Raw genomic sequence first — 57,671 nt, forward strand, 5'->3', positions numbered from 1 at the left:
CGAAAATTGATCGCCCTAATTATTCGCGTAAACCATTGTAATTATTGGCGCACCCGACAGGATTCGAACCTGTGACCTCTGCCTTCGGAGGGCAGCGCTCTATCCAGCTGAGCTACGGGTGCGTTATGCGGTTCATAGGCAATTCAGCGCGGCCCTGCAATCGGAAATTGCGCATTGGCTGCGATGGTGCGTCGGGTTTAGCCAAAGCGCTCGTTACGCGAAAAGTTCGTGGCAGAGTTCCAAAGCATCGACCAACGTGTCGACCTCGTCTCGGGTGTTATAAAGCCCGAAACTCGCCCGTGCGGTTGCTGTTACGCCCAGATGCGCCATCAATGGTTGGGCGCAGTGGTGTCCGGCGCGCACGGCAACGCCCTTTTTGTCGAGCACTGTAGAGACATCATGCGCATGAGCTCCGCCGCTCAAGGTGAGCGAAAAAATCGCGCCTTTTGTTGCGGAATTCCCTTGTATATTCAGCCAGTTGAGCCCCGAAAACCGCTCGTTCGCATAGTCTCGTAGACCCGCCTCATGGGCGGCGATCTTGTCCATTCCGAGGTCCATCAGATATTCAAGCGCAGCACCGAAACCCGTTGTCGGGACAATCGCTGGCGTACCTGCTTCAAACTTCATTGGTGGGTCGTTGTATGTCACGACGTCGCGCGAAACTTCGCGGATCATGTCTCCACCCCCAAGGAACGGGCGCATCTCGGCCATACGCTCCGGCCGGATATAGATCGCACCAGAACCGCTCGGACCATATAGCTTGTGGCCAGTGATCGCATAGAAATCGCAGCCGATATCCTGCACATCCACTGGCGCATGCACACAGCCCTGTGATCCATCAACCAAAACAGGAACACCCTTTTTGTGAGCGCCCTTGGTGATGGCTTTCACATCAACCAATGTCCCGAGCACGTTCGACATTTGTGTCACTGCAATCAGTTTGGTGCGGGGTGTGATGGCATCCAGAACCGCTTGGGGATCAAGGTCTCCTTTGTCGTCGACATCGACCCAAACCAGCTTCACACCCAAACGCTCGCGCAAGAAATGCCACGGCACGATATTGGCATGGTGCTCCATGATCGAGAGGATGATCTCGTCACCTGCTTCCATTCGCGGCATCGCCCAACTGTAAGCAACCATATTGATACCCTCGGTGGTACCAGAATTCATCACGATATGATCTTCGGAGGCGGCATTCAGGAACCGCGCAATCGTGCCGCGCACGGCCTCATATTTCTCTGTCGCGAGGTTAGAAAGATAATGTAAACCTCTGTGAACGTTGGAATATTCCATTGAATAGGCTTGGGTAATCGTATCGATCACAACCTGCGGCTTTTGCGCGGAGGCGCCGTTATCTAAATAGACCAACGGCTTGCCGTTCACTTCCCGCGAAAGGATCGGAAAGTCGGCGCGGATTTTTTCGATGTCGTACATTAGCCCACCATTAGCCCGTTAGGCCGCTTAAACTGGTTGCCCAAAAAGGGTAAACAAAAACAATAGAATAAAGGCCAAACCAAAGATCATACCGATGATCAGACCCGTCGCTTTCCACACGCTTTCAAAACCGTGAACCTCAGCAACATAGGCAGCCATGAGGTAGATCAGGTAAAAGACGCCAACTGTTAGCAACACTGCGCCAAGCGCAGGCGAGACCAATGAGGCCAGCGCGAATACGACTTGAAACAGGATGGTCACGCCCTGATGAACGCTCATCGCGAGAAGGACGTCCTGAAAGTCTCCAGTTCCGCCGATCATCCGCCCGCCCCAGTAGAGCACAACGGATGTAACCGCGAGATTTCCGCCAGCCACAAGGATGTAACCAATCGGCGCGATCATGCCCTCTGCCCCTTCGGGCGCAGGAGCCAAAGCCCCAATTCCATAGGCAACAATCGAAGCCAGCACGATCATCAGCGCGGCAAGTTGAAAGAGAGTCGCGCCACGAATACCAAGATCAAGTACCGCCCGCATGCCAAGTCGGGGCGTACGGAGAAGTAGCTTTGTCAGGTCAGCGATTGTGCCTTCTGTCCCGGATTGGCTCACGATTGGGACTCCTTGAGATAAGTACCCGCCGCGCGCAGACAGGCAAATAAAACGATAAGATAAACAGCAAGCAAAATAACATTTACAGCGGTGAGCGCAGGCCCTACCCCAATCAACCCTGCCACAAGCCCCTGTAGAATCCAAAGAGGTGTGGTGACAAGCAATGCCCAAAACAACGCCATACGTGTTGTAAACGCGTGGGCTTGCATCCGCAGAACTTTCTGCACGAGGACGAGCAGAAAACTCAGCCCATAGGCCACCAACGGTACAAAGAATAGCCAACCGAGGATCGCCGCCCCTGCCCGCGCATCAAGTGGGATACTCGGATCAAGATGCGCCTCCCGCGCCAGACGCGGAAGTTGCGACACAAAGATAATGAAACACGAGATCATCAAATAAGACAGAACCCGCGCCTCGCTCACACCTTCGCGCAGTTGGCGCGCAAAGGCCCGACCGGGGGCGCGGTAACTATCCGTCATGTCACGTGTGACCGACATGGCCTATCCCTTGAGGTTACGAAGCCAGAACTCTAGCTGGTCTTGAACGGCCGCACGCAAATCATCATCGGCGATCTCGTCCAACGCTTCAGCAAGGAAAGCCAGCACAAGCAGCTCCTGCGCCTCACGGCGTTCGATCCCGCGCGACCGCAGGTAGAACAGAGCTGTCTCGTCGATCGCGCCTGTTGTGGAACCGTGGGAACAGGCCACATCATCGGCATAGATCTCAAGCTCAGGCTTGGCATAGAACTGCGAGTCTTCATCCAGCAGGAGCGATTGCGAAATCTGGTAACCGTCGGTTTTCTGAGCATCTGGCTTCACCAGAATTTTGCCCTGAAACACGCCAGTTGCCCCGTTACGAAGCACCTTTTTAAACACCTGACGGCTTTCGCAATGCACGGCGTCATGAGTGATAAAGACCGTGTCGTCGTGATGGAAGTCTTTGCCATCACCAATCGCCGCGCCACCGACATGTGCCGAGATATTGTCGCCCAAAATCTCGATCACGCACTCGTTCCGCGTGAGGGTGCCATTGGCCGTCAGCATAAAGCTTTTGAACTCGGCATCATCTTGCATACGCGCAAATGTGTGGCTCAAAAGGCCGCGCTCGTGGTCGCGCCCTTGGGTGCGGATGTGATCAAACGCACCTTCTTTGGCGACGTCTACTTCAAGCGCGGTGTTGCTACGCGTACCTGGTGTACCAGTTTCCAGCAACGTCAGGCTCGCGCCCTCATCTACCTTTACAACATGGTGCAAGATCACGTCAGCCTCGCCCGCGATATAGCGGATCAGAACCGGACGCTCGACTTTACCTTTCGCGTGGATCAGCACACCTTCGGTTGCGAGCGCCGTGTTAAGCGCAGCAAGAGGACGCGCAACGGGCGTTTGCCCTGCAGTCTCAAGCGTGCCGTAAATCTCGCCAGCCCAATGAATGTCCGCCGCTGCAGAAAGCAGGTCAATCGTCAGGTTCTCGCCCTCAAGTGCGTCCGAAGCCTCGGCGTCAAACATGCCATCACGGAAAACCAGAGTCAGCGGGTTCGCCGCGTCAAACGGGCTCTCGTCAAGGTTCAGTGCCCCTGCCGCCGCTGGTTCCGCGACAGTCAGTGCGTCAGGGCGGGTGAATTTCCAATACTCATCGCGCCGCGTAGGTAGGCCCATGTCAGCAACACGCGCCGCCGCCGAGCGACGGGCGGCTTGGGTTGCGCCTTTGGCCACGGCTTCCAATCCGGCAAGCCGATCCGCAAGCAGCGCGTCAGTTTCGAGCGCCAATGCCATTAGTCTGCCTCCGCCAGAAGATCACCATAACCGTTGTTTTCAACTTCAAGCGCGAGCTCTGGGCCGCCGGATTTAATGATTTTACCGTTATACATAATGTGAACGACATCCGGCTTAATATGGTCCAGAAGGCGCTGATAGTGCGTGATAACAAGGAAGCTGCGTTTTCCGTCCCGCAGGGCATTCACACCTTCAGACACGAGTTTCATCGCATCAACGTCAAGGCCGGAGTCGGTCTCGTCAAGAACACACATCTTCGGCGCAAGCATCGCCATCTGAAGGATTTCGTTGCGCTTTTTCTCGCCACCAGAGAAGCCGACGTTGACGGGGCGCTTAAGCATTTCCGGATCGATCTTGAGGTCTTTGGCAATCGCGCGCACTTCCTTAAGGAATTCACCTGCAGAAAGCTCTTCTTGGCCGCGCGCCTTACGCTGTGAGTTCACCGCTGTGCGCAGGAAGGTCATATTGCCCACACCGGGGATTTCGACCGGATATTGGAACGCAAGGAACATGCCGAGGGCAGCGCGCTCTTCTGGGTCAAGATCAAGGAGGTCTTCGCCATCAAGCGTTGCTGACCCTGCTGTCACCTCATAGCCGTCACGGCCAGAGAGAACATAGGACGTGGTCGACTTACCAGAGCCGTTCGGCCCCATAATCGCATGCACTTCGCCCTCTCCGACGGTCAGGTTTACACCACGAAGGATTTCTTTATCCTCGTCTTCAAGTTTCACGTGCAGGTTTTTGATTTCTAACATTTATCTCTCGTCTTTTCTTCAGCCAACGTATCGTGCAGAGGGTCACTCTGAGGTGGTTGGGGTGCTTAGGATACGGACACATGCAAAGGTAAGCAGCATCCAGAAAACAAATAGGATGAAGCCGATAACGACTTCCGCAGGGCCAATTTGCTCAGAGGCAATTCGACCCGTGATGTATAGATAGTGAACGAACTCGTCGTGGAGCATCGCCAGAACAAAAACCAGAATTTGGCCAAGCAGAACAAATGTCAGAGATTGGTTCTCTGAGTTCATGCGCCCATAGCGACCGAGCATAATCCGGTTGCCGTCTGAGGCTTTTTGCTCCGGCTTATCGGTCATCCAACGGATCCTTCGAGCGAAATGGCCACAAGGGCTTGTGCTTCCATGGCAAATTCCATCGGCAATGCTTGCAGCACATCCTTACAGAACCCATTCACAACAAGCGCCACGGCGTCTTCTTCGCCAATACCGCGCTGGCGGCAATAGAAGAGTTGATCGTCGTCCACCTTGCTGGTCGTTGCTTCATGCTCCACACGGCTCGAGTTGTTCTTGACCTCGATATAGGGAACAGTGTGCGCGCCGCATTTATCTCCGATCAGCAAGCTATCGCACTGCGTAAAGTTACGGCTGTTCTGCGCTTTCGGGTGCATGGCAACCTGACCGCGATAGGTGTTTTGCGCCTTACCAGCGGAAATACCTTTGGATACGATCCGCGATTTGGTGTCACGGCCAAGGTGTATCATCTTGGTGCCGGTATCGGCCTGTTGGTAGTTGTTCGCAATGGCGATGGAGTAAAACTCGCCTTGGCTTTCAGCACCGCGCAAGATGCAGGATGGATACTTCCACGTGACCGCAGAGCCCGTTTCAACCTGTGTCCACATCACCTTGGAGCGGTCACCACGGCAGTCAGCACGTTTAGTCACGAAGTTATAGATACCGCCCTTGCCTTCTTCATCGCCCGGATACCAGTTTTGTACCGTGGAGTATTTAACCTCGGCATCTTCCTCGACGATGATTTCAACCACAGCGGCGTGAAGCTGCGCGGTATCGCGTTTTGGCGCCGTGCAACCTTCAAGATAGCTCACATAGGAGCCTTTGTCGGCAATGATCAATGTGCGCTCAAACTGGCCGGTGTTTTCGGCGTTGATACGGAAATAGGTCGACAGCTCCATCGGGCAACGCACACCAGGCGGCACATAAACAAACGAACCATCCGAGAACACAGCCGAGTTGAGCGTTGCATAAAAGTTGTCCGAAACCGGAACCACAGAGCCGAGGTATTTCTTAACCAGCTCCGGATGCTCGCGGATCGCTTCGGAAATCGAACAGAAGATAACGCCCGCTTTCTTCAGGTCCTCTTGGAATGTGGTACCAAGAGACACAGAGTCAAACACCGCATCAACCGCAACTTTGCGCTCTTCTTCAGGGACTTCAACACCAGCGAGAAGCGCCTGCTCTGCAAGTGGAATACCGAGTTTCTCGTAGGTTTCGAGCAGTTTTGGATCTACCTCATCAAGCGATTTCGGCTTTGTCTCCATGCTCTTTGGACGGGCATAGTAATAGATGTCCTGAAAATCGATATCAGGGTAATCAACCATCGCCCATGTGGGCTCTTTGAGCTTTTCCCAACGCTCGAACGCGGCCAGACGCCATTCGGTCATCCATTCCGGCTCTTCGTTTTTCTCGGAAATCAAACGGACGATATCAGGGTTCACACCTTTGGGTGCGAAATCCATCTCGATTTCGGTATTCCAGCCGTGTTTGTAGTTTCCGGCGAGCGATTTCACCGCATCTACGGTTTCCTCTTCAACACCATCTTTGACTTTAACCTGATCCAACACCGGACCCCCTTTGTATTCCTACGCCTCACGGACATGCCGCGAAGCAACTCAATTCTTTTACCGCCGCGCCGCGTGGCGCTTGTATGCTTTGCTCCAAGCCTCGGCAAACCGATAAACTTGATCTTCAGTTGTCTCCGGCCCGAGCGACACACGCAGTGCCGAGGCCGCTTCATCCGTGCTATAGCCCATTGCCGTCAAAACACGGCTTGCGCGCACCTTGCCAGAGGAACAGGCCGATCCCGCCGAAACAGCAAATCCGGCGAGGTCCATCTGCATCACCTGTGTCTCACCCTTCCATCCCGGAGTGATAAAACATGAGGTGTTCGGAAGGCGCGCTCCGCTATTTCCGACAAAAATAGTCTCTTTCACAGATTCTGCCAGCGCTTTTTCTAGAATCTTTCTAAGTTTCTCGATTTCGTCCCATCTGCCTTCGGCCAAATCCCGCGCAGAGGCCTCTGCTGCTGCGCCAAAACCGGCAATCCCGATGAGATTTTCCGTACCGGAGCGCCGCCCCATTTCCTGACCACCGCCAAGCGAAGGCGCAATTTCAACGCCTTTTCCAAGGATCAGCGCCGCCGATCCCTTTGGGCCACCGAACTTGTGACCAGAGCAAATCGCTGCCTGCACCCACGCTTCGGAAAAATTGAACGGAATTTTGCCGAGCGCTTGCGTCGCATCCACCATATCAACCGGACGGCGGCGAAACGCCGACTGAATCACTCCGGTTTCTGAATTGGCCACCTGAAGCGCTGCTAGTGGTTTGTCTTTGGGCCAAACGATCTGCCCGTCGTGATCAACCGGAACCTCTGCGCCTCCAAGCGCAGTAATCTGCGCACCAACCGCGTCATGCTCTACCGCAGCACCGGAAACATCGGACCGCCCCGCAAACCACATCTGCGCAGCTTCGGTTGCGCTTGAACAAAAGACGATATCCTGCGGATCACACCCCGCTAACGCCGCCACCTGCCCGCGCGCGCGTTCAATCAGCCCCTTGGCCGCACGCCCTTCGGCATGCACGCTCGACGGGTTTCCGACCACATCCATGGCCGCAATCATGGCCTGCCGCGCTTCATCGCGCAGCGGTGCGGTTGCATTCCAATCCAGATAGACGCGCTCAGCCATACCGAAACAGTTTTCCAATCATTCGAGATTTAGGTGGGTGCAAAGCCGCTCTGTATCAAGCGCCTTGTTCGCTGCTCTGCTCTTCGGGGCTATCGTCAACCACTTCAAACAAGTTCGGAACCGCAGGACATGGCGCAAGATCATTGCCGACCACGTCCGAAAGCCGTGTCTGATGCAGGAACACATAAACATGTGCGCTAAGACCTTCCCATAATCGGTTTGTCAGGCTCTGGGCGCGGCTGCCGCTGGCTCCGCCACTCGCTCCAGCACCTTTGTGCATAGCACTTACAGTCTCATCGACCGCACCAAGGATTTCAGCCACCCGAATGGCATCAGGCGAGCGCGCCAGCCGATACCCCCCGCCGGGGCCACGAACCGACACAACAAGTTCGGCCCGACGCAGACGCACGAAAAGCTGCTCCAGATAGGGCAGCGAAATATCTTGCCGCTTGGAAATCTCTCCGAGTGAGGTCAATTCACCTTCGGGCTGCAGGGCCAGATCGGCAAGAGCGACCATTGCATAACGGCCTTTTGTACTGAGCTTCATCCTCGTCTCCTGTTCCCAATCCGCAGGACCGCACCGCTTTCCCACATATTTGCAAGCGTGCGAATCCTATCCAGACCTTGCTCCTCCCGACTCCTGTCGGAAATACAACGCCCTAGAGCCTTAACATCCGTCAAATTCTTACCATTTTTGTGGTTTTCATTGACGTTCCGCGCCGGTTTGCTTACTTCGATAATGATCCGGCACCACTCGTGCTGCCAAATGTTAGAATTGTTCTAAAATGTCCAATCCTTTTCGTCAAGAATATCACGACCGAAAAGAACCCGTGACCAGAGCAAGAGCATAGAAAGAGACAGGGACCTCAATGCCCGAAGTGATTTTCCCCGGCCCCGAAGGCCGCCTCGAAGGACGTTATCACCCGCAAAAACCGAAAGACGCGCCGATTGCGATCATCCTGCATCCGCACCCGCAGTTCGGGGGCACGATGAACAACAAGGTGGTCTACAACCTGCACTATGCGTTCTACAACATGGGCTTCACCGTGTTGCGGTTCAATTTCCGTGGTGTTGGCCGAAGCCAAGGCGAGTACGATCAAGGCGTTGGTGAGCTTTCTGATGCAGCAAGCGCACTTGATTACCTGCAATCAATGAACCCCAACGCCAAGCATTGCTGGGTTGCGGGCTTCTCCTTTGGCGCTTGGATCGGAATGCAACTTCTGATGCGGCGTCCAGAGATCACGGGTTTCATCTCCGTATCGCCTCCTGCGAATATGTATGACTTCAGCTTCCTCGCACCCTGCCCCAGCTCTGGTCTGATGATCAACGGCACGGCGGACCGCGTGGCGAACCCCGCGGACACCCATACGCTTGTTGAAAAACTGCACGAGCAAAAGGGCATCACGATCACCCATACAGAGATCGAGGGTGCGGGCCACTTCTTTGAAGAGCCCTACATGGACACAATGATCGACAACGTCGATACATACGTGCGCCGTCGCCTCACAGAGAACACACGCTGATATGGCTCTCCTCGAAGACCTCGCCGACGAACTCGCCAAAGAAACGCTCGAAGCGGGCGAATTGATGGGTGACTCCGAGTATTACCGCGAAGTTGCAAAACTCCTCGGAACCAGCTCGACAACAATGGAAGAAGCCTTCCTAACGTCGATCCGGTTCCGTCTTGCGGCACGGCGCGGCCATGCGTTCGTGAAGCAATCATTGGCGACATATAAAAAAGCCAACACGCCCAAGTCCGGCGAAAATGGCTGAGGGTGGTTCTTTGACCAACGAAACTCTGGCGCGGCAGTTCGCCTTTCTTGAAGAAGCCGACAAGCTCAAGAACATCCTTCGTGCCACGCCCATTCACGACAACTCGCGCCGTGAAAACTCTGCCGAACACAGCTGGCATGTGGCGCTCTATGCGCTTGTGCTGTCCGAGCACGCGACAGACGAGATTGACGTCTCGCGTGTGATCAAGATGTTGCTCCTGCATGATCTGGTCGAGATTGATGCAGGCGATATGCCCATCCATGAAGCTCACGACGTCGAGGCCCAAGCAGTTAAGGAACGCGCCGCGGCTGACCGGATATTCGGCCTCTTGCCACCAGCGCAATGCGCCGAATTTCGCGCTCTCTGGGACGAATTTGAGGCCGCCGAAACACCAGATGCCGTATTCGCGAAGTCCATTGACCGCGTTCAACCCCTTGCGTTGAACATGGCTTCTGGAGGCGGAAGCTGGCGCGATTATGACGTCACGCTCGAGCAAATCGACACGCGCGTTGGCGCAAAGGTCACGCGCGGCGCACCTGCTGTCTGGACGTATATCCGAGACCGCGTGGCGCGCTTTTTTGCCGCGAACTAATCTGTTGTAATCTTTCCTGCTCCGGTTATCTTAGAATCATTCTAAATGATTGGAGTGCAGCATGGATATTGCCAAACACCGCCGCGAAGCACATGGCATAAGCGGGCTTCAGGAAAACCTTCGCCAGATTGTGTATGGCGGCAATGACGGTATCGTAACAACCTTTGCCGTGGTCGCTGGTTTTGCTGGCGCTGGTGCTGAAGGCGCTGCGCAAATGGGCGCCATTGCTGTGCTGCTCTTTGGCTTTGCCAACCTTTTTGCCGATGCCACTGCAATGGGACTCGGTGAATTCCTGTCATCCCGCGCAGAGCACGACGTATACCGTGCAACTCGCCGCGAGGAACTCAAACGGCAACACGACGAACCTTCTCTTGAGCGGCGCGAGATGATCACAATGCTACGCCAAAAAGGGCTGGAAGATCGCGACGCCGTCGCCCTTGCCGATCAACTCCAGAAGCATCCGGAATTGATGGCGGACCTTATGATGAACTACGAATTTGGCATGAGCGACCCCGATGGCGAGAACGCTGGCGTTAATGCGCTCTATACATTTGTGTCATTCCTCATCTTTGGCGTAATCCCGCTCCTGCCCTATGTGCTGTTTGATCCGTCTCCGACGACGTTTAACTTATCGATTGCGGCAACAACATTTGCGCTCGTCGCACTTGGTGTGCTGCGGTGGGTGGCCATTCGGGTCGCGCTCTTGCGTTGTATCGCCGAAACGCTGATGATTGGTGGTATCTGTGCGCTGGTTGCCTATCTCGTTGGCTGGTTGATCGGGGCATAAGCACCTATCCCTTTGCTGCATTTTCGGGATAGGATATTTTTGGTATACAATCGCATACCATCTTCACGACGTGCAAATTTTAGGCTATTGAGCCGCATAACCTGATTCACCAAAAGAGGCCCCTCATGACCAAGATCAAGGTGGAAAACCCCGTCGTAGAACTCGACGGCGATGAAATGACCCGCATTATCTGGCACTTCATCAAAGAGAAACTGATCCTGCCCTATCTGGATATTGACCTGAAATATTACGATCTGGGTATGGAGGTCCGTGACGAGACAAACGACCAGATCACCATTGATGCCGCCGAAGCGATCAAGAAATACGGCGTTGGCGTAAAATGCGCGACCATCACACCAGATGAGCAGCGGGTTGAAGAATTTGGCCTTAAAAAGATGTGGCGCAGCCCCAACGGCACGATCCGCAACATCCTTGGCGGTGTCGTCTTCCGGCAGCCGATCATCTGTAAAAACGTCCCCCGCCTTGTTCCAGGCTGGACAAGCCCGATCGTTATTGGCCGCCACGCTTTCGGCGATCAGTACAAAGCGACTGATTTCCTCTTCCCTGGCAAGGGCAAGCTGACGATGAAATTTGTCGGCGATGACGGCACTGTTATCGAAAAAGAAGTCTATGACGCTCCCGCTGCGGGTGTGGCAATGGGCATGTATAATCTTGATGAATCCATCAAGGACTTCGCTCGCGCCTCACTCAACTACGGCTTGAACCTTGGCTGGCCTGTGTATCTTTCGACGAAGAACACCATCCTCAAGGCCTATGACGGGCGATTTAAAGACCTGTTCCAGCAAGTGTTTGAGGAAGAGTTCGAAGAGCGCTTCAAGGCCGCTGGGATCTGGTATGAACACCGCCTGATCGACGATATGGTCGCTTGCGCTATGAAATGGAACGGGAAGTTCGTCTGGGCCTGTAAGAACTACGATGGCGACGTACAGTCTGATACGGTTGCCCAAGGCTTTGGCTCACTTGGCCTCATGACCAGCCAGTTGATGACGCCCGATGGCAAAATCGTCGAAGCAGAAGCGGCCCACGGCACAGTCACGCGCCACTACCGCCAGCATCAGAAAGGCGAAGCGACCTCGACCAACTCGATTGCGTCGATCTTTGCATGGACCGGCGGCCTCAAGCACCGCGCCAAACTCGACGACAACGCCCAACTTCAAAGCTTTGCAGAAACGCTGGAACGCGTAATCGTTGAAACCGTGGAAAGCGGCATCATGACCAAAGACCTCGCGCTTCTGGTTGGCCCAAATCAAAGCTGGCAGACAACTCAAGGTTTCCTCGAGAAAATCGACGAAAACCTACAAGCTGCGCTCTAACGCTGGTGCCAGACCCAAAAACACCCTGCGCGGGCTTGCAATTCGCCGCGCAGGGCCCATTTTTCCACTGAATTCGAAATCGTCTTAACCGGCAAACGCCGCGAAAAAGCGCTGCCCGAAAGGTAATGCGTTCTTTTGGGGTGGTCTTTTGTCGCAAGGCGCGTTAGGTCGCGCGCAACTCATTCTTATAGGCAGTCTCCAATGGAACTTCGCAATATCGCGATCATCGCACACGTTGACCACGGCAAAACCACCCTTGTGGACGAGCTGTTGAAACAATCCGGCACCTATCGTGCCAACCAAGCCACCGAAGAACGCGCAATGGACAGCAATGACCTCGAGCGCGAACGCGGCATTACCATCCTTGCCAAAGCCACTTCGGTTGAGTGGAAAGATACACGCATCAACATCGTGGACACGCCCGGCCACGCCGATTTCGGCGGTGAAGTTGAGCGGATTCTGTCGATGGTTGACGGTGTTGTGCTGCTGGTGGATGCAGCCGAAGGTCCAATGCCGCAAACCAAGTTCGTAACATCCAAAGCGCTCGCGCTTGGTCTGAAGCCGATTGTGGTTGTGAACAAAGTCGATAAACCTGATGGCGAGCCAGACCGTGCGCTCGATGAGGTGTTCGACCTCTTCGCTTCACTTGACGCCAATGACGAGCAGCTCGACTTCCCGCATATGTATGCTTCTGGCCGTTCTGGCTGGTGCGACGAGTCGCTTGAAGGTCCACGCAAAGACCTAACAGCACTTTTTGACAAGATCGTTTCCCACGTCGAAGCTCCAAAGCAGCAGGAACAGGCCGACAAGCCCTTCTCCATGCTGGCAACAACGCTTGGCGCAGACCCGTTCCTTGGCCGCATTCTGACCGGCCGCGTTGAAACAGGTACACTCAAAGCTGGCGACACAGTTCAAGCGCTCTCGCGCGATGGCGACAAGATCGAGCAGTTCCGTGCGACGAAAATCCTTGCCTTCCGTGGACTTGGCCAACAGCCAATCGACGAAGCGGTTGCGGGCGATATTGTATCAATCGCTGGCATGAGCAAAGCAACTGTTGCCGACACGCTCTGTGATCCGTCGATCACCGAGGCGATCCCCGCACAACCGATTGATCCACCTACCATCACGGTAACATTCGGCATCAACGACAGCCCCCTCGCTGGTCGTGACGGCAAGAAGGTTCAGAGCCGCGTGATCCGCGACCGCCTGATGAAAGAGGCCGAGTCCAATGTGGCAATTAAAGTCACTGACACGCCCGGCGGCGACGCTTTTGAAGTTGCCGGACGTGGCGAGCTTCAAATGGGTGTTCTGATTGAAAACATGCGCCGTGAAGGGTTCGAACTTTCGATTTCCCGCCCGCAGGTTCTCTTCCAAGACATCGACGGTGTGCGCCACGAGCCAATCGAAGAAGTCACCATCGATGTGGATGACGAGTATTCCGGCGCGGTGATCGAGAAGCTTACTGGTTCGCGTAAAGGCGACATGACCGAGATGCGCCAGAACAACGGCAAAACACGGATCATCGCGCTTGTTCCATCGCGCGGCCTGATCGGCTACCACGGCGAATTCCTGACCGACACGCGCGGCACCGGCGTTATGAACCGCGTATTCGATAGCTGGGCTCCGCACAAAGGGACAATTCCGGGCCGCCGTGCGGGTGTTCTGATCTCGATGGAAAATGGTGTTTCGGTACCTTATGCGATCTTCAACCTCGAAGACCGCGGCAAGTTCTTTATCGGTGCGCAAGAAGATGTGTACCAAGGCATGATCATCGGTGAACACAGCCGTGAAAATGACCTCGAAGTGAACCCGCTCAAAGGTAAAAAGCTTACCAACGTTCGCGCCAGCGGTACGGATGAAGCTGTTCGACTGACGACGCCCGTTCGCATGTCTCTTGAAGAAGCGATTGCCTATATCGACAATGACGAGCTGGTCGAAGTAACGCCCAACTCGATCCGTCTGCGCAAACGCTTCCTTGATCCGCACGAGCGCAAACGCCAAGCTCGCGCGTCTTAAAAGACCAATACAAAACAAAAAAACGGCGCTGAGTTTTCTCAGCGCCGTTTTTGATTCAGATTTGTATTCGCGTTATTCGCTGGTTTCGACAATCACCAGATCGCGTTCGCTCGCATCGCGCGCATGGTTCAACGCTTCCTGATAGGCGTCCGAATGATAACAATCATGCGCTGCCTGAAGGCTTGGAAATTTCGCCACGACATTACGCGGACGATCATTGCCCTCTAGTTGTTCATAAGCTCCACCGCGCGCGATAAAATGCCCACCGTGCGCGGCAATCGCCGGCCCTGCAAGGGCGGCGTATTTACCATAAGCCTCGTCATCCAGCACTTTCACATGTGCGATCCAAAGTGCACCCATCTTATCCTCCAATTACGGCTTCAACCGCTTTGATTGCTGCGTCCGAATTGCTGGCGTCTTTGCCGCCACCCTGTGCAAGTGTTGGGCGTCCGCCACCGCCCTTGCCGCCGAGTTCACCGACCGCAGCACGCACCAAATCAACTGCTGAGAGCTTCTCAGCAAGATCATCAGTTACACCAGCCGCAACAGCCGCCTTGCCATCACTATCCGCGATCAACAACACAACACCCGATCCAATTTTGGATTTGTACTGCGCGATCAGATCCGGAAGGTCTTTGCCACCCACGCCCGAAAGAACCTGTGCAAGCAATGTTGTGCCGTTAACGTCTTTTGGCTCAGCGGCATCACCAGCACCAGCCACAGCCAATTCGCGACGCAACTGTGCAATTTCGTTCTGCAGAGCCTTACGATCATCGAGCAGGCCTTTGACACGCCCCGCAACCTGATCAGGTTGGGCCTTGAGCATGCCAGTCAATTCACCAACACATTGGTTTTGCTGTGCAATATAGGCCAGCGCGCCCTCGCCCGTTAAAGCTTCGATCCGACGAACACCCGCCGAAGACGCCCCATCAGACAACAACACAAATGCCCCGATATCTCCTGTCCGCTTCACATGCGTACCGCCGCAAAGCTCGAGCGAATAAGTATTGCCAGACAATCCTTTGCCGGACTTGTCCTGATACCCCATCGAGACGACGCGAACTTCATCGCCGTATTTCTCACCAAACAAGGCCTGCGCTCCAAGTGCGCGCGCGTCGTCCGGAGTCATAATGCGGGTTTCAACCGGCGTATTCTGGCGAATGTATGCATTCACCTCATCGCTGATAATCTCGAGATCATCAGCTTCAAGCGCTTTGCCGTGGCTGAAATCAAACCGCAGACGGTCTGCGGCATTGAGGGAACCGCGCTGTGCGACATGGTCGCCGAGGCGTTGACGCAAAGCTTCATGCAACAAGTGGGTTGCTGTGTGATTTGCGCGAATAGCACTCCGGCGCGCGTGATCAACTTCAAGTTCCGCGCCCTGACCAATCGCAAGCTCGCCAGACGTAACAGTCACCGAATGCAAGAACAACTCGCCGACCTTGCGTGTGTCGGTAATCTTGCCTGAGCCACTGTCGGTTTTGATCGTGCCGCTATCGCCAACCTGACCACCGCTTTCAGCGTAGAATGGCGTTTGGTTGGTTACCAACTGGACTCTGGCGTCCTTCGCAGCGGTCTCGGCTTTCTCGCCATCCGCAACAATCGCCAAAATCTGCCCTTCGGCAATCTCGGTGTCATAGCCAAGGAACTCTGTCGCGCCAAACTCATCCGCAAGCTCGAACCAAATTGCCGCATCCGCAGTTTCACCAGAGCCTGACCAAGCCGCCCGCGCCATAGCTTTCTGATTTTCCATGGCTTTATCAAAGCCTTCAACCTCAACACCACGTCCGCGTTCACGCAGCGCGTCTTGGGTCAGGTCAAGTGGAAAACCATATGTATCATAGAGTTTGAACGCAGACTCACCTGGGAGGTCGGCACCTTCAGGCAGGCTGTCCAGCTCATTATCAAGCAGTTTCAAACCACGATCCAGCGTTTGACGGAAGCGCTCTTCCTCAAGCTTGAGTGTCTCTTCGATCATCGCCTGCCCTTGTGAAAGCTCCGGATAGGCAGCGCCCATTTGGCTCACCAACGCGGGCACAAGCTCATGCATCACCGGGCGGGTCGCGCCAAGAAGATGTGCGTGGCGCATGGCACGGCGCATAATCCGGCGAAGAACGTATCCGCGGCCCTCATTGCTCGGCATGACACCATCGGCAATAAGGAACGAGGTGGAGCGAAGATGGTCAGCAATCACGCGGTGATGCACGTTTTTGTCGCCATAAGGCGCCTGCCCCGTAACACTCGCAGAAGCCTCGATCAGATGTTTGAACAGGTCTGTTTCATAGTTGTCATGCGTACCCTGCAAAAGTGCCGCGATGCGCTCGAGCCCCATACCCGTATCGATCGACGGCTTAGGCAGGTCTAGGCGTGTGCCGTCTTCCTGCTGTTCGAACTGCATGAACACAAGGTTCCAGATTTCGATGAAACGGTCACCGTCCTCTTCGGGCGAGCCGGGAGGGCCACCCCAAATATGATCGCCATGATCATAAAAAATCTCGGTGCAAGGTCCGCATGGGCCAGTTGCCCCCATCGACCAGAAATTGTCATCTGTGGCGATGCGAATGATGCGATCATCCGACAGGCCTGCGTGTTTTTTCCAAATATTCGCCGCCTCGTCATCGGTGTGATAAACAGTGACGAGCAGTTTGTCCTTATCCAACCCGAAATCTTTGGTCAGCAAATCCCAAGCAAACGGAATAGCGTCTTCTTTGAAGTAATCGCCAAAACTGAAGTTGCCGAGCATCTCGAAAAACGTGTGATGCCGCGCCGTATAACCGACGTTATCAAGGTCATTGTGCTTGCCGCCTGCCCGTACACATTTCTGGCTTGTCGTCGCGCGGGTATAGTCACGGTGCTCAACGCCTGTGAATACGTTTTTGAACTGCACCATTCCCGCGTTTGTGAACATCAGGGTCGGGTCATTGCGCGGCACAAGCGGCGAACTGTCGACCACAGCGTGACCATTGCGTTTGAAATAATCCAGATAGGTGGATCGGATATCATTAAGGCTCGGCATAAGGTGCTCTTTCGGGCAGATTTTTAACGTTTCCTTGGTTTAGCGAGGCCTATGCGCAGTGTCCACAACAAGAAAGGCCCGCGGCGTAAACTGCGGGCCTTCTGTATCAATTTTTAGGTGGTTTTCGCGCTATGCTTCGACGAGATCGTCACCACCATCCATCGAGCCATCAAAATCGAGACCGTGTGCGGCGCGAATCTTGTCTTCAATCTCATTCGCCATTTGCGCGTTTTCCTTGAGGAACAGCTTAGCGTTTTCGCGCCCTTGCCCGATCCGCTCATCCCCATAGGAGTACCAAGCGCCGGATTTTTCAACGACACCGGCTTTCACTCCGAGATCAAGAAGCTCGCCAGTTTTGGAAATCCCTTCACCATACATGATGTCGAATTCAACTTGCTTGAACGGAGGCGCGACTTTGTTCTTCACAACTTTCACACGTGTCGCGTTGCCCACGACTTCATCGCGATCTTTCAAAGCGCCAATCCGGCGGATATCCAACCGTACGGAGCTATAGAATTTCAGTGCGTTACCGCCAGTTGTCGTCTCGGGGCTACCGAACATCACCCCGATTTTCATGCGGATCTGGTTAATAAAGATAACCATACAATTGCTGCGGCTGATGGAGCCTGTCAGTTTGCGCATAGCTTGGCTCATAAGCCGCGCCTGAACACCAACAGAACTGTCGCCCATATCCCCTTCAAGCTCGGACTTTGGCGTAAGCGCAGCCACAGAGTCGACAACAACAAGGTTAACGGCACCAGACCGCACAAGCGTATCCGTGATCTCGAGCGCTTGCTCACCGGTGTCCGGCTGGGAAATCAGTAGTTCATCAAGGTCAACCCCAAGGTTCTTTGCATACTGCGGGTCAAGCGCGTGCTCCGCATCAACAAATGCGCAAACGCCACCGGCTTTTTGCCGCTCCGCAACGCAGTGAAGTGTCAAAGTCGTCTTACCAGAACTTTCCGGACCATAAATTTCAATAATGCGCCCCATCGGCAGACCGCCAATACCGAGCGCAATATCCAAGCCAAGTGAGCCAGTCGAAGACGCCTCAATTTCTTGGATTGCGCCATCGCCGAGCTTCATGATGGAGCCTTTGCCAAACTGCCGCTCGATTTGGGACAGCGCAGCATCCAGCGCTTTTTGTTTATCTTGTGATTTTTTGTCGCTCATATTCAATAAATCTGCCGTTGCCATGTTTTCATTCCCTTATTCCACACCCGCCTTCGGGCAGCAATCGTTTCGAAATGTTCGCCTCTTGTTCTCTTATGAGATCAAAAAGAGAACATTTCAACAAAATTCTTCTGAAATAACTTTTCCGATAACGGTTAAGGATTAGTTACGTTAAACTTCAAGGAGCAACAAAATCAGGGAACTATCTGTAAATGCTTATTTTTGCAGAGGAAAAATTAACCTACCTTGCCGTACCCAAGACGGGTTCGACCGCTGTCGAAGCGAAACTTGCGCCTCGGGCGACGTCAGTCTTACGCAATCCGCCAGCTATGAAACATATGCCTCTTTATCGTTATAATCGGTTTCTTGTTCCACTTTTGAATAAAACTGGTCATGGCGAACTCGAAACTGTCGCAGTTGTTCGAAATCCGATCGATTGGGTTGGGAGTTGGTATAGATACAGGAAACGCGAAGACTTAAAAAATACGCCTAATAGTACTCTTGATATGAATTTCGAAGAATTCCTGACAGGTTACCTGCAAGAGAAACAGCCGGCCTTTGCAAAAGTGGGGAGTCAAAGCCATTTCCTGACCAGAAACGGCAAGCTACGCCCGACTCATCTATTTCAATATGAAGAGTTCCCAGCCTTTATTGCGTCCATGGAAGAGCGTTTATGCCAGAAGATCGAATTGTCGCGCCACAACGTTTCACCTCTGGAGGAAATGGAAGCAACAGAGGAGACACTTCAACGATTCGAGGAAAAATACGCGCTGGACTTTGAACTATGGGAGAGGGCCAGTCGCTAAGAAAGTTGTTGTTGTACGACCTGCGTAAGCTCACCGAGTGAAAATGGTTTGGGCAGAAAAACCGAATCTTTGATACTTTTTTGATTGTCGGAAAAATCCTCTTCGGCATAGCCCGAGACAAAAACAGTCTTAACATCAGGGCGTCGGAGTTTGGCCTTTTTCACCCAAGTTGGACCATCCATTCCTGGCATGATGACATCGGTTACAAAGAGATCGATCTTTAGAGTTTCATCCTCCAATATTTTCAAGGCCGACTCAGCATCTTCCGCTTCGAGAACAGTCACCCCATTCATGCGCAGGGCTCTTGAGGCAAAAGCGCGAACTGGCGCTTCGTCCTCAACCAAAAGGACAACCCCTTGAGATTTGGTGGATTGCTCGTTGACGGCCAGATTTGTTGGCGAATCCGTCCTCTCAAGTTCGGCCTCAATTGCCGGAAAATATAGCGTAAACTCCGTTCCTTGCGATGGTTCTGAATTCACAAAAATGAACCCCCCCGATTGCTTCACGATACCATAAGCCGTTGAGAGCCCGAGGCCTGTCCCCTCACCTTGACGCTTTGTGGTGAAGAAAGGTTCAAAGATTTTCGGCAATCGATCGGGTGGAATTCCTATGCCCTCATCCGTGACCCGAACGACCACATAGTCGCCAGCGGGCACAAAAGCCTGATCCCGCTTCAACGGCTCTCGCAACGTGCAAGCTTGCGCGTTAACACGGATTTCTCCACCATTTGGCATGGCATCTCGTGCATTCACCACAAGATTCATGACCACTTGTTCAAGCTGGCGCTTGTCTGCACAAATTGCGGGGAGGTCAGGGTCATTGGCGAGTGTAAGTTGAGTTTTCTCTCCGACGAGACGGTTCAGCAAATGGCTCAGGTCAGACAAAGTCTCAACGAGGTCTACAGGCTCGAGACACAGATTTTGCTTACGGGAGAATGCAAGCAACTGGCTAACCAATGCCGCCGCACGATTTGCGTTTTGATGAATTTGAATTAAGTCGCCATAGTCGGTGTCGCCCTGGTCGTGCCTTAAGAGCAACAAGTCGCAATGGCCGGAGATTGCCGTAAGCAAATTGTTGAAATCATGCGCGACTCCCCCAGCCAATTGCCCGATTGCGTGCATTTTCTGGCTCTGAACGAATTGCGCTTCCAGAGATTTTAGCTCTGTTGCATCATTTAAGACGGCTACAATTTCATTTGGGTTACCAGACTTTTGACGATTAAGCGTAACCTGAACATAGACTTCCTTGTCTGATCGTTTCGCCTTGAGAAATTCCGTCTGGTTCCTGCTAACGCCACGCGCAGTTTCAACAAGCCAATCCACAAAAGACCGTCCGAGCCCTTCCAAAACATCCGAAATTGGCGTTCCGTTTTCTAATGTGTGAGCGAGCAAAGATTTGGCCAAAGGCGTTGCGGAAATAACGCTTCCGTCTGTACCTATTTTCAACAATGGAACTGGAATATCGCCACTCTCTGGCATGTTATCTTCGTTCGACGTCGATTGCGCATCCAAAGGAAACAGGCAAATTTCAGATTGTTCCGTGTTGATCAACGTTCTTTGGATTAAGAATCTTCCTGGATTAGAGCGCGACACCGAACAGATTTGCTCGCCATCCGTGAGTTGCGATTTTGAGAACAACTGATCCAAGCTACTGATGCCTTGGCCGAATTGCTTGCTGAAACTCGTATTCATTTGTTGAATGGCTCCGTTTTCCGAAGCAATTACAACTGGGTATGGGCGCGCATCTATGGGCTTAGGCATATTCGCCGGCTCGCGCATTTCGTCAACGCGCCAACTAAATGCGTTCTTAGCAACGCACATAACGGTTAATTGGACTGTACCCTGCCTTGTTACGATATCTTCTCGCGCTGAACCAAGTACTGAGGCTTTGTTTTGAAGACGAAAAACAACCGAGGCTGGGTTGGCTAACAAGCCGTTAAACAGTCGCGAAAATGATGAGCCAAGCTCAAGAGCATACCTATTTTGGGCGATAGGGTTCTGATAAATGATCGCCCCTTCTTTCCCTGCGATAAAGCATGGAGAGATATCTCGGTCGAGCATTGCCGCCACGCGATTCACTTCTTTTTCGGAACTCGCAACGCTGCGCAATTCGCCCGAAAAAATCAGCCCCGCCATAAAAACCAATGTCAGACCGGCGGCAAAGAATGCCAAGCCAGTTTGAGCACTCGGCAGAAACACGGCAATTGTGAGCAAGATAACCGCGCCGACAATCAAAGGCGTCACCTGCGCAGAAAGCGCACTCACAGTCTTATGTAGTATCCTCGGCGGTAACGCGCTGTCGGGCACAGAAAGGCTCCTTATCAGAATCGGCCTTCCTAGTGTTTGCGGACAACCGTTAATCCAGCGTTAACGCTGTCATGACGAGATCAACGAAAAACACCTTAAGGTTGTATTTATTGCGCGTAGATTTCAGTGCGTCAAGATAGCAAGGTAAAATCCATCGCCGCCCTGTAGTGGTGTAAGCACATGTTCTTCTTTGAGAGACCACGCTTCATTTTGCGCCAGAAATGCCTCAACAACACCGCGATTTTCACAGGAAAGCATGGAACATGTCGCATAGGCAAGAACACCAGATTCACCTACATATTCTTTGCTATCATTCAGAATACTCGACTGTATCGCATTCAGTTCATCGAGCTTGCCTTGAGTGAGGGCCCACTTCCCTTCAGGTGCCCTCCGCCAACTCCCGGACCCCGAACAAGGTGCATCGCAAAGCACAACATCGTAGGGCTGATCGTGCTTTAAATCCGAGGTTTCAATCACTTCGATTTCAACCCTAGAGCGATCCGCACGTGCCGGAATGTCTTTCATACGCGCCATAGACACATCATGCGCCGTGAAGTGAGCATCAACGCGCGCGGCCATCGCGAGCGATTTTCCACCACCACCAGCGCAATAGTCCAACACCCTGCTCCCTTCGGAAATCGGCACTTGATCGGCGACGAATTGCGATGCGGCGTCTTGAAGCTCAACTAGCCCATTTTTATAGGCTTCGGAATTCTGAACTCGGCGCGGATTTCGAGTGACTTCCAACGCAGTCGAAGAAAGCGGATGCGGCTTTGTCTCGATGTCTTCTGTGGCTAAGGCATCTTGCGCTTCTTGCAACGTGGCCAAACGCAAATTTACGCGAAGAAACACCGGCGCACGCGACTTCAACAGCGTCATCACCGCCTCAAAGTCCGCACCAAGGCTTTCGCGGAATTGCGCCTCTAGCCAATCTGGGCAATCAAGCGCTTCTGCGCCTTCTGGCGTTCTTGTCTTGGCACGTTCCTCTTCCGTTAAGGGCGTTGGCGCGTAGCCTTCTCCGGTAAAAAACGCGTCCGGATTTTGCTCTTGAGCGCGCAATGCTCCGATTGCGAGTCCCCTGCCCGTCATAGCGCCACCAAGTGCGGCGAAAGATCGTAAATTGCGCAGCGCCTCAAACACCAAATCACGCACTGCGGCGCGGTCTTTTGAGCCTGCGTATCTGTTTTGCCGCGCCCAAGTCGTTAGCAATTTTTCGGCGGGTTGTCCGCTGAGGTAGCCGTCAAGAATTTCGATTGCGCTGGCGATGCGGGCTGCAGGCGTCATGGCGGACCTCTTAAAGTGTCAAAAATGAAAAGAGGCCGAAAATCGGCCCCTCTGTCGTATTACCCGATGCGGTAATTCGGGCTTTCGCGCGTGATCTGTACGTCATGCACGTGGCTCTCTTTGAGGCCCGCACCCGTGATCTTAACGAAATTGCAATTTTTGCGCATCTCTTCGACCGTGGCATTGCCGGTGTAGCCCATGGCCGCACGCAAACCGCCGACCAACTGGTGCACTACGGTACCAGCAGAACCCTTGTAAGGCACTTGCCCTTCGATTCCTTCGGGAACAAGTTTGTCGCTTGCAGCGTCCTTTTGGAAATACCGATCCGCGGAACCGCGCGCCATTGCGCCAAGGCTGCCCATGCCACGATAGCTTTTGAAGCTACGGCCTTGATATAGAATAACTTCTCCGGGGGATTCATCGGTGCCGGCAATCATACTGCCAACCATCGCACAGGAAGCTCCGGCGGCAATTGCCTTTGCGAAATCGCCAGAGAACTTAATTCCGCCATCCGCAATAATCGGCACACCACTATCGGCAGCAGCAGCGGCGCAATCCATTACGGCTGTCAGCTGCGGAACACCAACACCGGCGACCATGCGTGTTGTACAAATCGACCCAGGACCAATGCCGACCTTAACCGCATCTGCACCTGCATCGATCAAAGCGCGAGTCGCTTCGCCAGTGGCAACATTGCCCACCACGATCTGAACATCTCCGGCGATATCCTTGGCGCGGCGTGCCGCTGTGGCGACCCCTTCGGAGTGGCCATGCGCCGTGTCGATCACCACCATGTCAACGCCAGCGTCGATCAACGCTTGTGTCCGTTCAAAACCAGCATCCCCAACTGTGCTCGCCGCCGCAACGCGAAGGCGACCGAGGTGATCTTTGGTTGCATCGGGGTTCAACACCGCCTGCTCACTGTCTTTAAGCGTCAGCAAGCCCGTAAGTTTGCCTTCGTCGTTCGTGACAAGCAGTTTCTCGATCCGTCGTGCCTGCATCAGGTTGCGCGCTTCATCAAGGTCAGCGGGCTCTTTAAGGATTGCGAGGTTTTCGGACGTCATCATCACCGATACGGGCGTTTTGTCATCACTGGCAAAACGCATATCGCGGTTGGTGACGATACCAACCACACGGCCAGCCTCATCCACGACAGGGAAACCCGAGACTCGGTACCGCTCCATCAACTCTTTGGCATCCGCGAGCGTCTGATTTGGTGTGAGTGTGATCGGGTTGTAAACAATGCCGCTCTCAAAACGCTTTACGCGCCGCACTTCGCGGGACTGCTCTTCAACAGAAAGGTTGCGGTGAATAACCCCCATGCCGCCGGCTTGTGCCATGGCAATTGCCATCCGTGCTTCTGTGACCGTGTCCATCGCCGAGCTCAACAAAGGGATGTTGAGACGGATAGATTTCGTCACATAAGTGGATGTATTGGCCGTTGACGGCAACACCGATGAGGCGGCCGGAACAAGTAGGACATCGTCGAAGGTAAGTGCCTCGCGAATTTCCATGGGGGTTCTCCTTGGATGCTTCGTTTGACGAGGCCGTATTGCACGGATTCGCGCCTTTAGAAAGCCCTTATTTCACCAATGGCCGTGAAAGCACGCGCGATAGACGAATTCGCCCCTTAAACAGCGGCGCTTATTCTGTCGGGGCCCTAATCCGCGAACTTTTGTTTTGCCTCTTCCAGTCGCGAAGCAAAGGCCTCTCGGATCATCAAAACATCGCTGCCAATACAGATGAACTTCGCATCAAGCGACGCATAACTCAGCGCATGCTCTACTGACGCAGCGAACACGCCAATGGGTTTCTGCGCGGCGCGGACCTTTTCTGCAGCGGCATTCAGCGCGTCTAGCAAATCGGGATGCGTGGTGTCCGCACCATTCGGCCCCATAAGGCCCATGTCCGTCGCCAAATCGGCCACGCCGAAGAAAACGGCATCCACGCCATCGACGGAAAGAATATCATCAAGATTGTCTAGGCCACGACGGGTTTCGATCTGTACCATCAGAGCGACCTCGTCGTTTGCATTCGACATGTAGTCCGGTGTTTCACCATAGCCACCAGCGCGCGCAACAAAGGCGCCGACCCCGCGGTTTCCGCGCGGCGCATAGCGCATCGCGCGCGCGATCTTCTCCGCCTGTTCTGCGGTTTCAACCATAGGCACCAACACGGTTTGAACACCAAGGTCCAATACCTGCTTCACCATCCAATCTCGATCCGCCACCAGCCGCACAGCCACATGGGTCTCGCCAATAGCGAAGGCGCGCAACTGATCACGCAGGCTGCGTAGATCATTAGGCGCGTGCTCCATATCAACGACAACCCAATCCAACCCAACGCGCGCGATGATTTCAGCAACCGTCGCGCTCGTAGCGCCAACCCATACGCCAAATTGCTGGTTTCCTGAACGCAGGTTACGCAACAAAGCATTTTCTGGGGCTGGCATATCTTATCCTCTGACTTGGCAATCGTCTTGGCGCGGCTATTTTCGTCCAACACCGTTTCACAGCACATCAAACAGGGCAAGCACGCATTATTGCGCATCCACGCCTGCCCCGTTACCCTGCGCGAAATGCCGAACGCTCAAACAGCGTGAATGGCAAGCAAGGGAAGCGAACCATAAAGTGATGCGTCAGAACAAACGGCTTTGGGTCACGGGCGCTTGCCTTATTGCTGCTATGGCGGCAGTGTTTTTCTTTGCTTCCGTCCTTTTTGAGCAAAGCGAACGACAGAAAGCAGAAGCGCGGCTCTCGCTCTATCATACGACCCTCACAGATACGCTTCATCGTTATCGGCACCTTCCCGATGTACTGGCAAAAACCCAAATGATCCGCAGCGGTGCCCTTGGCATCGGTTTGGAGCGTATCAATCAACGCTTGGCCGACATAACCGCCCAAACCGATCTTGAAGCGATTTACCTCATGGATGACACAGGCATGACGATTGCCGCATCCAACTATGGCAATGACGTCAGTTTCATTGGCCAGAACTACGGGTTCCGTCCCTATTTCCAAGATGCGCTCGATGGCAAACAGACGGGGTTCTTCGCGATCGGTGTTACGACCAATAGGCCGGGATACTTCCTTGCTGCACCTGTCTATGATCATCGGCAGCAGGTATCGGGTGTAATTGCCATAAAGGTCGACCTGACGGCGCTGACACGTGTCTGGCGCGATGCGGGCGAGTTGCTGTTTGTGACCAACCCAGACCAAATCACTGTTCTCTCTTCGGTACCAGATTGGGAATATCAAAGCCTGACGGACATCTCGCCTGAAACCCGCGCCGAGATTGATGCAGGTAGACAATTCGCCAACGAACCGCTTCATGCTTTGTCATGGAGAAAATCCAACGACGATAGCGCACGCCTTGATGGGCGTAGCTATGTACATCTCACCCGAGACCTAGGAGAGCCGCCATGGGTTCTGCACTTCCTCGTGCCCAAATCACAAGTCTGGCTTAACGCTGCTGCAACTCTTGGGGCCGCTGGAATCGTTGGGTTGCTTTTGATCGCGCTCGGGCTGTTTTTGAGGGCGCGTCGGATAAAATCGGCGCTGACCATTTCACAAGCCGAACGGCGCAAACTGCGCGCCGCAAACGCTGCGCTCAACCGCCAGATCGAAGAACGCCGTGCCGCCGAACGCCGCGCAGAAAAAGCACAGGCCGAACTTCAGCAAGCAAACAAACTTGCCGCCTTGGGCCAGCTTTCTGCGTCCGTGACCCATGAACTCGGGCAGCCGATCAGCGCCATGAAAAACTTCCTGACCGCCGCGGAATTTGGCGCGACCGAAGGCGAGACGACCTTGATCAACCAAATCTCCCGCCTCGTTCGTCGAATGGAGAGCATCACCCGTGAGCTACGGTTCTTTGCACGCCCCTCACCCAGCAAGCTCGAAGCGGTTTCTGCCTCTGATCTCTGGGCTGGAACTCATGAGTTGCTCGAAGCAGACATCAAGAGCGCTGATGTTGCTTTGACGGTCTCGCTGCCTGAAGAGCCAACCTATGTGCGCGGCAATCGCCATAGGTTGGAACAAGTGCTGGTGAATCTCGTAAAAAACGCGCTTTTTGCGGTGCTTGAAAGTGGTGACAAACACATCGATGTGACCTTCGTCAAAATTGAAAACTGGCTAGAGATCACCGTCTCTGATCATGGCCCCGGCCTTGGCGGGCGCACGATATCGGACCTGCGGGAACCGTTTCACACGACCCGCGCAAGCGGAGAGGGTATGGGGCTTGGACTTGCAATCTCGGCCGCAATTATTTCAGAGCATCAGGGAAAGTTCTTAGCAAAAGATGGTGAAAACGGCGCAATATTCACCGTGAGCCTACCGTTAGCCGAAGCGCCAAGTTCTACTGATGCCCCCTCTGAGCCAAATCCCGAAACCACCCTTGGAACACAGTAATATGCAACCTCCGAAAGACACAGCAGCCGTGCAATATTCGGTGGTCATTATCGACGACGACCGCGAGATGCGGGAAAGCCTGAGCCATCTTTTGGAGCGCGCGGGATGGGTAACACAGAGCTTCTTCAAAGGCCGTGATGCGCTCAACCATATTGGACGCCAGCCGCCTGATGTTATCCTGAGCGACGTGCGTATGCCGACCATGAGCGGGATCGAAATCTTGCACGAGGTCAGACAATTTGATGGCCCTCCTGTTGTGCTCATCTCTGCACATGGCGATATCCCGATGGCAGTTTCGGCGATGCAAGATGGCGCCTATACCTTCCTTGAGAAACCCTTTGACCCACGCCGCCTTTTGACCGCCCTCACCCATGCCGCCGAGCAAAACCGACTGGCCGCGCGCGCTGCACGATTGGGCGAGCGGTTGCGAAATCTTTCGGGACTGGATCGCATCCTGCTTGGTCAAACGCCCCAAATTCAAACTCTCCGCGAAGAGCTTCTGGATTTGGCCGACATTGACGCACCGATCCTGCTACAGGGAGAAACCGGCACGGGCAAAGACCTTGTGGCGCGTGCGCTGCATGACCTATCCCACCGTGCAGACGGGCCGTTTGTAGCCCTGTCCTGCGCGACTTTGCCGAATGATCACTTTGAGGCAACCCTATTTGGAACAAGCGAAGAACCTGGTGTTCTGGAGAAAACCAGCGGGGGCAGTCTGTTTCTTGACGAGATGGCAAGCTGCCCCCCTGAAGCGCAAGCCAAACTTCTCCGCGTTCTTGAAACGAAGGAGTATATGCGCCTCGGAAGCACTGAAGTTCTCCATGCCGATGTGCGGCTGATCTCCGCAAGCAACAGCGACCTTGAACAAGCCGTCGCCGAAGGTGAATTCCGTCGCGACCTGCTGTATCGCATCAACACTTTGGTCGTCGACCTTCCTCCGCTTCGTCATCGCAAAGACGACCTTGCATTGTTGTTCCGCCATTTCACCGGAGAATGCGCGCGCACCTATGACATGCAAGCCCCAGATCCAAGTCAGGACGATCTAACACATCTCTTGGCCCACGATTGGCCAGGGAACGTGCGCGAGCTGCGCCAAGTTGCGGAACGTTGGGTGCTGTCTTCGCGCCGCGGCATTCCAAGCGTCGCGGCGGCCTTGCGTCTTGATGACCCAGACCAGCAGACGCCAAAATCACTGCGGGCTGCTGTTGCTGCACTTGAACGGCAAATTATTTCCCAAGCACTGGTCGCGCACGAAGGGCGGATGGACGAAACAGCCGAGCATCTGGGAATTGGACGCCGTACACTCAATGAAAAGATCGTAAAACTCGGGCTCGACAAAGACGCTCTGCTCTGAAAATTGCGGCCATTTTGACCCTGCGGATTTCCGCAGGGCAGCACTACATACCCATGCAAATAAATTCATTGGGCGGACTTCAGAATTCATTTACCTTCTCGACATTCGTCAAACATGACGCAGTTTCAGGGAGGAATTCATGACTATTCTCACTAAATCGGCCATTGCCGCCGTAACGCTTGCCTTTGCCACAGAAGCCGTTGCAACCGAGTGGAGCGTATCGCTCTGGGGTAAGCGCCGCGCCTTCACAGAGCATGTTGAAAAGCTCGCCGAGCTTGTTAGCGAAAAGACCAACGGAGAATTCACGCTGAATATTTCCTACGGCGGTCTTTCAAAGAACACAGAAAACCTTGACGGTATCTCGATCGGTGCATTTGAAATGGCACAGTTCTGTGCGGGGTATCACCGCGATAAGAACCCGTCGATCACAGTACTGGAACTGCCGTTCCTCGGTGTGCAGTCTCTCGAGCAAGAACGCGCCCTGAGCCAAGCGCTCTATCAACACCCCGCCGTAGTCGAAGATCTGGCCCGTTGGAACGCCACGCTCCTGATGCCGTCGCCACTACCGCAGTATAACCTTGTTGGTGTGGGTGATGCGCCTAAAACACTCGCCGACTTCGAAGGCATGACCGTACGCGCAACTGGCGGGATCGGCGATGCGATGGCTGGTGTCGGTGCGGTTCCGACCTCGATGTCTGCGACCGAAGTGCGTCAAGCACTCGATAGCGGCGTGATGAAAGCTGTCTCTTTTGCCCCGCATGCGCATATGTCCTTCGGTACAATCGAAACGGGCAACTGGTGGACAACCAACCTCAACCCCGGCACCGTAAACTGCCCCGTTGTGGTGAACACCGATGCTCTTGAAATGCTGTCCGACAGCGAACGCGAAGCACTCCTTAGCTCTGTCGACGAAGCGCTCGATTACTACATCGAATTCTACAACGACAAGACTATGTCTGCGTGGGGCCCTGCGCTTGACGAAAAGGGCATTGAGCGCGTGACATATTCCGATGAGGAAATTGCCGCGTTCAAAGAAAAGGTTGCTGGCCCAACTGCTGCGAAGTGGGTTGAGGACAACACCGCCAAAGGCCTTCCTGCCCAAGACCTGCTTGATTTCGTTCAAGGCGAATTGGCGAAGTAAGCCACTCTAAATCATAACCGCCGCGTCTCTTACTGACGCGGCGGTTTTCTCTTCTCGCACCGGAGGCATTATGGCGGGATCATCCACAGTCTTGTCTGACGACACGCTGCTAAGCCGCATCGACAGACGTTTGTATTCACTCGAACAAGTCCTATCCCTCGTCAGCGGCCTTGCGGTTTTCTCGCTGATGATCCTTGCGGTCATATCGGTTTCGGGGCGCAATTTCTTTAACGTCCCCCTGCCCGGCTATGTGGATTGGATCGAACAAGCCATGCCGCTAATCGCTTTTATGGGTGTCGCTTATACACAACGTGATGGCGGCCATATCCGTATGGACATCCTCGTCGGACGCCTGAAGGGCCGTGCGCTCTGGGCAGCGGAATTCATCACCACATTGGCAATGATCGTGCTGATTGCCCTGTTGATTTGGGGCACATTCTCGCATTTCCAGCGCGCCTTTGATTTTAACGCGCCGCTCTGGAGCCGCGATAGCTCAATGGATATCGCGCTGCCGCTTTGGCCCGCAAAACTTCTGGCGCCTGTTGCATTCTCTGTGTTGCTGCTGCGTCTGTGCCTACAGCTTTGGGGCTATGGCCGCGCATTTCTAAGCGGTGCAGAGTCGCCCGTTGCTGTCCCTCTAATCCAATCAGCCGCCGAACAGGCCCAAGCCGAAGCGGAGCACGTCTCCGGAAGTCCCGTTGACGCACCAGAAGACACCCAAAAGGAGACACACTAATGGAACCCATCGATATCGGGATTGCCGTCTCTGCGGGCATGCTGGTGCTTGTTTTGCTTGGGATGCGCGTTGCATTTGCCGCCGGCCTTGCCGGACTTGTGGGGCTTATCTGGATTTTCTGGGCAAAGGCCGGATATGACCCAAGCCGTTTTGGCAAGGCGCTGACCATTGCGGTCAAAACCGCAGGCCAAGTTCCCCACTCCAAGGTGAGTTCTCAGGCGCTATCTCTCATTCCGACCTTCATCCTTATTGGCTACCTCGCCTATTACGCAGGGCTGACCCGCGCATTGTTTGATGCGGCCAAGAAATGGGTTGGCTGGCTTCCGGGCGGGCTTGCAGTTTCGACCGTATTCGCGACAGCTGGCTTTGCTGCGGTGTCTGGCGCATCAGTTGCCACATCAGCAGTATTTGCGAGGATCGCGATCCCCGAGATGCTCAAAATCGGCTATGACAAGAAATTTGCCGCTGGTGTTGTTGCCGCGGGTGGTACGCTGGCGTCGCTTATTCCGCCTTCAGCCATTTTGGTGATCTATGCGATTATCGTAGAGCAGGACGTGGGCAAGCTTCTTTTGGCTGGCTTTGTTCCAGGTGCCGTATCGGCTTTGATCTATGGCGGGTTGATTGTTGGTATGGCGCTTGTCATCCCCAACTTTGGCCCACCCGTACGCGGCTTCACGTGGGGCGAGCGGCTCAAGGCGTTGCCACCGGCTTTGCCGATTGTCTTTGTGGTGCTGATTATCATCCTCTTTATTTACAACCCCTTTGGCGGTGACGCTTGGGGCACGCCCACAGAGGGCGGCGCGCTTGGGGCCTTCGTTGTGTTCCTCATGGCGCTGTACAAAGGGATGCGTTGGGCTCAGCTCAAAGACGCGCTGCTAGAAACGGCCAAGCTTGCGGTGATGATCTTCACGATCATCTGGGGCGTGCTGATCTATGTACGGTTCCTTGGCTTCGCGGATCTTCCGGGCGCCTTCTCGGACTGGATCACCAGCCTTGACCAATCGCCAATGCTGACGCTTGTCCTGATCCTGCTGGCCTATGCCGTGCTCGGAATGTTCATGGATGCGATTGGTATGCTGCTTCTGACGCTACCCGTGGTTTATCCGGCGGTCATGGCGCTCAATGGCGGCGAGATGGTATCGGCGGCGGACTCTGCCTTCGGCATGTCCGGCCCGATGTGCGCGATCTGGTTTGGTATCCTTGTGGTGAAAATGGCGGAGTTCTGTTTGATCACGCCCCCCATCGGCCTCAACTGCTTTGTGGTGGCTGGCGTGCGCGATGACCTGACAGTTCAAGACGTGTTCAAGGGTGTCACACCGTTCTTCATCGCCGATGCGGTGACAATCGCGACACTCGTAGCCTTCCCGAGCATTGTCCTCTGGCTACCCTCACTGGTCTAAGAAAATTGCGGAGCCTTCGGGCTCCGCATCGTCGCTTAGCGATAGAGAAGCGATTGCCCATCGGCAAAAATATGCACTTTTTCCGCTGGCGCCGTAAGCGAAACTGTTTCGCCCTTTGCCGTCGCGTGAATGCCCGGAAGCTTTGCGATAACCGCCTCCGAGCGCGTGCCTTTCTCAAAGTATAGCAACGTGACTTCGCCCAAAGCCTCGGTAATTTCGACCTTCGCCTGATAGAGCGGCGTTCCATCTGTCACGACCAAATCCTCGGGTCGCACACCAATGTTCACGTGTGTACCAAGGTCCGATGCAACGGTTGGCACTTTGGAGCGCGCAACCCCGCCCCCTTCAAGAGCAACAACAGTCTCCGCACCCGTTTCGATAACTTCACCCGCAATCAGGTTCATCGCAGGAGAGCCGATAAACTGGGCCACAAACTCGTTCTCTGGCTTTTCATAAAGCTCGAGCGGCGTTCCGACCTGTGCGATCCCTTTGTTGGCCAGAACCACAATCCTCGAAGCAAGCGTCATGGCCTCAACCTGATCATGGGTCACATAAACCATCGTGCTTTCGGGCATGGCTTCCTTGAGCTGCGCAATCTCGATCCGCGTGGCCACCCGTAAGGCGGCATCAAGGTTCGAGAGTGGCTCGTCAAACAGGTAGATTTTTGGATCACGAACAATCGCGCGCCCGATAGCCACCCTCTGTCGCTGACCACCAGAAAGCGCCTTGGGCAAACGATCAAGATACTCGGTCAGTTGTAGCTTCGCTGCGGCGTCATTGACCGCTTTCTCGATCTCGGCCTTGGGCATTTTCGCAATGTTGAGAGCAAAGGCCATGTTATCGCGCACGGTCATATGCGGATACAGCGCGTAGGATTGAAAAACCATCGCGATCCCGCGCTGCGCGGGCGGGACATCATTCATCTTCACGTCATCAATCGCCAATGTACCGTCGGTGATGCGTTCCAACCCTGCGATCATCCGCAACAAAGTGGACTTCCCGCAGCCAGATGGGCCAACGAACACAACCAACTCGCCCTCGTTGATTTCGAGATTAATATCCTTGAGGACAGTGACATCGCCATAAGCTTTGGCCACATTTGTAAGTTTTAGATTTGCCATCTGCCGCTCCTAACCCTTTGATTTTTCTTTTGTTACACGACGAAATATCGCCCCTTGCCACGGAGCAAGCTCATTGCCCTGTGCAAGGCCAAGCGCGTTGCCGAGCGGCTCCCAACCGGTCACGTCCATCGGTACATCGGCCGCTTCGCCAGAAAGATTGAACACGCAGAGAAGATGCGCGTCATCTGATTTCCGCTCAAAACTCAGCACATTTCCGGTTGCGCGAAGATTGGCGTGATCACCAGTTGCCAAAACCGGATGCGCCTTACGGAATGCCAAGGCAGCGCGGTAGAAAGCCAGCAATGACTCTTCAACAGCTTCTTGGTCCTCAACCGACTGGCGGAGGTGTTCTGGCGCCACGGGAAGCCATGGCTTTCCTTGCGAGAACCCTGCGTTCTGGTTCGTTCTCTCCCATACCATCGGAGTGCGACATCCATCGCGTCCTTTGAACTCCGGCCAAAACTCGATGCCATAAGGATCTTGCAGATCGTCAAAGGCCACATCGGCTTCCTGTAACCCCAACTCTTCGCCCTGATACAGGCACACAGACCCGCGCAACGACAGGAGCAACAACGCAAACAGGCGCTGCGCCTCTGGTGAAAGGTTCCAACGTGTCGCGTGGCGCACAACATCATGGTTCGAGAAGGCCCAACACGGCCATCCATCGCTTGCAACCGCATCAACCTGCGTCAAAACTTCGACGACCCGCGCTGCGGTCAACGGTGCATTGGCAAGGAATTCGAATGCATAGCACATTTGCACGAGGTCATCCCCACGCGTGTACTGCCCCATGATCTCCAATCCGCGCTGAGCGTCGCCAACCTCTCCAACCGCTGCTGCACCATACTCATTCAATACGGACCTAAATTTCCTAAGAAATTCAATGTTTTCGGGCTGGTTCTTTGAGTAGATATGCTCTTGGTGATTGTAAGGATTGACCGAAGGCGCGATGGTATCATTTCGCTTCTCTGGTGGAAGCGCAGGATTGTCGCGCAACTCTTTGTCTGCAAAATAGAAATTGATGGTATCAAGCCGAAACCCGTCAACCCCGCGCTTCAACCAAAACCGCGCCACGTCCAACAGCGCTTCTTGTACCTCTGGCTCATGGAAATTGAGGTCGGGCTGGGTGCTTAAGAAGTTGTGCAGGTAATACTGGCATCTCCGTGAATCCCATGTCCAAGCTGGGCCACCAAATATAGAGAGCCAATTGTTCGGCGGCGTACCATCCGGCTTTGGATCTGCCCATACAAACCAATTTGATTTAGCATTATCAAGGGATTGACGGCTCTCCTTAAACCAATCGTGCTGATCGGATGTATGCGACAAAACAAGATCAATCATCACCCGAAGCCCGAGCCCGTGCGCTTTGGCAACGAGTGCATCGAAATCTGCCAACGTTCCAAACATCGGATCGACATCGCGGTAATCGCTGACATCATAGCCAAAGTCCTTCATCGGTGATTTGAAAAACGGCGAAATCCAAATCGCATCCGCACCGAGTTTCGCAACATAATCAAGCCGTTGAATGATGCCTTTAAGATCGCCGATCCCATCCCCAGAGCTGTCCTGGAAACTGCGCGGGTAGATTTGATAGATCACCGCACCGCGCCACCAATCCGGATCCATTGGCAGAGAATTCATAGTTGCCATCTCTAGCCCCCTTTAACCGAGCCGGACAACAATCCGCGCACGAGATATTTCTGTAAGCCGAAAAATACGAGAAGCGGCACCGCGATCGACACAAACGCGCTGGCCGCAAGAATTTCCCAATCGCCGCCACGACTGCCAAGCAATTCACGCAAGCGCCCTGTCATAACAAGCTGGTCCTCGTTGTTACCAAGGAACACAGTCGCGACAAGCAGGTCATTCCATACCCAAAGAAACTGGAAAATTGCAAAGCTCGCGAGCGCGGGAAATGACAGCGGTAGCACAATTTTGCGGAAAATCTCAAAATCAGTCGCGCCGTCGACGCGTGCACTCTCTATGATTTCGCGCGGCAAACCAGCGATGTAGTTGCGCAAGAGATAAATCGCCAAGGGCAACCCAAACCCTGTATGCGCAAGCCAAATCCCGAGGTAGTCTTTGCCAATACCTATTTCGTTATGCAGTCGAAGCAACGGTATAAGCGCCATCTGCAACGGCACAACCAAGAGGCCAACAACCGTTGCGATCAGCAACGCACGACCGGGAAACTCCATCCACGCCAATGCATAGGCCGCAAAGGCCGCTACGAGTATCGGGATGATCGTTGCCGGAATGGTTACCGTAAAAGTATTGATGAAGCTTTTGCCAATACCCTCTGAAAACAACACGTTACGGTAGTTATCTAAGGTGAATTTCGGCGCCTCCATGGAGGTTACAAATATGCGCGTTCCACGGCTACCTTCTGGCTGCTCGGCAGAGACAATTCGATACGCCCCGTCTTGTTGAACGGTAATGAAAGCGCCTCGCCGCTCAGCGGTATCACCTGGAGTAAATTCAGTCGGACGATTGGCGTTTATTCCGAAGGCCGTGATTTCGGCAGGACCGTCAAAGAGGTTGCCTTCAATCACCCATCCATCAGGTGTTTCAATCGCTTCTGACGGGCTTGCGCCGCGCAGTGTTAGGTTTCGTTCGCTCGATGACAGCGCTGTCCACCAACCAGAAGTCGAGATTTGATCACGGTCACGGAACGAACTGACCAACAACCCAAATGTCGGAATTGTCCAAAGTAAAACAAGCACTAAGACGGCGATGTTAACAGCCCATGTGAGCCGCGATTTGACGCCAGCAATGTTATCCATCACACCATCTCCCGTCGTGCGTTGCGAATATTCCAGACCATGATTGGTGTGACGAGCAGCATGATAACCAGCGCGACAGTTGACGCGCGCCCGATATCAAGGCCACGGAACATCCAGTCAAACATCAGGTTCGCCAAAACCTGACTGCCCCATTGTCCGTTGGTCATGGCCAAAACGATGTCAAACACCTTGAGAACAAGGATGGTGATCGTGGTCCAAACCACGGCAATTGTGCCCCAGATCTGTGGAACCTTGATTTTCCAGAATATTTGGAAAGGGTTGGCACCGTCGAGAATAGCGGCCTCGATCGTTTCCTCAGAAATACCGCGCAGCGCGGCAGAGAGGATTACCATAGCAAAGCCTGTTTGAATCCAGATGAGGATGGCCATCAGGAAGAATGAGTTCCAGAACGGCACGGTAATCCATGCCTGAGGGGCACCGCCGAAATAGGTGACGATTGCGTTCAATAGCCCGATCTGGGCCTCACCCTCGGCGCGATAATCATAGACGAATTTCCAAATCACCGAGGCCCCGACAAATGAGATCGCCATCGGCATAAAGATCAATGATTTAGCAAAGTTACCCCACTTAATTCGATCAGTAAGTGCGGCTGCGATCAACCCGAAAAACGTGGAGCCTGCAGGAACAACAATGAGCCATAACATATTGTTTTTCATGGATTCTGCGAACTTTTCATCAGAGAGAAGCCATGCGTAGTTGCCACCCCCGATAAATTCGTCTCCGTCAGAGCCGTGAAACGACAACCAAACCGAAATAACGACCGGGTAAAGCAGGTACATTGTCAGCAAGAACAATGCTGGAAACATGAAGAGCCAAGGCCGGATACGCGCGGCGCGGTTGATGTTACGCCCCGCGTTTGGGCCTTTTGCCGGATAGATCCGGTCGAGGATCATATTCGATAGGAAAAAGTAGAGAACGCAACCAAACACCCCGATAACGACGGTGAAAAGCGCCCAGAATAGCTGTTCCATAACGGCCCCGCTGAGAAAAAGACAGAAAAGGGCCCTGCATTACACAGAGCCCTACTCTTGATTACTTAATGCCGTCCCAAGTTTCCTGAATGCTCTTGGCCACTTCGGTTGCATCTTTGCCACCAGCGTAGTCAACCATGCCGGTCCAGAATGCGCCTGCACCGATTGCCCCTGGCATCAGGTCGGAACCGTCAAAGCGGAACGTATCAGCGTTCAGGAGAATATCGCCCATTTTACGCTGCGCGTCGTTCTCGTAAACTGCTGTATTTACACCGGAATGTGCCGTCAGGAAGCCACCTTGGGCCATCCATGCTTCATGTGCGATTGGAGCTTTGAGGAACTCCATGAAGGCACGCGCGCCCTTGGAGTCATTGGTGATGGTCATCACCGTACCCGCACCAAGAACTGGCTTACCAAGGTCTTTGCTTTCATAGCTTGGGAAGTAGAAGAAATCTGCATCCTCACCCATCATAGTGTCTTCTGGGAAAAACGCCGGAATAAAGCTCGCCTGACGGTGCATATAGCACTGGGGCGGTGAGGCGAAGAGACCTTTGGGGCTGTCGCGGAAGTCCGTGGAGGCAACTGCACCTGCTCCGCCAGCGACATAGTCGTCATTTCGAGCAAAAGCGCCGAACTCTTCGATTGCAGCAACAATCGCTGGATCATCAAACGGAATTTCGTTGGCGACCCATTGGTCATATACCGAAGGCTCAGCAGTGCGGAGGAGCAAATCTTCAACCCAGTCCGTTGCCGGCCAACCTGTCGCGGCACCACTGCCCAGACCGATGCACCACGGCGTACCGCCATCTGCAACGATTTGATCTGTGAGGGCCTTAAGTTCTTCCATTGTTTGAGGAATTTCGTATCCGGAATCCTCAAAGTTTTCTGGAACATACCATACGAGAGACTTCAGATCGGCACGATAGAACATACCGAAAAGCTGATCATCGCCGTTCTCATCGGCAAAAGTCGCCAGATCAACCCAAGACTGACCAGCGCCGAAATTATCACGCACCCAATCCGCATCTTCTGATGTCAGCGGTGCGAGCAATCCCTTTGCTGCAAGGCTTGCCGCAAGGCCGGGCTGTGGAAAAACAGCGATGTTCGGAGCAGAGCCACCTTCAGTGTCGATCAAGATTTGCTGTTCAAAGCTATCAGATCCAGCGTACTCGACGTTAGCGCCGGTTGCTTCTTCAAAATAGGCAATAACAGCGTTGAAACGGTCGCGTTCAAGGCCGAGCCATGGGCCAAAAACCGAAATCGTTTCACCAGAAAGGTCCATAGACTTGAGAGCTTCATAGCTATCCCACGTGAAGTCACCTTCACCTGGCGCAAACATCAAATCCGCCTGAGCTGCGCCCGCGCAAAGCATCAGCGAAGCAGCACTTGTCATCAAATATCGTTTCATTTCTATCCTCCCTTTAGGCACAGCTGTGCCGGATAATCACGCGCCTAGGTCAAGACGCAAAATCCGCGCCCAAATCACCCAAAGCGCTTTGGTTTTTCAAACATCAACGATTCCACCCCAAGAGTCAACGAAAGAACAGACTCGCCCTATTTTCTGTAAAAAACAAAGTTGTTTCGACGAAATAATTGACGAATTTCCTGAGCCGCAGTAGGAATACGAAGATTATAAGCGCTTTGAAAGTCGACCATGAACCTCAAAACCCTCTCTGAAAAGCTCGGCCTTAGTCAAACGACCATCAGCCGTGCCTTGAATGACTACCCAGAAGTCAGCGAGGCCACACGTCAACGCGTCAAAGCAGCAGCGCTGAAGTACAACTATCGCCCGAACACGCGCGCGCAACGATTGGCAACAGGGCGAGCTATGGCAATCGGCCACGTCATCCCAATGTCGAACAACCAAGAGATGGTGAACCCAATCTTTGGTGATTTCATTGCCGGAGCAGGAGAAAGCTATTCCAAAGCGGGATATGATATGCTGCTTTCGGTTGTGCAGGACAAAGACGAAGAGGCAACTTATCGCGCGATGGCGTCGAAAGGGTCTGTAGACGGTGTAATCGTCCATGGTCCTCACAAAAACGATCCTCGGATCAAATTGTTGCAAGAGTTGGGTCTTCCCTTTGTGGTGCATGGGCGGAGTATGGGCGACGAAACAAGCTACTCCTGGCTCGACATAAACAACGGGCGCTCCTTTCAGCGCGCAACCAACCTTTTGCTCGATTTGGGGCACAAGCGGATTGCCCTTCTCAACGGTGATGAAACCATGGATTTCGCCGCACGCCGTCGTTCTGGATACGAGGATGCGCTGCGCAAGCGCGGTTTCGCCCCGGACTCGACATTAACCTTCAGCGCAGAGATGACCGAGCAATTCGGCTATGAAACTGCGAAACGGCTTCTCCAAGGGATGCGCCCGCCCACAGCCATTCTTGTCTCTTCCTATATTACAGCGATTGGCGTGCGCCGCGCGATTGGCCGCGCGGGTCTGATGCTAGGGCGTGACGTGTCGGTTGTGACGCATGATGATGATCTCTCTTATCTAAGGAACGGAGACGATATTCCGAGCTTTACCGCCACCCGCTCTTCGGTCCGAAATGCAGGCCGGAGATGCGCTGAAATTCTATTGCAATCAATCGCAACAGGGAACGGCCAACCCGTGCAGGAGCTATGGGAAACCGAGTTGATGCTCGGTGATTCAACAGGGCCTGCCCCAAGCTGACACCAAGTTTTCCCTTGCAAAGTAGAAAATTCTATTTATTTCACAAACTGAATTATCTATCCTCCTCCGAAACCCGAACCAACACAAGCGACGACGTCGCCTCTCCATCCTGAAAGCAAATCCATGGTTACTTCGCGCAGCGCCAACCACTATTCCCTGCTTGCTGATATTGGCGGCACCAATACACGCGTCGCCTTATGCGAAGGCACGTCGCTTGTTGCGGACTCAGTTCGGCGTTTTCGCAATGCTGAGTACGGAAGCCTCGAAGAGGTGCTTGCAGCCTATATGGCATCAGAAGGAAACGTTGATTGCCTTGGCGCCTGCGTCGCCGCTGCTGGGCCAGTTCGGGATTCGGTTGCAACAATGACCAACCTCGACTGGACGATTGATTCCGAGACTGTTGCCAAGGCGACGGGTGCAGAAACTGTTTCAATTTTGAACGATCTTCAAGCGCAGGGGCACGCACTTGGCCATCTCGAAGCAGACGCTCTGACGACAATTCTACCTGGAAAAGCAGCTGGCCCGAATGCCGCGCAACTGGTGGTTGGAGTCGGCACCGGCTTTAACGCAGCGCCCGTTTGGCGAACACATGCAGGCCGCTTTGTTGCGCCGTCGGAATGTGGCCACATCACACTCCCTGTCCGTTCTGAAGAAGATCTTGTCCTCAGTGCTTTCGTTGAGAAGGCCCACGGCTTTCCCGGCGTAGAAGACCTGTTGTCAGGCCGCGGACTCGAACGGATCTACGCCTTTCATGCCACTGAAAACAATAGTGAAACCCGCAAGGACGCTGCCTCGATCATGACCTCGGCAACCGCTCGGGATGACGATGTGGCACTGCGATCTGTAGAAACGTTCTGCCGTAAACTTGGCGATGTTATTGGCGATCTGGCGCTTGTACATCTTCCATTTGGCGGCATCTTTCTGATTGGCGGCGTCGGGCGCGCCATGGTCCCATTCATGGGAGAATTTGGCTTTGCAGATGCTTTCCGTGACAAAGGTCGCTTTGCGGAGTTTCAAGACACTTTCGCAGTTACGGCCATTTCCGATGACTATGCGGCGTTGATCGGGTGCGCCAACCACTTACACGATCGCATGAACGAAAACTGAATTGCCTGCAGTAAGGCCTTCTTAAGATTCTTCCCCCTACAACGATCCAAAGGAACCGGATCAAAGGGGGCGCTTGTGACATCACCTACAAATGAAACTGCGGTAAACCCGCAATGAGCGCGCAAATTCAACTGCGCGAGCGTTTGGGGTTGAGCGATGCAGCGCCCCTCGCCCGCCAAATTCTTGCGGAGAAAGGCTCCGATCTTGTGATCGACGCCTCGCGCGTGTCCCATATTGGGAGCCTCTGCCAGCAAGTCCTGCTTGCTGCTGCAAAGGAGTGGCAAGAAGATCAGCGCACCTTTCGTATGTGCAATCCAACCGATGCCTGCGTTCAAGACCTCGCCCTCTGCGGCCTCACACCGGAAAGCTTTGAAGGAGAGGTCGCATGACGCTCAATATTCTCGCAGTTGATGACAGCCGCACGATGCGCGACATGATCAGCCTAAGCCTACGACAGGCTGGCTTTGAACCAACCCTGGCTGAGGATGGACAGCACGGCCTAGAAGTTCTGCAAGACTTCATGCCCGATGCAATCATAACGGATATAAACATGCCACGGCTCGACGGCTTCGGATTTATTGATGCCGTTCGCAAAACGCCGGAACATCGCGCTATCCCAATACTTGTGCTGACCACCGAAAGCGCACCTGAACTGAAAGCACGCGCAAGAAGTGCCGGTGCAACGGGCTGGATCGTCAAACCTTTTGACCCCGAGAAACTTGTACGCGCCCTTCAAATGGTGACTGGTTAGGAGCATTTATGAGCGATCCCAATGATCCAATGGCCGAAATCCGTGTGGCATTCTTCCAAGAATGCGAGGAACTGCTCGAGGCGCTTCAAGACGGCCTTACGTCCATGGAAGACGGCAGTGGTGACTCCGAAACGATCAATGTTGTGTTCCGCGCGGTTCACTCAATAAAAGGCGGCGCCGGCGCATTCGGGCTGGACGAACTTGTGCAATTCGCTCACCGCTTTGAAACAACTATGGACGCCGTGCGCGCAGGCGAACTCACGGTTGATACCGAAGCATTGAAACTATTTTTTCGAGCTGCAGACGTCCTTAGCGACATCGTGCGCGCTTCTCGAGATGCGCTCGAAACTGATCAATCCGCGATCTTGGCGGTCTGTGAGGAACTGATTGCTTTAACCGGAGCAGACGCGGAGGAAGACGAAATTGATCCCGCTGAATTTCAAGCCACTGGCCTTACATTGGACCTTGATCTCCCGGATTTAGATGCTCTTGACGATATCGCCGTAGACTTACCACCGTTGACGTCTGCAGACAGCTTATTTGGCGAAGATACGATAGCGAGGGAACCATCCAAATACACGATACGTTTCAAGCCCACTAGCGAGCTCTACGCAACGGGGAATGAGCCCCTCTATCTCTTTAGGACCCTCCGAGAAATTGGTGTTGTAAAAATCGATATCAACACTCAGTGCTTGCCCGAACTATCCAAACTTGAGCCCGAAAACTCCTATTTGGAATGGCAGTTGAAAATTGAAACTGAAGAAAATGAAAACCAGATCAGAGAGGTTTTTGATTTCGTTTCAGACATTTGCGACTTGGAAATCAAATCTAATGGTATGGATGCTGAAGTTTCATGTCTGCCTGACATCTTACCAAACGAAGCCGCAACAGACCAAGTTGTAAGCTCAAGCGAAGTGAGCAACGCTATAGCAACTCCTGCTCAGACCGAAAATTTAGCTCCCTCAGCGGATCAAACTGTAGAAAATGCTTCTGACAATGCAGCAGAAATCCCCTTAGAGGTCTCACCGAAACCTGCCCAGACGCCACCTGCTACTAAGCCAAGAGCGACGGTTCGTGTCGATCTAGAACGTGTTGATCGATTGGTGAACCTGGTCGGAGAGCTGGTCATTAACCAAGCAATGTTGTCTCAAAGCGTTGCACAGATTGGATTGCCATCAAACACACCCGTTTTTACAGGTCTCGACGAGCTCCAACAGCTAACACGTGACATTCAAGACAGTGTTATGATGATCCGTGCTCAACCTGTTAAATCACTATTTCAGCGAATGGCTCGAATTGTGCGCGAAGCTTCCGCCGATGTCGGCAAAACTGTCCGGCTAAAAACGGACGGTGACGCTACAGAAGTCGACAAAACCGTGATCGAAAGGCTCGCAGATCCTCTCACCCATATGATCCGGAATGCTGTCGACCATGGGTTAGAGGATAGCAAGACGCGCCTTGCAAACGGCAAACCAGAAACTGGAGAAATTACTTTATCTGCGCGCCACCGCTCAGGCCGTGTCCTGATCGAGATTTCCGATGACGGCGCGGGTATTGACCGCAAGAAAGTTCTGAAAAAGGCACAAGAAAAAGAACTCGTCACCAAAGACGGCCAGCTAACCGATTCAGAAATCGACAATCTTTTGTTCCTTCCCGGGTTCTCAACAGCCGACAAAATTTCGAATCTTTCTGGTCGCGGCGTCGGGATGGACGTTGTTCGAAGCTCAATCCAAGCACTGGGTGGTCGAGTTTCAATAAACTCAACGCCCGGCAAAGGAACAACTTTCTCGATTAGTCTACCTCTGACACTCGCCGTGCTTGACGGTATGGTCACCCAAGTTGCTGGGCAAACTTTAGTAGTCCCGCTTAATACAATCGAAGAAACGCTTACCATCGGGAAAAGTGATCTAAACACGCTCGGCCCGCAGACATCTGTTCTAAAAGTAAGAAACGGATTCGTGCCGCTACTCGACCTCGGAACCGAGCTTGGCTACCGAAAACCAAAGCCTGACTACGTCGATTCAATTGTTCTTTTGATCGCGCACGAAGATGGGAGCCGGGCGGCTCTCGTTGTCGACGAGATAAACGATCAAAGACAAGTTGTCATAAAAGGGCTTCAAGAAAGCTACGGTCGCGTCCCAGGAATTGCAGCTGCTACAATCTTAGGTGACGGACAAATCGCTCTCATTCTTGACCCGGTAGACATCGTTGCAGGTGCCAGTGGGCGCACCAAACTTTCAACCGAAACAGCTCTCGCGGGATAGCCAATGTCAAACCAATTATCGAATTCAAAAACATCGGAAATCGAACTCTTGTCATTTCGTGTGGGCGAGCAGGAGTTTGCGCTTGATATAATGTCAGTTCGTGAAATCCGCGGCTGGACTCGTGCAACACCGCTTCCACACTCGCCTCCATTCGTACGGGGCGTTATCAACCTTCGGGGCACAGTTTTGCCCATCATCGATCTCGCTGCCCGACTTGGTCAACATTCAACTGATCCCTCCGAGCGCAATGTCTTCATCGTTGTGCAATCCGGTGAGGAAACCGTGGGGCTATTGGTTGACGCGGTTTCGGACATCCTATCGATCAAAACAGAGGAGCTTCAATCCCCTCCTGAAATGGCAGCGGACACAAACAACATTTTTGTAGAATCCCTTACGATTGTCGAAGACAGAATGCTACGCGTTCTTGATCTACGAGCCGCCCTTCTCTCTTCCTCTTCGGAGGCAGCATGACACGAGCTCTTTCTAACGCTGTTACGGGAAACACCGCAATGAGCAAAGACCAGTTCCTGCTCGTCTCAAAGCTGGCAAAACAGAACGCAGGCCTGATGTTTCCAGACACAAAGGCTTCACTCGTTTCTTCCAGACTTCTCAAGCGATTGCGCATTCTGAAACTGCAGAATTTTGAACAGTATTGTGATTTGCTGTGCGGCAATAATGCCAAGGAAGAAATTCACCACATGGTCGCAGCTCTCACAACCAACATTTCCAGTTTTTTCCGCGAGAAGCATCACTTTGAAACTTTGGGCAAAGAAATTCTTCCAACCATCATTGAGCATGCGACGAAGGGAGGAAAAATTCGAATTTGGTCAGCCGGGTGCTCTGTTGGTATGGAAGCTTATAGCATTGCAATGACCATCCACGAAGGGTTTCCCGAAGTTGGAAACTGTGACGTAAAAATTTTAGCAACGGATATCGATCCAAACGTCTTGGAAATTGCTCGGCTTGGTGAATATCAGGTCGGTGACTTAACAAATGTCTCTAAAGCACACCAAGATCGCTATTTCCGATCGTCTGAAACCGAGACAAAGAGCTCTATTCGAGTTGTTTCTGAAATTCAAAACCTTGTTAGTTTTAAACAGCTTAACCTTATCGAGAACTGGCCGATAAAAGGTCACTTTGATATCATATTCTGCCGAAATACTGTCATCTATTTTGACGAAGACACGCAAAAGCAACTTTGGTCTCGATTTCAAAACATCCTACATGAAGGCGGATGGCTCTTTGTCGGTCACTCCGAGCGCGTTCAGGAAAATTCAGCGCCACTGCTTAAGTCGCGAGGCATGACAATCTATCAAAAATCAAGCGAAACCGGCGAGAAACAACTACGGCCGCGCAGCTCCGAGGAAAGCCAATGTCTTTAAGAGATCAACTCCGCATCCTTGTTGTTGATGACATGTCAACAAGCCGAGGCTTAATCACTCAAGCACTCGACGCATTTGGTATACGAAATGTTGGGAGTGTGGCGGATGGCCGAACTGCACTTTCTACGTTGGAGCGTACGCCAGTCCATCTCGTTATCTCGGACTACAACATGCCAGAAATGGATGGGTTGCATCTCTTACATGCACTCCGCCAAAATCCAAAAACGAAAGGGGTCGGATTCATTCTTATCACTGGCCGCGCTGACCGGGAAATAATCGAAAAAGGGAAACAGCTAGGCATGAACAATTTTCTAAAGAAGCCTTTTGACCCTGCTCAACTCAAGGCTTGTATAGAAGCCGTTGTGGGCCGTCTTTAGGGTCGAACAATGAGCAACTCTTCTGTTTCGCTGTCAAAAGTTCTCGAGTGCGTCGATGCTGAAGTCGCTGAGATGTCAACACAAGTGCTCAAGTTGCAGTCGACGTTATCTGAATTAACTGATGGATTGGACATTCTACAGACCGAGCCGATTAGTTCATTGCAAAGTCTTGATGAAATTGCTCAAAAACTCTCGGGAATCTCTCGCGCACTACAAATGTTGCGAAACGAAACTGGGCCAGTCAATCACACATCAATCAATATTGAGTTGCTAAAAAGTTTCGTAAAACTGGACAGCCTTTCCAGCAGGCTTTGTGCTGAAACCTGCCTAGAACACTCCCAAAGCTCCAAAGGGAGCGTCACACTGTTCTGAAAACTTTACCGCGCTGACATCAAAGATGTTTGAACAACTAAAATAGCTCAACGTCATTAGTTTGTGCCCGCACTAGAGCCTGCTCTTCGACTTTGGCTTTCATAAGTTTCTGCCGCGCATGGCCGGAAACGGGTGAAAATTCCACACGGCGCGCAGATACTCCTCCCAGACATTCAGCATAGATCGGAATACCTTCTTGGTGCAAAAAATTGCGCACAAATGTTCCATTCGCCTGTCCGATGCTTGAAAGGCCCGAAACCATTTGCGCACCACCAAAAATTTTGCCGCGCAGACGTGACTTTGAGGCGCCACGCTTAAGTAGTGCATTGATGAGTACTTCCATCGCCGCCGCACCATGCAAATTTTCAATGCCCGAGTTCGAGATACTGTCTGGCAAAAGAATATGGTTCATTCCCCCGACTTTTGCGGTTTGGTCCCACAAACAAGTCGCAACGCAAGACCCAAGAGTTGTCGAAATCACAACATCAGGAGAATTTTCGACAGCATGTTCGCCCTGACAGATTGATATCCGTTTCTTGGGCAAGCCGCTTCGTCGGTTAGAGGAATGTTTGGTCATGCGCCTCCGAAGAACAATCATTCAGTCGGGAAACACCCGAAAGATTTCAGTATCACTTCCGACGTTACAGCAACAGACATCAACATAGTCTTAAGACTATCGGCAGAATAAGCGCCGTTTTGGATCAAGAGTATCGGTAACTCTCTATTATATGCGCTAACCTTTTCAAGGCGGGCGAAACCGAATTCTCGCATGTTTCGTCATGCTCTTTCCAACCCTCAAGGAGTTGAATGCCGAATTGCGAAATATGGTGACGCATTGCCAGACGCGCTTCCTCAGCGGACCGTTTTCTTAGAGCTTCTATGATCGCGCGGTGTTCCTGAACGAGCGAAGGCTTCATCCGAGCTACATTTACCCGACCGTGCATTTTTACCCACATTGGAAGCTGTACGCGCTGCCGCCAAAAACCAAGAACGGTATTCTCCAGCGCCAAATTTCTAGTCGCGCGTGCAATCGTGAGGTGAAACAACTCGTCAGCATTGTCGCCCCAAAATTCGTTCTCATGTTCCCCGCTCATTTGCTCTGTGAGCTCTTCGAGCTTTTCCAGTTCCGCGTCAGTTATATGATCAGCAGCGAGTGCAGCTGTTTCTCCCTCAACAAGCAACCTTGCCTCTAAAAGTTCAAACGGGCCGGGCGTGACCAACGCGCTTAACGTATTGGTCGAGGGTGGATGAGTTGAAACCTGCATGCCAGCTCCAAAACGGTTCTCGACAAAACCGCTGATCTCAAGTGCAATCAACGCTTCACGCACCGTCGCACGGGAAACGGAAAGCTGCTCAACAAGCTCGCGTTCGGCCGGCATTTTCTGTCCGGCTTTCAGGTCTCCTTCAAGAATACGCTCAGCGATTTGTTGAGCGACAAGTCGATACCTTGGGATTTGTTCAACCGGTTTAAACATGAGGCGGACAACCAATTTACATTTCGTCAGAGATTGACAGATTGCCTGACAATCCTGCATAACTCAAGAAATTTCAAACGGATTGCCGATCATGACACCCGAAAAACTCCTTCGCGAAATGTTTGATGCAGCACTTGATGCCGCTGACCCATTCAAAGCCGTACCCACATATTTACCCGAAAAACCAAGCGGCCGCGTTGTTGTTATCGGCGCGGGTAAGGCGTCGGCCAGAATGGCACAGGCCGTAGAAGCCGAATGGGGCCCATGCGAAGGAATTGTGATCGTTCCACATGGCGCGGACCTGCCGACAAAGGGTATTGAGATCGTTCAAGCCAGCCATCCGGTACCGGATGCCGCGGGCGAGGAAGCCGCCAAACGTATTGTAGAACTGCTCGAAACACTTACTGAAAACGATCTTGCGCTATGCCTGATTTCTGGTGGTGGGTCCTCGCTGATGTCTGCGCCCGCCGCTGGCTTGAGCCTTGAAGACAAAATTCTCGTGAATAAGAAACTGTTGGCGAGTGGTGCCGCGATTTCGGATATGAACGTTCTGCGCAAGCATTTATCCGCAACGAAGGGCGGTCGATTGGCGGTCGCGGCGGCTCCTGCGCGCGTCGTGACATTAACCATAAGCGATGTACCGGGTGATGACCCGTCAATCATTGCGTCCGGTCCGACGGTGCCGGATACCTCTACCGCTTCGGACGCTTTAAAGATCATCGAACGCTTCGGCATCGATCTACCCGACCATATTCTTGCTGTTCTAAACGGCCCTGATGGAGAGACGCCAAAGCCCGACCACCCCGCCTTCAAACGAGCCGAAACACATATCGTCGCGGCGCCTCAGGCCTCTCTTGAGGCGGCATCAAAGATTGCGGAAAAATACGGCGTGACCCCACTAATTTTAGGTGACGCAATCGAAGGTGAAGCGCGTGAGGCAGGAAAGGTTATGGCTGGCATGGCAGCGCAAATTAAGCGTCACGGCCAACCGGCAAAGGCGCCTGCGGTGCTAATTTCCGGCGGGGAGACAACGGTAACCGTCACTGGAGAAGCAGGAAAAGGCGGACGTTGCAGCGAATTTCTGCTAGGATTTGCTCTAGGCGTCTGGGGCGAAGACGGCATCTCGGCACTGGCCTGTGACACCGATGGACGCGATGGGTCGGAGCATAACGCAGGCGCGATCTGGGGAGCGAACCAGTTTGCGCAAGCCGACAGGGACAAAGCCTTAAGCGCTCTGTCTCGTCACGACGCTTATAGCTTCTTTGAGAGTGTCGATGGTTTGGTTAATACTGGCCCGACCCATACAAACGTAAATGATTTCAGAGCGATATACGTGGAGGCATCCGATGAAGATTGATCTATTATACGGCCGCAACGGCATCTCGGTTAACCTTCCCGAAGCGGCAGAACCCACTGTTATCAACAAGCCTGCATTCCCGCCCTGCCCTGATGCGACCGAACAAATTGCCACCGCTTTGACAAATCCTGTCGCGGGCGCAGACTTTAAGTCTCTGTGCCAAAACCGCTCTTCGGCTTGCATTCTGATTTGCGATATTACCCGCCCCGTCCCGAACCACTTGTTCTTGCGGCCCATGATCGAAGGAATGATTGACGCAGGGATTCCTAAATCTGAAATCACGGTTTTGATTGCTACAGGGTTGCATCGGCCAAACCTCGGTGAAGAGCTTGCCGAGCTTGTCGGCGACCCTTGGGTTCTCGAGAATGTTGCCGTTGAAAACCACTATGCCCTGAATGACGAGGATCATATCGACCTCGGCACAACCAAAGGCCGCGGCGTTCCTGTCAAGCTCGACCGTCGCCTCGTGGACGCAGACCTGCGGATTGCGACTGGACTTGTGGAGCCGCATTTCATGGCCGGCTACTCTGGTGGACGAAAAGTTGTTGCTCCCGGTGTTGCTCATCACGAAACCATTCGCACCTTTCATTCCGCGCGGTTCATGGAAGACCCCGCCGCAAAAGAGTGCAATTTGGTCGATAACCCACTACACGAAGAGCAACTCGAAATCGTGCGGATGCTTGGCGAAATTTACGCCTTGAACACCGTGATTGACGAAGATCGTAACCTTGTGTTCACAAGCTTTGGCGAAATTATCGAAAGCCATCTCGCGGCGGTTGAGTTTGTGCGGGCCTTTACCGAAATTCCTGTTGGTCGCAAATTCAAAACCGTTGTGACTTCTGCGGCGGGTTATCCGCTTGATCAAACCTACTATCAAACAGTTAAGGGCATGGTGACGCCGCTCGACATTCTCGCGCCGGACGGCACATTGATCATTGCCTCGCACTGTGGTGAAGGGGTCGGCTCCGATCATTTCAGAGCCGCGCAAGAACGACTGGTTTCCATGGGGCCCGACGCCTTTTTGAAATCCCTGCTGGCGAAATCCTTTGCCGATGTCGACGAATGGCAGACGGAAATGCAGCTTAAGCCAATGCGTGCTGGCAAGGTTGTTCTGTATTCCGAAGGGTTACCAGAGAGCGATTTTGCCGTCACAGGCGTTGAGCGCGCGACCGACTTGAAGCAAGCAATCGCGGACAGTATCGCGATGCATGCCGACCCTGAAATCGCGGTTATTCCGGAAGGTCCCTATGTCGTTCCGCAAGCGCGTTCGGCGGCATGACGGCTCATATCCATCTTGATGTTGTCGGGGGCGTCTCGGGCGATATGTTCCTCGCGGCGATGCTTTCAGCCTTTCCCGAACACGAAGCAGGCTTGAGCGAAGATTTGGCAACTGCCGGACTGTTGGAACATGTCACCCTAAAGAGGGATACGATCAAGAAATCCGGATTTGCCGCGACGCAGGTCACATTCGAAATCACCGAAACCGCGCCTGCAACCCGCCATTGGCGGAACATCAAAGGCTTCATTGAAGCCTGCGCCCTCTCCGAAGAGACGAAACGCACAGCTATCGAGATATTCGCGCAACTGGCCGAAGCCGAAGCGATTTGCCACGGCGTCTCTGTTGACGACGTGCATTTTCACGAGGTTGCGGACTGGGACTCTTTGGCGGACATAATCGGCGCTGCCGCACTCCTTACTAGAATTGGCACCGCAACCTGGTCGTGCTCCTCATTGCCGATTGGGTCAGGACTGGTACAATCTCAACACGGAAAAATTCCGGTCCCTGCCCCCGCAACCGCACATCTTCTGAAGGGGTTCGACTGCTTTGACGATGGCGCGTTGGGCGAACGCATAACGCCAACGGGTGCGGCGATCCTAAAATTCTTGAACCCGGCACACCAGAAAAGCAGCGGCAAACTGACCCGCATCGGAACGGGTGCAGGGCAAAAATCCTTTAAGAACATCCCCAATATCTTGCGCGTGCTTGTACTTGAGAGCAGCGACACGATTGAAACAACAACCGATTGGGTAACGCAAATCTCATTTGAAATCGATGATATGACGCCAGAGGAAATCGCCACATCGGCCGAACATATCCGCGCGCATCAAGGTGTGATCGATGTTGGCTTCACGCAAGGCTTTGGCAAAAAATCCCGCCCGAACTACGGGTTTCGTGTGCTTACCACGCCGGATGCGGGCGAAGACGTCGCGACGCTCTGCTTTAACGAAACGTCTACGATTGGATTGCGTATAGAAACCGTCGCGCGACGCATCCTTTCTCGTCAACACGGCCAAAGCGGCAACATCGCGATCAAGGTTGTCGAGCGTCCAAGTGGCCCGAGCGCCAAGGCCGAAAGCGATGATCTTGCGGCATTTTCGGGCTTGGAACAGCGTCGTGCATTGGCCTCAAATGCGACGAAAGGAGACAGCGATGAGTGATGCGTATCAGCGATTGTCTAATGTGCTTTCACAGTTTCCGCGCCTGACAATCGCGGTTTCCGGAGGTGTGGATAGCCTCACTCTGGCGACGATTGCGGCGCGCCAACTCAAAGACACAACTATCGCACATGCCATATCGCCCGCCGTTCCAGACGAAGCAACGGACCGCGTGCGCGCCTTTGCTAGTTCTGAAGGGTGGGATTTGCGGGTCATCAACGCGCGTGAATTCTCCGACCCTAACTATCTGAAGAACCCGACAAACCGATGCTATTTTTGTAAGTCGAACCTCTATTCCCGCATTGCAGAAAGCTGCTCTGGGCCAATTGCTTCTGGTACAAACACCGATGATCTGGGCGAATATCGCCCCGGCCTTATTGCGGCGAAAGAGCAAGATGTGGTGCATCCCTACGTTATGGCCGACATCTCTAAACGCGAATTACGCGATCTTGCGAGCGGACTTGGACTTTCTGGAATCGCTGCGCTCCCCGCACAGCCCTGTTTAGCGAGCCGGATCGAAACCGGAATTGCAATAGACGCTGCGGATCTGGCTTTCGTTCATGCAGTTGAAAAACTGGCAACAGAGCGGCTCTCGTCAACCGATATTCGATGCAGGGTTACCAAAACCGGCATACGTCTCGAAACAAATGCGCCAGCGGACTCGGACACGATTGCGCACATCAATGCCTTTTGTCAGGCACATGACCGCGTATTTGACGGGGCTTATCCCTATCGCCGTGGAAGCGCGTTTCTTCAGGGTGAAGCGGTATGAAAAGCCACACGATTTTTGATTGGTCACGTGCGGCACGGACGGGCATTCCTGAGGTCGTCTTTGCAGAGCACAAGCCTCTCGACATGCTGCTCGACATAATCAACAGCCATATCGAAGAAGCCAAACCACTTCTTGTGACGCGCCTATCACCAAAGCAAATCAAAGCGCTCGAAGACCTCCCGATGAACATCGACACGCACGCCCGAACTGCTTCCTATTTGGCGAAGGCCCCAGCAAACGCGCCGAAACTCGCGATAGTATCTGCCGGGACGTCGGATGCCCCAATTGCACGCGAGGCCTATGTTTGCGCGCGTTTCTTTGGGCTCGATGCGTTGCTCATACAGGATGTCGGCGTAGCGGGGCTTTGGCGGCTCGAGAAACATTTACCAACTTTACAGGAAATGCCACTGGTGATCGCGGTTGCCGGAATGGAAGGCGCGCTATTTTCAGTGCTCGGCGGGCTACTGCATGCACCAATTATCGCGGTTCCAACCTCGGTCGGGTACGGCGTTTCGCAAGGTGGAAATGCTGCGCTTTCATCCGCACTTGCAAGCTGTGCACCGGGCGTACTTACGGTGAATATCGATAACGGATTTGGCGCTAGCGCTGCGGCAGCCAAGATTTTGCTTCACGCCAAATCACGCGAAGATTGAGACATAAGCCCAATTCAACAAAAATTGTTGCGCGGCCCGAAACAAAAAGTTCATAGCCCTTGCGCCGCAAGTTTTAGTACAGCGCAAGGGTTAATCTAAAATCTAAACAAACGCCTAAATTCGCCGCGTACTTTATGTCATAAATGTGACGCAAGCCCCAATGCGAGCACAATCCAAGGCACATCCATCAAGGTATTTCCCGGCGTACACATTAATTTTTTAAATATTTTTAATTACTTATCCAAACACACCAATCAGAAACGCTCCACCCTCTCCGGCCGCTGTCTTTTTTAGGCGAATTCTCGCCATTGTCTTGACACAATCGCAGCAGCGGCGTTAGAACACTTTCCATAAAAAGAATGTGTTAAAACCTCTATTTGAATTGTGGGCAATCGAGTTGGACGTGGCATGTGTGTGTGTGCCAGTGCGTATCGAGTGAATTTGTGTGTTTGTTATTTAGTCTCGCAGTACTTTAACCAGTGCGCCGGAATTTCCGGGGAGTGTGAGGCGCGTTACGGCAACAGAACGATCGGATCCGCCACCCCATCACGGCTGATTTTTTGATTTCTGTTTTTTTTATTGAAAGGCCTCGTGCCGGCTTAACGCGTTTCATAAAGGGAGCCGAACATGCGACATTGATCGCCCTGCCCGTTCGGCTCCCTTTTCATAACCCTTCTCAGAATGAAAATATTAGCTGCTCTCGAAATGGATTTTTCTTGTGGCAATGAATTATGTGCGCGCCATTGTCACGATGCTATTAGGATGACTCCGCCACACGATGGTAAAGGTCATCATGTGCTTTGATGTAGCGGTCCAACGAAAACTTTGTATCAATTCTCGCCCTTGCGCGCTTGCCAAGCGCTTTGCGTTCTGGCTCTGGCAACGCGATAATCTGGTCAATCCCATCGGCAAGCGCGTCGGGATTTGATGGCGGCACCACCGCACCCGTATCACCAACCAACCACGCGCTATCCCCCACATCTGTTACGACAGCCGGCACTTCACTTGCCATTGCTTCGCCGGTTGCCAATGAAAATGCCTCGCCCCAAGCCGAGGACAAAACGAAGACATCAAGCCCCGGAACGATCTCGGGGATATCATTGCGTGCGGGAATAATCGTGAACCGATCTTGCATACCGAATGCCGCGACAGCCTGTGCTGCTTCACCGCCCTCATGCCCCTCTCCAACGAAAATCAGATGGATATCGCGACCGCGATCAATGAGCTTCTTGGCCGCCTTCACTAACGAAAGCTGGTCCTTCATCGGATGGTTTCGGTTAATATTGCCTATTAAAATACGGCTCTCCGGTATGCCTCCAAGCGAACAGAGGAACGAACGCGCTGCGGGGCGAGCGTGATATTCCTCCATATTTGTGCCGTTCGGAATCAAAACAGATTTGTCAGATGAAAAGCCAAATGCCTCGTGCTGTGTCTGGGATTGCTTTGAACAGTATGTAACGGCGCCAAGCCGTTTCGTCATAGGGGCGGAGAGCTTTATGAGCATTTGCGTACTGCGGGACTCGGCGTTTATGTCATGTAGAGAGTGATGAACCGACCAGACCATCCGCTTTGATGAACCAAGCCCGAAATTGGCCACGCTTGCCGCGAAGTTCCCATGATACATCCAACCGTGGATTACGTCGGGAGAGAAGTCCTTGATGTGACTCCGGATCTTTTTCAGTCCCTTGAGATTGAATTTGCCTTGCGGCAACTCCGCGCTTGTAACGCGTACACCAAGGTTCTCGATTTCATGCGAGAAATGTGCAGGCGGAAGGAGCGACACCACCTCGTGATTGCTGCGCGCTTCTCCCAAACCTTTCAAATACCGGAATAGCATGACTTGTGCGCCACCAAACCCGAGGCCCGTAATGCAATGCAATACTCTCAATTCAACAATCCTAAACTTACAAATCTTGCGCAACGTAACGACCGCAACGTTCCGCTACTTTATGAAACTCCTCCATTAAGTCCACGAGCTGCGTGGCACAAAATCGAAAAGAATCATCAGTTCCGTGATTCTTAGCGCCCTTGCCGTAAGCAAGAGTCCTCCCAAATCATCCAAGCCAGCCAATTTATTCAGTTTTTTGAATGAGCCGCAATTTTGAGCATCCCGCACAAGGTTTACGAGCCCGTAAAGCGCTCGCCACCGCGATTGTTTCGAAAGTCGCAACAAAACTTGAAAACTGGACTAACTACCTAATTTACGTAAAGGAAACTTCCTGAAATTAAGTATCTTTTTTTAAATAAGTTTTACTTGAAGCACTCAAGTTGATAGTAAGGAAACTGCCGATTGTGTGACGGCTTTGTTTCTTAATTAGTACTGTAGGTAGTTGGTTATTTTTACCATGCACAATTTCATTGATACTGTTCCTCGTTCAGTCAAACGCTTGATCTACCTCTCGGTAGATGCGGTGCTCTTGCCTGTCGCGCTGTTTGCTGCGTTTGCGCTCCGCTATGGTGAATTTACACCTTGGGCACAAGTTTCGGAGTCTTGGATACTCTTCCCCACTGTTCTTTGCTTTGGAATGGCCGCGAATATTTTGCTCGGTTTTTCGCGGGTCAAGCTCTCGACTTTCGGAGTTCGAGACATCGGCAAAGCCGCATTAATTGCAATTGCGATGACAGTTGTTTCGATTTGTACGTGCTATATTCTTGACCTTGCGACGCCGCGCTCTGTTCCGCTGATTTTCGGGATTCTGCTGTTCCTTGGAACAATGGGGTCTCGCCTTACCGGTCGCGCACTTCTTCAAGTGCTCTATGATCACGGCCACGAACGCCGCCCCGTTGCGATTTATGGCGCTGGCTCTGCTGGTAACCAGCTTGCTTCTGCGCTTGGCCGCTCCAAAATCAAACCCATTGTTTTTGTGGATGACAACCCCTCGCTCCATGGCGTGATCATGGGTGGTTTGCCTGTTTGCGATCCGGAAAAGCTAAAGAGCCTCATTGAAAAGGGCAAAATTGAATCTGTAATTCTGGCGACACCTTCGGCTACCGAAGAACAGAAACGTCGGATTTCACTCAAGCTTGCCGATCTCGGAGCCGAGGTGCTGTCGCTGCCCTCTTACAATGAGATCATCGCCGGTAGAGGTCTGGTCGAAAGCCTCCGTCAGGTTTCCCCTGATGAGCTTCTCGGCCGCGATAAGGTCGATCTGAACCTCCCCGGTGTCTCGGATGTCTATGCTGACAAGTCGGTGTTTGTATCGGGCGCTGGTGGATCGATTGGATCGGAACTGTGCCGTCAGGTTCTAAAGCATAATCCGCGCAAGATCGTTTTGTTCGAACATTCCGAATTTGCGCTCTACTCCATTGATCAAGAGCTTCGCCCACTCGCCGAAGCTGCTGGCGTTGAGATTGTCGCAACGCTCGGCTCTGTCTGCGACAAGCGCCGCGTTGTTCGGACAATGCAAATCCATCAAACTGATATCGTCCTGCACGCTGCGGCTTACAAACACGTGCCGCTGGTCGAAAGCAACGAGCTCGAAGGGTTGCGCAACAATGTTCTTGGTACACGTGTCTTGGCAAATGCCGCGCGCGAGCTGGAAATCGAGCGTTTTATCCTCATCTCAACCGACAAGGCCGTTCGCCCGACCAACGTAATGGGCGCATCGAAACGCCTCGCCGAGTTGATCGTACAAGACATCGACAGCCGCAGCCCCAAAACGCTTTTCTCCATGGTGCGCTTTGGTAATGTGCTTGGCTCTTCTGGCTCTGTTATCCCGCTGTTCCGCGAGCAAATCGCGCGTGGCGGCCCTGTAACGGTTACGCATGCCGAAGTGACCCGCTATTTCATGACCATCCCAGAAGCCGCGCGGCTCGTGCTGATTGCGGGAACCTTTGCGCGCGGTGGTGACGTGTTTGTTCTGGATATGGGCAAAGCGGTCGCGATCCTCGACCTCGCCAAACGCATGATCCGCCTGTCTGGTAAAACGCTGAAATGCCCACAAAATCCCGACGGTGATATCGAGATCGTCGTCACTGGCTTGCGTCCGGGCGAAAAGCTTTATGAAGAACTGCTCATTGGCGAAAACATCCTCAACACACCGCATCCTAAGATTATGCGTGCGCAGGAGGGCTGTCTTTCTGAACTCGAAGTTCAAAGCGCAATCCGCGATTTGAACCAAGCGATCGAGAGCGGCGAGACGGCACGATGCCGTTCAATCCTGAATCACTGGATCGAAGACTATCATCAACCGCAAGAAGCCAAACAATCAGGTTAACACGACCGCAGCGCAGGAATTTTGGCGTTGTCAAAATTTTCCCATAGTTCAACAATACATATGAGGAGACAGACTCACTTGGGCCTGTCTCTGATTTTCAACGCGATATTTTCTAAGACCGAAAAGCGAGACAATAAATGAAGCTAACAATGATCGGCACGGGCTATGTTGGGCTTGTGTCTGGGGTATGTTTTTCGGATTTCGGTCACGATGTTGTTTGCGTCGACAAGATGCCAGCTAAGATCGATGCGCTCAAAGCCGGTGAGGTTCCTATCTTTGAACCGGGCCTTGAAGAAATTATGGCGCGCAGCGTAGCCAATGGCCGCCTGTCCTTTACGCTCGATTTGCCGGAAGCGGTTGCTGAAGCAGATGCAGTCTTCATCGCTGTTGGCACCCCGACCCGCCGCGGGGACGGCCATGCCGACTTAACCTATGTTTTTGATGCGGCCCGAGAGATCGCGCGGTCGCTCAAGGGCTATACTGTCATCGTCACGAAATCGACTGTTCCGCTCGGCACAAACCGCAAGGTCGAAGAGATCATTCGCGAAGAAAACCCAACCGCAGAGTTTGACGTTTCATCTAACCCTGAGTTCCTGCGAGAAGGTGCTGCGATCGAGGATTTCATGCGACCTGACCGTGTGGTTGTTGGAGTTGAAAGCGAACGTGCACAAGACGTGATGGCTCGGATCTATCGCCCGCTTGCGCTTCGTGAAGCGCCGATCGTCTATACCGATCTTGAGAGCGCCGAGATGATCAAATATGCGGCCAACGCATTTCTTGCCACCAAGATCACCTTTATCAACGAGATCGCCGATCTTTGCGAAAAGGTCGGAGCCGACATCAAATCTGTGTCTAAAGGCATGGGCATGGACAACCGCATCGGCAACAAATTCCTTCACGCCGGACCTGGCTATGGCGGCTCATGCTTCCCAAAAGACACCAAGGCGCTCGCACGCATCGGCCAAGAACACGCCAGCCCGATCAAGATTGTCGAGCAGGTCATCGACATCAATGACGAGCGAAAACGCAAGATGACCGACAAGATCCTCTATCTCTGCGACGACAAAGTCGCGGGCAAGAAGATCGTCGTGCTCGGCGTTACGTTCAAACCGAACACCGACGACATGCGAGACAGCCCATCGTTGACGATCGTTCCTGCGCTTGTGGGTGCTGGGGCCAAGGTTCATGTGGTCGATCCACAAGGCCGCAAAGAGGGCGAAGAGCTTTTGCCTTCTGTTGTATGGGAAGCTGATCCATACGAGGCGGCCAAGGATGCAG

Annotated in this window: 52 protein-coding genes and 1 tRNA gene (1 of these 53 running past the window's edge); 28 read left to right on the forward strand and 25 right to left on the reverse strand. The window is 53.2% G+C overall.

The window, feature by feature from the left end:
• Positions 1–45 precede the first annotated feature (45 nt).
• The 10 genes from N9C89_RS07720 to N9C89_RS07765 all read right to left on the reverse strand — a co-directional run bounded on the left by N9C89_RS07720 (position 46) and on the right by N9C89_RS07765 (position 8,077).
• Positions 46–122: transfer RNA gene (locus N9C89_RS07720), tRNA-Arg, on the reverse strand.
• 91 nt (positions 123–213) lie between these two features.
• Entirely contained in the window at positions 214–1,434 is a 1,221-nt protein-coding gene (locus N9C89_RS07725; protein ID WP_263953306.1) for a cysteine desulfurase, read from the reverse strand.
• 27 nt (positions 1,435–1,461) lie between these two features.
• Positions 1,462–2,040: a YIP1 family protein gene (locus tag N9C89_RS07730; RefSeq protein ID WP_263953307.1), complete on the reverse strand. Its 579-nt coding sequence runs from the start codon at positions 2,038–2,040 to the stop codon at positions 1,462–1,464.
• A complete protein-coding gene (locus N9C89_RS07735) occupies positions 2,037–2,537 on the reverse strand; it encodes a YIP1 family protein (protein ID WP_263953308.1) in 501 nt (166 codons plus the stop codon). The genes N9C89_RS07730 and N9C89_RS07735 overlap by 4 nt, the downstream gene beginning before the upstream one ends.
• Before the next feature lie 3 nt (positions 2,538–2,540).
• A complete protein-coding gene (locus tag N9C89_RS07740; RefSeq protein ID WP_263953309.1) occupies positions 2,541–3,812 on the reverse strand; it encodes a SufB/SufD family protein in 1,272 nt (423 codons plus the stop codon).
• Positions 3,812–4,567, reverse strand: coding sequence for a Fe-S cluster assembly ATPase SufC (sufC, locus tag N9C89_RS07745; RefSeq protein ID WP_263953310.1), 756 nt, complete (start codon positions 4,565–4,567; stop codon positions 3,812–3,814). The genes N9C89_RS07740 and sufC overlap by 1 nt, the downstream gene beginning before the upstream one ends.
• Positions 4,568–4,609: 42 nt before the next feature.
• Positions 4,610–4,906: a hypothetical protein gene (locus N9C89_RS07750; protein ID WP_263953311.1), complete on the reverse strand. Its 297-nt coding sequence runs from the start codon at positions 4,904–4,906 to the stop codon at positions 4,610–4,612.
• Entirely contained in the window at positions 4,903–6,405 is a 1,503-nt protein-coding gene (gene sufB / locus N9C89_RS07755; RefSeq protein ID WP_394358487.1) for a Fe-S cluster assembly protein SufB, read from the reverse strand. The genes N9C89_RS07750 and sufB overlap by 4 nt, the downstream gene beginning before the upstream one ends.
• Positions 6,406–6,465: 60 nt before the next feature.
• Positions 6,466–7,530: a cysteine desulfurase family protein gene (locus N9C89_RS07760; RefSeq protein WP_263953313.1), complete on the reverse strand. Its 1,065-nt coding sequence runs from the start codon at positions 7,528–7,530 to the stop codon at positions 6,466–6,468.
• Between the two features lie 55 nt (positions 7,531–7,585).
• Positions 7,586–8,077 carry an Rrf2 family transcriptional regulator gene (locus tag N9C89_RS07765; protein WP_263953314.1) on the reverse strand — a complete coding sequence of 164 codons (492 nt, stop codon included), beginning with the start codon at positions 8,075–8,077 and terminating at the stop codon, positions 7,586–7,588.
• A gap of 322 nt (positions 8,078–8,399) precedes the next feature.
• Here N9C89_RS07765 and N9C89_RS07770 point away from each other — a divergent pair, with 322 nt between their 5' ends.
• The 6 genes from N9C89_RS07770 to typA all read left to right on the forward strand — a co-directional run bounded on the left by N9C89_RS07770 (position 8,400) and on the right by typA (position 14,032).
• Entirely contained in the window at positions 8,400–9,053 is a 654-nt protein-coding gene (locus N9C89_RS07770; RefSeq protein ID WP_263953315.1) for an alpha/beta hydrolase, read from the forward strand.
• 1 nt (position 9,054) lies between these two features.
• On the forward strand, positions 9,055–9,303 hold the full coding sequence (locus tag N9C89_RS07775) for a hypothetical protein (RefSeq protein ID WP_263953316.1): 249 nt from the start codon (positions 9,055–9,057) through the stop codon (positions 9,301–9,303).
• A 10-nt stretch (positions 9,304–9,313) separates the two neighbouring features.
• Entirely contained in the window at positions 9,314–9,895 is a 582-nt protein-coding gene (locus N9C89_RS07780) for an HD domain-containing protein (protein WP_263953317.1), read from the forward strand.
• A 61-nt stretch (positions 9,896–9,956) separates the two neighbouring features.
• Complete coding sequence (locus N9C89_RS07785) at positions 9,957–10,682, forward strand: VIT1/CCC1 transporter family protein (RefSeq protein ID WP_263953318.1); 726 nt, start codon at positions 9,957–9,959, stop codon at positions 10,680–10,682.
• Between the two features lie 125 nt (positions 10,683–10,807).
• Positions 10,808–12,016 (forward strand): NADP-dependent isocitrate dehydrogenase, encoded by a 1,209-nt coding sequence (locus N9C89_RS07790; RefSeq protein WP_263953319.1) that lies wholly within the window; start codon positions 10,808–10,810, stop codon positions 12,014–12,016.
• Between the two features lie 201 nt (positions 12,017–12,217).
• A complete protein-coding gene (gene typA / locus N9C89_RS07795) occupies positions 12,218–14,032 on the forward strand; it encodes a translational GTPase TypA (protein WP_263953320.1) in 1,815 nt (604 codons plus the stop codon).
• Between the two features lie 72 nt (positions 14,033–14,104).
• Here typA and N9C89_RS07800 read toward each other — a convergent pair whose 3' ends face one another.
• From N9C89_RS07800 to recA, 3 genes are all read right to left on the reverse strand, one after another.
• Positions 14,105–14,392, reverse strand: a complete 288-nt coding sequence (locus N9C89_RS07800; RefSeq protein WP_263953321.1) for a DUF1330 domain-containing protein — start codon at positions 14,390–14,392, stop codon at positions 14,105–14,107.
• A gap of 1 nt (position 14,393) precedes the next feature.
• The gene (gene alaS, locus N9C89_RS07805) at positions 14,394–17,048 is read right to left on the reverse strand and encodes an alanine--tRNA ligase (RefSeq protein ID WP_263953322.1); all 2,655 of its coding nucleotides are present in this window, start codon (positions 17,046–17,048) and stop codon (positions 14,394–14,396) included.
• Positions 17,049–17,177: 129 nt separating this feature from the next.
• Positions 17,178–18,245 (reverse strand): recombinase RecA, encoded by a 1,068-nt coding sequence (gene recA, locus N9C89_RS07810; protein WP_263953323.1) that lies wholly within the window; start codon positions 18,243–18,245, stop codon positions 17,178–17,180.
• 188 nt (positions 18,246–18,433) lie between these two features.
• Between recA and N9C89_RS07815 the strand changes: the two genes are divergently transcribed.
• Positions 18,434–19,027 (forward strand): sulfotransferase family protein, encoded by a 594-nt coding sequence (locus N9C89_RS07815; protein ID WP_263953324.1) that lies wholly within the window; start codon positions 18,434–18,436, stop codon positions 19,025–19,027.
• On the opposite strand, the gene N9C89_RS07820 is transcribed toward N9C89_RS07815, so the two are convergent.
• The 4 genes from N9C89_RS07820 to N9C89_RS07835 all read right to left on the reverse strand — a co-directional run bounded on the left by N9C89_RS07820 (position 19,024) and on the right by N9C89_RS07835 (position 25,069).
• Positions 19,024–21,291: an ATP-binding protein gene (locus tag N9C89_RS07820; protein ID WP_263953325.1), complete on the reverse strand. Its 2,268-nt coding sequence runs from the start codon at positions 21,289–21,291 to the stop codon at positions 19,024–19,026. The two genes, N9C89_RS07815 and N9C89_RS07820, sit on opposite strands and share 4 nt — an antisense overlap.
• 165 nt (positions 21,292–21,456) lie before the next feature.
• Complete coding sequence (locus N9C89_RS07825) at positions 21,457–22,617, reverse strand: RsmB/NOP family class I SAM-dependent RNA methyltransferase (RefSeq protein WP_263953326.1); 1,161 nt, start codon at positions 22,615–22,617, stop codon at positions 21,457–21,459.
• A 59-nt stretch (positions 22,618–22,676) separates the two neighbouring features.
• Positions 22,677–24,131: an IMP dehydrogenase gene (guaB, locus tag N9C89_RS07830; protein ID WP_263953327.1), complete on the reverse strand. Its 1,455-nt coding sequence runs from the start codon at positions 24,129–24,131 to the stop codon at positions 22,677–22,679.
• Between the two features lie 146 nt (positions 24,132–24,277).
• On the reverse strand, positions 24,278–25,069 hold the full coding sequence (locus N9C89_RS07835; protein WP_263953328.1) for an HpcH/HpaI aldolase family protein: 792 nt from the start codon (positions 25,067–25,069) through the stop codon (positions 24,278–24,280).
• Positions 25,070–25,250: 181 nt separating this feature from the next.
• Here N9C89_RS07835 and N9C89_RS07840 point away from each other — a divergent pair, with 181 nt between their 5' ends.
• The 5 genes from N9C89_RS07840 to N9C89_RS07860 all read left to right on the forward strand — a co-directional run bounded on the left by N9C89_RS07840 (position 25,251) and on the right by N9C89_RS07860 (position 31,654).
• Positions 25,251–27,023 carry a sensor histidine kinase gene (locus N9C89_RS07840; protein WP_263953329.1) on the forward strand — a complete coding sequence of 591 codons (1,773 nt, stop codon included), beginning with the start codon at positions 25,251–25,253 and terminating at the stop codon, positions 27,021–27,023.
• A gap of 1 nt (position 27,024) precedes the next feature.
• Positions 27,025–28,377, forward strand: a complete 1,353-nt coding sequence (locus N9C89_RS07845) for a sigma-54-dependent transcriptional regulator (RefSeq protein WP_263953330.1) — start codon at positions 27,025–27,027, stop codon at positions 28,375–28,377.
• Between the two features lie 139 nt (positions 28,378–28,516).
• Positions 28,517–29,518, forward strand: a complete 1,002-nt coding sequence (locus tag N9C89_RS07850) for a C4-dicarboxylate TRAP transporter substrate-binding protein (protein ID WP_263953331.1) — start codon at positions 28,517–28,519, stop codon at positions 29,516–29,518.
• A 70-nt stretch (positions 29,519–29,588) separates the two neighbouring features.
• Positions 29,589–30,254 carry a TRAP transporter small permease subunit gene (locus tag N9C89_RS07855; protein WP_263953332.1) on the forward strand — a complete coding sequence of 222 codons (666 nt, stop codon included), beginning with the start codon at positions 29,589–29,591 and terminating at the stop codon, positions 30,252–30,254.
• Positions 30,254–31,654 carry a TRAP transporter large permease gene (locus N9C89_RS07860; protein ID WP_263953333.1) on the forward strand — a complete coding sequence of 467 codons (1,401 nt, stop codon included), beginning with the start codon at positions 30,254–30,256 and terminating at the stop codon, positions 31,652–31,654. The genes N9C89_RS07855 and N9C89_RS07860 overlap by 1 nt, the downstream gene beginning before the upstream one ends.
• Positions 31,655–31,689: 35 nt before the next feature.
• Here the strand turns inward: N9C89_RS07860 and N9C89_RS07865 are convergent, their stop codons facing one another.
• The 5 genes from N9C89_RS07865 to N9C89_RS07885 all read right to left on the reverse strand — a co-directional run bounded on the left by N9C89_RS07865 (position 31,690) and on the right by N9C89_RS07885 (position 37,958).
• Complete coding sequence (locus tag N9C89_RS07865) at positions 31,690–32,775, reverse strand: ABC transporter ATP-binding protein (protein ID WP_263953334.1); 1,086 nt, start codon at positions 32,773–32,775, stop codon at positions 31,690–31,692.
• 9 nt (positions 32,776–32,784) lie between these two features.
• Positions 32,785–34,425, reverse strand: a complete 1,641-nt coding sequence (locus N9C89_RS07870; protein WP_263953335.1) for an alpha-amylase family glycosyl hydrolase — start codon at positions 34,423–34,425, stop codon at positions 32,785–32,787.
• Between the two features lie 2 nt (positions 34,426–34,427).
• A complete protein-coding gene (locus N9C89_RS07875; RefSeq protein ID WP_263953336.1) occupies positions 34,428–35,558 on the reverse strand; it encodes an ABC transporter permease subunit in 1,131 nt (376 codons plus the stop codon).
• Positions 35,558–36,550, reverse strand: coding sequence for a carbohydrate ABC transporter permease (locus N9C89_RS07880; RefSeq protein ID WP_263953337.1), 993 nt, complete (start codon positions 36,548–36,550; stop codon positions 35,558–35,560). Before N9C89_RS07880 ends, N9C89_RS07875 begins: the two co-directional genes overlap by 1 nt.
• 61 nt (positions 36,551–36,611) lie before the next feature.
• Positions 36,612–37,958, reverse strand: coding sequence for an ABC transporter substrate-binding protein (locus tag N9C89_RS07885; RefSeq protein ID WP_263953338.1), 1,347 nt, complete (start codon positions 37,956–37,958; stop codon positions 36,612–36,614).
• Positions 37,959–38,204: 246 nt separating this feature from the next.
• On the opposite strand from N9C89_RS07885, the gene N9C89_RS07890 reads away from it, so the two are divergent.
• The 9 genes from N9C89_RS07890 (at position 38,205) to N9C89_RS07930 (ending at position 45,483) form a co-directional block, all read left to right on the forward strand.
• The gene (locus tag N9C89_RS07890; RefSeq protein ID WP_263953339.1) at positions 38,205–39,230 is read left to right on the forward strand and encodes a substrate-binding domain-containing protein; all 1,026 of its coding nucleotides are present in this window, start codon (positions 38,205–38,207) and stop codon (positions 39,228–39,230) included.
• Between the two features lie 123 nt (positions 39,231–39,353).
• Positions 39,354–40,337 (forward strand): glucokinase, encoded by a 984-nt coding sequence (locus tag N9C89_RS07895; RefSeq protein ID WP_263953340.1) that lies wholly within the window; start codon positions 39,354–39,356, stop codon positions 40,335–40,337.
• Between the two features lie 113 nt (positions 40,338–40,450).
• Positions 40,451–40,726, forward strand: coding sequence for an STAS domain-containing protein (locus tag N9C89_RS07900; protein WP_263953341.1), 276 nt, complete (start codon positions 40,451–40,453; stop codon positions 40,724–40,726).
• Entirely contained in the window at positions 40,723–41,088 is a 366-nt protein-coding gene (locus N9C89_RS07905; RefSeq protein ID WP_263953342.1) for a response regulator, read from the forward strand. Before N9C89_RS07900 ends, N9C89_RS07905 begins: the two co-directional genes overlap by 4 nt.
• 29 nt (positions 41,089–41,117) lie before the next feature.
• The gene (locus N9C89_RS07910) at positions 41,118–43,352 is read left to right on the forward strand and encodes a chemotaxis protein CheA (protein WP_394358504.1); all 2,235 of its coding nucleotides are present in this window, start codon (positions 41,118–41,120) and stop codon (positions 43,350–43,352) included.
• A 3-nt stretch (positions 43,353–43,355) separates the two neighbouring features.
• The gene (locus N9C89_RS07915; protein WP_263953344.1) at positions 43,356–43,823 is read left to right on the forward strand and encodes a chemotaxis protein CheW; all 468 of its coding nucleotides are present in this window, start codon (positions 43,356–43,358) and stop codon (positions 43,821–43,823) included.
• A gap of 38 nt (positions 43,824–43,861) precedes the next feature.
• Complete coding sequence (locus N9C89_RS07920; protein ID WP_263953345.1) at positions 43,862–44,734, forward strand: CheR family methyltransferase; 873 nt, start codon at positions 43,862–43,864, stop codon at positions 44,732–44,734.
• Entirely contained in the window at positions 44,725–45,111 is a 387-nt protein-coding gene (locus N9C89_RS07925) for a response regulator (RefSeq protein WP_263953346.1), read from the forward strand. The genes N9C89_RS07920 and N9C89_RS07925 overlap by 10 nt, the downstream gene beginning before the upstream one ends.
• A 9-nt stretch (positions 45,112–45,120) precedes the next feature.
• The gene (locus tag N9C89_RS07930; protein WP_263953347.1) at positions 45,121–45,483 is read left to right on the forward strand and encodes a hypothetical protein; all 363 of its coding nucleotides are present in this window, start codon (positions 45,121–45,123) and stop codon (positions 45,481–45,483) included.
• Positions 45,484–45,520: 37 nt separating this feature from the next.
• Here N9C89_RS07930 and N9C89_RS07935 read toward each other — a convergent pair whose 3' ends face one another.
• Both N9C89_RS07935 and N9C89_RS07940 read right to left on the reverse strand, forming a co-directional pair.
• Positions 45,521–46,060 (reverse strand): chemotaxis protein CheD, encoded by a 540-nt coding sequence (locus N9C89_RS07935; RefSeq protein WP_263953348.1) that lies wholly within the window; start codon positions 46,058–46,060, stop codon positions 45,521–45,523.
• A 124-nt stretch (positions 46,061–46,184) separates the two neighbouring features.
• On the reverse strand, positions 46,185–46,958 hold the full coding sequence (locus N9C89_RS07940) for a FadR/GntR family transcriptional regulator (RefSeq protein WP_263953349.1): 774 nt from the start codon (positions 46,956–46,958) through the stop codon (positions 46,185–46,187).
• 91 nt (positions 46,959–47,049) lie between these two features.
• On the opposite strand from N9C89_RS07940, the gene N9C89_RS07945 reads away from it, so the two are divergent.
• Genes N9C89_RS07945 through larB form a run of 5 tightly spaced genes read left to right on the forward strand, consistent with a single transcriptional unit; the run spans position 47,050 to position 52,176 of the window.
• Positions 47,050–48,315: a glycerate kinase gene (locus N9C89_RS07945; RefSeq protein ID WP_263953350.1), complete on the forward strand. Its 1,266-nt coding sequence runs from the start codon at positions 47,050–47,052 to the stop codon at positions 48,313–48,315.
• The gene (larA, locus tag N9C89_RS07950; protein ID WP_263953351.1) at positions 48,305–49,594 is read left to right on the forward strand and encodes a nickel-dependent lactate racemase; all 1,290 of its coding nucleotides are present in this window, start codon (positions 48,305–48,307) and stop codon (positions 49,592–49,594) included. The genes N9C89_RS07945 and larA overlap by 11 nt, the downstream gene beginning before the upstream one ends.
• On the forward strand, positions 49,591–50,754 hold the full coding sequence (larC, locus tag N9C89_RS07955; protein WP_263953352.1) for a nickel pincer cofactor biosynthesis protein LarC: 1,164 nt from the start codon (positions 49,591–49,593) through the stop codon (positions 50,752–50,754). Before larA ends, larC begins: the two co-directional genes overlap by 4 nt.
• Positions 50,747–51,523 carry an adenine nucleotide alpha hydrolase gene (locus tag N9C89_RS07960; protein ID WP_263953353.1) on the forward strand — a complete coding sequence of 259 codons (777 nt, stop codon included), beginning with the start codon at positions 50,747–50,749 and terminating at the stop codon, positions 51,521–51,523. Before larC ends, N9C89_RS07960 begins: the two co-directional genes overlap by 8 nt.
• Entirely contained in the window at positions 51,520–52,176 is a 657-nt protein-coding gene (gene larB / locus N9C89_RS07965; RefSeq protein WP_263953354.1) for a nickel pincer cofactor biosynthesis protein LarB, read from the forward strand. The genes N9C89_RS07960 and larB overlap by 4 nt, the downstream gene beginning before the upstream one ends.
• A 757-nt stretch (positions 52,177–52,933) precedes the next feature.
• Here larB and N9C89_RS07970 read toward each other — a convergent pair.
• Positions 52,934–54,064, reverse strand: a complete 1,131-nt coding sequence (locus N9C89_RS07970) for a glycosyltransferase (RefSeq protein ID WP_263953355.1) — start codon at positions 54,062–54,064, stop codon at positions 52,934–52,936.
• A gap of 457 nt (positions 54,065–54,521) precedes the next feature.
• Between N9C89_RS07970 and N9C89_RS07975 the strand changes: the two genes are divergently transcribed.
• Together N9C89_RS07975 and N9C89_RS07980 are read left to right on the forward strand one after the other, a co-directional pair.
• Positions 54,522–56,393: a polysaccharide biosynthesis protein gene (locus tag N9C89_RS07975; RefSeq protein ID WP_263953356.1), complete on the forward strand. Its 1,872-nt coding sequence runs from the start codon at positions 54,522–54,524 to the stop codon at positions 56,391–56,393.
• A 137-nt stretch (positions 56,394–56,530) separates the two neighbouring features.
• Positions 56,531–57,671, forward strand: partial view of a UDP-glucose dehydrogenase family protein gene (locus N9C89_RS07980; protein ID WP_263953357.1) — the 5' portion only. It continues 161 nt past the right edge of the window; the window shows 1,141 of its 1,302 coding nt (coding positions 1–1,141); the start codon lies at positions 56,531–56,533; its stop codon lies off the right edge, out of view.

The organism is Halocynthiibacter sp. SDUM655004, assembly GCF_026015885.1.
In the GTDB taxonomy this organism is placed as follows: Bacteria; Pseudomonadota; Alphaproteobacteria; order Rhodobacterales; family Rhodobacteraceae; genus Falsihalocynthiibacter; species Falsihalocynthiibacter halioticoli.

Excerpts from the sequence above, each read along its gene's own strand:
- N9C89_RS07725 (WP_263953306.1), bottom strand. The coding sequence starts at position 1,434 with ATGTACGACATCGAAAAAATCCGCGCCGACTTTCCGATCCTTTCGCGG.
- N9C89_RS07735 (WP_263953308.1), bottom strand. The coding sequence starts at position 2,537 with ATGTCGGTCACACGTGACATGACGGATAGTTACCGCGCCCCCGGTCGG.
- N9C89_RS07740 (WP_263953309.1), bottom strand. The coding sequence starts at position 3,812 with ATGGCATTGGCGCTCGAAACTGACGCGCTGCTTGCGGATCGGCTTGCC.
- sufC (WP_263953310.1), bottom strand. The coding sequence starts at position 4,567 with ATGTTAGAAATCAAAAACCTGCACGTGAAACTTGAAGACGAGGATAAA.
- N9C89_RS07750 (WP_263953311.1), bottom strand. The coding sequence starts at position 4,906 with ATGACCGATAAGCCGGAGCAAAAAGCCTCAGACGGCAACCGGATTATG.
- N9C89_RS07760 (WP_263953313.1), bottom strand. The coding sequence starts at position 7,530 with ATGGCTGAGCGCGTCTATCTGGATTGGAATGCAACCGCACCGCTGCGC.
- N9C89_RS07765 (WP_263953314.1), bottom strand. The coding sequence starts at position 8,077 with ATGAAGCTCAGTACAAAAGGCCGTTATGCAATGGTCGCTCTTGCCGAT.
- N9C89_RS07770 (WP_263953315.1), top strand. The coding sequence starts at position 8,400 with ATGCCCGAAGTGATTTTCCCCGGCCCCGAAGGCCGCCTCGAAGGACGT.
- N9C89_RS07775 (WP_263953316.1), top strand. The coding sequence starts at position 9,055 with ATGGCTCTCCTCGAAGACCTCGCCGACGAACTCGCCAAAGAAACGCTC.
- N9C89_RS07785 (WP_263953318.1), top strand. The coding sequence starts at position 9,957 with ATGGATATTGCCAAACACCGCCGCGAAGCACATGGCATAAGCGGGCTT.
- N9C89_RS07790 (WP_263953319.1), top strand. The coding sequence starts at position 10,808 with ATGACCAAGATCAAGGTGGAAAACCCCGTCGTAGAACTCGACGGCGAT.
- typA (WP_263953320.1), top strand. The coding sequence starts at position 12,218 with ATGGAACTTCGCAATATCGCGATCATCGCACACGTTGACCACGGCAAA.
- N9C89_RS07800 (WP_263953321.1), bottom strand. The coding sequence starts at position 14,392 with ATGGGTGCACTTTGGATCGCACATGTGAAAGTGCTGGATGACGAGGCT.
- alaS (WP_263953322.1), bottom strand. The coding sequence starts at position 17,048 with ATGCCGAGCCTTAATGATATCCGATCCACCTATCTGGATTATTTCAAA.
- recA (WP_263953323.1), bottom strand. The coding sequence starts at position 18,245 with ATGGCAACGGCAGATTTATTGAATATGAGCGACAAAAAATCACAAGAT.
- N9C89_RS07815 (WP_263953324.1), top strand. The coding sequence starts at position 18,434 with ATGCTTATTTTTGCAGAGGAAAAATTAACCTACCTTGCCGTACCCAAG.
- N9C89_RS07825 (WP_263953326.1), bottom strand. The coding sequence starts at position 22,617 with ATGACGCCTGCAGCCCGCATCGCCAGCGCAATCGAAATTCTTGACGGC.
- guaB (WP_263953327.1), bottom strand. The coding sequence starts at position 24,131 with ATGGAAATTCGCGAGGCACTTACCTTCGACGATGTCCTACTTGTTCCG.
- N9C89_RS07835 (WP_263953328.1), bottom strand. The coding sequence starts at position 25,069 with ATGCCAGCCCCAGAAAATGCTTTGTTGCGTAACCTGCGTTCAGGAAAC.
- N9C89_RS07840 (WP_263953329.1), top strand. The coding sequence starts at position 25,251 with ATGCGTCAGAACAAACGGCTTTGGGTCACGGGCGCTTGCCTTATTGCT.
- N9C89_RS07845 (WP_263953330.1), top strand. The coding sequence starts at position 27,025 with ATGCAACCTCCGAAAGACACAGCAGCCGTGCAATATTCGGTGGTCATT.
- N9C89_RS07850 (WP_263953331.1), top strand. The coding sequence starts at position 28,517 with ATGACTATTCTCACTAAATCGGCCATTGCCGCCGTAACGCTTGCCTTT.
- N9C89_RS07855 (WP_263953332.1), top strand. The coding sequence starts at position 29,589 with ATGGCGGGATCATCCACAGTCTTGTCTGACGACACGCTGCTAAGCCGC.
- N9C89_RS07860 (WP_263953333.1), top strand. The coding sequence starts at position 30,254 with ATGGAACCCATCGATATCGGGATTGCCGTCTCTGCGGGCATGCTGGTG.
- N9C89_RS07865 (WP_263953334.1), bottom strand. The coding sequence starts at position 32,775 with ATGGCAAATCTAAAACTTACAAATGTGGCCAAAGCTTATGGCGATGTC.
- N9C89_RS07870 (WP_263953335.1), bottom strand. The coding sequence starts at position 34,425 with ATGGCAACTATGAATTCTCTGCCAATGGATCCGGATTGGTGGCGCGGT.
- N9C89_RS07875 (WP_263953336.1), bottom strand. The coding sequence starts at position 35,558 with ATGGATAACATTGCTGGCGTCAAATCGCGGCTCACATGGGCTGTTAAC.
- N9C89_RS07880 (WP_263953337.1), bottom strand. The coding sequence starts at position 36,550 with ATGGAACAGCTATTCTGGGCGCTTTTCACCGTCGTTATCGGGGTGTTT.
- N9C89_RS07885 (WP_263953338.1), bottom strand. The coding sequence starts at position 37,958 with ATGAAACGATATTTGATGACAAGTGCTGCTTCGCTGATGCTTTGCGCG.
- N9C89_RS07890 (WP_263953339.1), top strand. The coding sequence starts at position 38,205 with ATGAACCTCAAAACCCTCTCTGAAAAGCTCGGCCTTAGTCAAACGACC.
- N9C89_RS07895 (WP_263953340.1), top strand. The coding sequence starts at position 39,354 with ATGGTTACTTCGCGCAGCGCCAACCACTATTCCCTGCTTGCTGATATT.
- N9C89_RS07900 (WP_263953341.1), top strand. The coding sequence starts at position 40,451 with ATGAGCGCGCAAATTCAACTGCGCGAGCGTTTGGGGTTGAGCGATGCA.
- N9C89_RS07905 (WP_263953342.1), top strand. The coding sequence starts at position 40,723 with ATGACGCTCAATATTCTCGCAGTTGATGACAGCCGCACGATGCGCGAC.
- N9C89_RS07910 (WP_394358504.1), top strand. The coding sequence starts at position 41,118 with ATGGCCGAAATCCGTGTGGCATTCTTCCAAGAATGCGAGGAACTGCTC.
- N9C89_RS07915 (WP_263953344.1), top strand. The coding sequence starts at position 43,356 with ATGTCAAACCAATTATCGAATTCAAAAACATCGGAAATCGAACTCTTG.
- N9C89_RS07920 (WP_263953345.1), top strand. The coding sequence starts at position 43,862 with ATGAGCAAAGACCAGTTCCTGCTCGTCTCAAAGCTGGCAAAACAGAAC.
- N9C89_RS07925 (WP_263953346.1), top strand. The coding sequence starts at position 44,725 with ATGTCTTTAAGAGATCAACTCCGCATCCTTGTTGTTGATGACATGTCA.
- N9C89_RS07930 (WP_263953347.1), top strand. The coding sequence starts at position 45,121 with ATGAGCAACTCTTCTGTTTCGCTGTCAAAAGTTCTCGAGTGCGTCGAT.
- N9C89_RS07935 (WP_263953348.1), bottom strand. The coding sequence starts at position 46,060 with ATGACCAAACATTCCTCTAACCGACGAAGCGGCTTGCCCAAGAAACGG.
- N9C89_RS07940 (WP_263953349.1), bottom strand. The coding sequence starts at position 46,958 with ATGTTTAAACCGGTTGAACAAATCCCAAGGTATCGACTTGTCGCTCAA.
- N9C89_RS07945 (WP_263953350.1), top strand. The coding sequence starts at position 47,050 with ATGACACCCGAAAAACTCCTTCGCGAAATGTTTGATGCAGCACTTGAT.
- larA (WP_263953351.1), top strand. The coding sequence starts at position 48,305 with ATGAAGATTGATCTATTATACGGCCGCAACGGCATCTCGGTTAACCTT.
- larC (WP_263953352.1), top strand. The coding sequence starts at position 49,591 with ATGACGGCTCATATCCATCTTGATGTTGTCGGGGGCGTCTCGGGCGAT.
- N9C89_RS07960 (WP_263953353.1), top strand. The coding sequence starts at position 50,747 with ATGAGTGATGCGTATCAGCGATTGTCTAATGTGCTTTCACAGTTTCCG.
- larB (WP_263953354.1), top strand. The coding sequence starts at position 51,520 with ATGAAAAGCCACACGATTTTTGATTGGTCACGTGCGGCACGGACGGGC.
- N9C89_RS07975 (WP_263953356.1), top strand. The coding sequence starts at position 54,522 with ATGCACAATTTCATTGATACTGTTCCTCGTTCAGTCAAACGCTTGATC.